Raw genomic sequence first — 53,083 nt, forward strand, 5'->3', positions numbered from 1 at the left:
TCCTTGCGCTGATGGTACTGCCCTGTTGTGGGGTGGGAGAGTAGGTCGCTGCCACGGTTTTTCTTGATAGGGGAGGGGAAGGGCTTGTCCTTTGGGGCGGGTTCTTTCCCTTCTTTTTTGTTGGGGTGGTTTGTGCGTTTGTGAACGCCTTTCTCAGGGTCGTTTCCCCATGGGGTGCTGGCGGGCCGGACCTCCTGCGATGGGAGGATTTCCGTATGACGAAGACAATCCCCGCGGACCTGCTGGCGGCCGCTGAGGCGGCGAACGGATTCATGCCCACTGACGAGGGGATGGCTCTCTTCGAGACGGCCCTGGAGTACGCGGACCGCGGACCCGTCGTGGAGATCGGCACCTACTGCGGCAAGTCCACCGTGTTCCTCGGTGCCGCCGCACGCGTGGGCGGGGCCAGGGTCATCACCGTCGACCACCACCGGGGGTCCGAGGAGCACCAGGAGGGCTGGGAGTACCACGACAGCTCCCTGATCGACCCGGTCACCGGGAAGTTCGACACCCTGCCGCACTTTCGGCGCACGATCACCCAGGCGGGTCTGGACGACGAGGTCATCGCGATCACGGGGGCCTCAGTCGACGTCGCGGCGGTCTGGGGCACTGAGCTGGGCATGCTGTTCATCGACGGCGGACACAGCGAGAGGGCGGCCCAGAACGACTACGAGGGCTGGTCGCCGCACGTCGCCCAGGGCGGGGCGCTGGTCATCCACGACGTCTTCCCGAACCCGGAGGACGGCGGCCGGCCGCCGTACAACGTCTACTGCCGCGCGCTGGACTCCGGGAAGTTCAGGGAGGTGCGCGTGGTGGGATCCATGCGGATCCTGGAGCGCGTTTCCTGAAGCGATTCGGGGGCGGGCGCGGCATTCGTGACGGGGGCTCTGGTGAATCGAATGCGCACGCTCAGTGATTGTCCCTGAGTGTGGCAATATTGGTCCAGTATTGTGAGTGAGCCAACACCCGGACATGGACACGCCTTCGGAGGGTAAGCCTTCGGTAAGAAGTGACCGTGCGGTTACGGATTCGGCCTTGACACGGTTACGTGCGGGTATCGTGGCTTTGAGGGTGGAGCGATGGTGGTGATTTTCCCCGAAATACCGCTTCAGCCCTGAATCGACTGAACCGATCAGGGGCACTCGCGCGTCAAACACCAGGACGGCACGGTGCCGGACGTGATTTGCCTTGGGGGCGGGGAGCTGAGCAAGAGCACACACGGCGATGGCGGGACGGACGGACAGCGTCCCGAATCGAACACGCCGGAGACGAAAGAGACCTCTGCTGAGGAGCTGTCCACTCAAACGACCCCCCAGGGTGAGGATCAATCCGTGGGGGAGGCATCGGAGTCGGCTGGCGAGGCCAACGGCCAACCCGAGCCGGAGTTCGTCCCGGGGGCCATCGCTTTCAAGACGAGCGGCACGTTCCTGCGTGACCGCGTTGCCATGACACTGGCCGAGCAGGGCTTCGAGTCCGAGGGGTCTGATTCGACCGGGACGGGTGACGACTCGGAGAGGGCGAAGCCGGAGGCCTCCGAAGTGGACTCCGACGACGGACCCGCCGACGACGCATCCGCCGCCGGTGCGGAGGACGAGGCCGACCGGGTTGTCACCGCAGACCGGACCGCCGGGGAGTCCGCGAGCGCGGCCACCGGGCAAGCCGATCTGGAGGAAGCCCGAACCGAACAGATCCCGGTCCTTGGAGCCGAGGAGACCGAGGACGCGGCCGAACCCGCGGCGGCCCCCGCCGTCACCGGCTCCGGACCCTCCTCGGAGCCGGAGAAGGTGACCGAGCCCGAGCCCGACCCCGGGACCGACGCCGCGAAGGATTCCGACGACGGCGCTCGGACCGAGGCCATGCCCGCACCCGCGGCTGGCGCGGTGGCCTTCGCTGGCGCTGCGCCGGAGCCGGACGACGCGGAACACGGAGCCGGGAGCGGATCGGCCGAGGGCACCGACACCGGTGCCACGGCGCAGACCGCGGCCATGTGGCCGACGCCCCGACGGTTGTCGGACTACGTGTCGGACAGGCCAACGCCGGAGGGGCCCAACGGCCCCGCCGAGGGCGGAGTGACCGGGGCGGCGGCCTCGGGCGGAGCCGGTACCCCCGGGGGGCCGGGAGGGCCCGGTGGGCCCACCGACAGCGCAGGGGGGCCGGGTGAGGGTTCCGGGAAGAACAGGAAGAAGGCGAAGAAGCCGCTCTGGCTGCGCCTCCTGCTGGCCTTCCTCGCCGTCACCGGCCTGGGCGTCGTCCTGGCCTGCGGTGTCTTCACGTTCTTCTACGTGACCGTCGAGGTTCCGGACGCGGCCAAGGCCGACGCGGTGGAGCAGGGCTCCACCTTCTACTTCGCGGACGGCGAGACCGAGTTCGCCTACCGGGGCACCGACCGCGAGGTCATCAGCTACGACGAGATGACGGCCGGCGGTGACCACGTGGTCGAGGCGGTCATCTCCGCCGAGGACCGTGGTTTTTGGACCGAGCCCGGTGTCTCGCTCAGCGGCACCATGCGCGCGGTGTGGTCCACCATCACCGGCGAGCAGGTGCAGGGCGGTTCGACCGTCACCCAGCAGATGGTGCGCAACTACTACGAGGGCGTCTCCTTCGAGCAGACCGTGTCCCGCAAGATCCAGGAGATCATCATCTCCATCAAGGTGGATCAGAGCGAGGACAAGGAGTGGGTGATGGAGCAGTACCTCAACACCATCTACTTCGGTCGCATGTCCTACGGCGTCCAGGCGGCTTCGCAGGCGTACTACCACAAGGACGTCGACGAGCTCACCGCTGAGGAGGCCGCCTTCCTGTCCGCCGCCATCCAGCAGCCGACCCGGTTCGGCCAGGCGGACGTGGAGACCACGCCCGACATGGAGAACCGCTGGCAGTACGTGGTCAACGGGATGGTCACCACCGGGGCGATCACCCAGGCCGAGGCGGACGCCATGGAGTTCCCGGCACCCGAGCCGGAAAAGAGCACGGAGGACCTCAGCGGCTACCGGGGGTACATGCTCCAGGAGGCCATGAGCGAGCTGACGGACCTCGGCTACACCGAGGACCACATCAACCGCCAGGGCTTCAGGATCGTCACGACCTTCGACAAGGACATGATGGACGCCGCCTACGAGTCGGTGGAGGAGATGGTCGACCCGGACAGCCTTCCCGAGGGCGTCAACATCGCGCTGACCACCATCGACCCGGAGACCGGCGAGGTCCTGGCCTTCTACGGCGGCCACGACTACCACCTGAACCAGTACGACAGCTCGTTCCTGGGGGCCGCCCAGGCGGGGTCGGCGTTCAAGCCGTACGTGCTGGCGACGGCGTTGGAGCAGGGCTACGGCCTGAACTCCACGGTGGACGGCCGCGGGCCGAGGGAGATCCAGGGTTCCCGTGTGCAGAACGCGGGAGACGCGCCCGGTGGCGTCATGACGCTCACCCAGGCCACCACGGTGTCCAACAACCTGGGCTTCGTGGAGCTGGCCCAGGAGGTCGGCTTCGACAACATCAGGCAGACCGCCTACGACGTGGGCCTGCCCGACGGGAGCATCGACGACAACCAGCTCGTCCCGGTCATGCCGCTGGGCGCCACGAGCGTTCGCTCGGTGGACCAGGCCAGCGGTTACGCGACCTTCGCCAACGGTGGCGTGCACATGGAGGCGCACGTCGTCAAGGAGATCGTCAACCAGGACGGTGACAACGAGCGGCCCGAGATTGAGGGCAGGAGAGCCCTTGAGGCGTCGACCGCGGCCGACGTCACCTACGCCCTGGAGCAGGCGGTCAGCTCCGGCACGGGTACCGCCGCGCAGCTGTGGGACCACCCGGTCGCGGGAAAGACCGGCACCACCAACGGCAGCGTGGCGGCCTGGTTCGTCGGGTACACGCCGCAGCTGTCCACGGCGGTCGGGGTCTACAGCGGCAACAACGAGAGCTTCCAGGTCCCGGGGTACAACATCTCCGGCGGCGGTCTGCCCGCCCAGATGTGGGAGTCGTACATGAACCGCGCCATGGAGGGCTACGAGCCCGCCTCGTTCCCGGGCCCCGAGTTCGGTGGAACCACGGAGAACTGGGCCCCGGACCCGGCGACCCAGGAGCCGCAGCAGCCCGAGGCGCCGCAGAACGACCAGCCGGAGACGCCGGAGGGGGAGCCGCCGCCCCCCGAGGAGCCGGTCGACCCGGGGCCGGACATCCCGGAGGAGCCGACCATCCCGGAGAACCCCGAGTGGCCGGGTGACCCGGAGGATCCGGGTATCCCGGAAACGCCGCCCGGCCGGGGCGAGGAAGGCTGACGAACGAGCGAAGGAGGGCCCCTCGGGGCCCTCCTCGTGTGTTCGGGGTCGGAGTTCAGGCCCCGGTGTGCAGGAACACCCGGGAGCCGGGGGTGGCGCGGGTGAGCGCGTCCACCGCCAGGATGATCGCCGCCGAGGTCCACGTGCTGCGCTCCACCGGCCAGCGCACCTGTTCGGCGAACTGGTATCCGGTCCAGTAGACGCCGTCGTCCGCGTCGCGCAGGTGCTGCACGTCCCGCAGGACGCGTACCGCGGTCTCCGTCTCTCCCATGGCGGCCAGCGCCATGACCAGCTCCGAGGACTCCGCCGCGGTCACCCAGGGCTGGTCGCTCACACAGCGCACTCCCAGTCCGGGCATGACGAAGGTGTCCCAGCGCTCGGCGATCCGCTCCTTGGCGGCCTCGTCGCGCAGCACACCGCCGAGGATCGGGTAGAACCAGTCCATCGAGAAGCGGGAGCGGTCCGAGAACAGCCCCTCGTCCTCGGTGATGAGTTCGGCCAGACGGTCGGCCGCCTTGGACCAGTCGGGTCGTTCGCGGCCCAGCCGCGCGCCCAGCTCGGTCCCGCAGCGCAGGGCGTGGTGCACGCTCGCGCACACGGTGAGCAGCGCGTGGTCGCCCGGGGATCCGTCCTCGGAGCGGGCCCACAGGATCTCGCCCTGCTCGCCGCGCAGGGCCAGCACGAACTGCAGGCCGCTCTCCACCACGGGCCACATCCGCTCGGCGAAGTCGACGTCGCCGGTGGTCAGGAGGTGGTGGAGGAGCCCCACGGCCGGGTAGGCGGCGTGGTTGGCCTCGCGCAGCGCCGTCACGGGCCGCCCCTGGCGGTACTTGGCGTACCAGCCGCCGTCGGGGTGGCGGCTCCCGTCCAGCCACAGGTAGGCGCGGCGGGCCGCCTCGGCGTGCTCGGGGACGAGCACGCCGGTGACGGTCAGCGCCATGGCGCACTCCACGTGGTCCCACACGTCGGCGTGGCCGCCCGGGAACCACGGGATCACCCCGTCGCGCTCCTGGGAGCGCACGAGGTAGTCCGCGGACCGGTACAGCTGTTCGGCGCTGAGGACCCCGGGCAGGTGGAGGGCGCCGGGGTCGGACGGTGCGGGTGCCATCAGGCGGCCGCGTCGGTGTGCGGCTTGCGCACGTACACGATGACGCTCTTGCCGATGACGGGGTTGAGGAGCCGCTCGGCCACCCGGGTGACCTTGGGGGCCTGGAGCATGTCCCAGACCAGGAGGTCGTGGTAGGCCTTGGCGGCCGGGTGGTCGTTGTTGTCGGTGCCCACGGCGCACTTGATCCACCAGTACGGGGCGTGCAGGGCGTGCGCGTGGTGGTGCGGGCCGATCACGAACCCGGTGGCCTTGAGCTTGGCCTCCAGCTCGGCGCGGGTGTAGATGCGGATGTGGCCGCCCTCGTTGGTGTGGTACTCCTCCGAGAGGGCCCAGCAGATGCGTTCGGGCAGGAAACTGGGCACGGTGACGGCGGCGATGCCGCCGGGCCTGAGGACCCGGTACAGCTCCTTCATGGCGGCGGTGTCGTGCGGTAGGTGCTCGAAGATCTCGGCGGCCACGACGCGGTCGAAGCTGTCGTCGTCGAAGGGCATGTCGAGGGCGTCACCCTTGACCGTCTCGGCCTTGGCGGAGGCCGGGGCCTCCCCCTCGTGGGCCATGGCCGCGAACATGGTCTCGACGTCGGCGAGGTCGCTCACGTTCTGGTCGAAGGCGACCACGTCGGCACCGCGTCGGTAGATCTCGAAGGCGTGGCGGCCGCCGCCGCAGCCGAGGTCGAGGACGCGCTGGCCGGGGCCGACGGGGAACAGGTTGAAGTCGACGGTGATCAGTGGAGGCTCCCTAGGGACGGTGCTGCGGGTCGTGGGATCAGGCGCCGTTCGCGCGGGCCCGCACGGGTGCGGGCCGGGTGTCGTCGTCTCCGGTACCGGCGCTGGTCCCCTTGACGGCGTCGATGGTGGTGGCGTAGCGCTGGGCGGTGAGTTCGGCCACGGCCTTCCAGGTGAAGCGCTCCTGGACCCGGCGCCAGGCGGCGGCGCCCATGCGCTCGCGCTCGGCGTCGTCGTCGAACAGGGAGGCGAGTTCGGCGGCCAGCAGTTCGGGGTCGCCCGGGGGGATGAGGCGTCCGGCGTCGCCGTCGGTGCCGACCACCTCGGGCAGGGCGCCCGCGTGGCTGGCGACGAGGGGTGTGCCGCAGGCCATGGCCTCCACGGCGGGCAGGGAGAAGCCCTCGTAGAAGGAGGGGACGACCGCGATCTGGGCGCTGGAGACGAGTTCGCCCAGCTGCTCGTCGTCGATGCCGCTGACGAACTCCACGCGGTCGCGCAGGCCGAGTTCGTCGACGAGCTGGTCGGTGGGGCCGCCGGGTTTGGGCTTGCTGACGATCCTCAGGGTGATGTCGCGTTCGGTGGCGAGCTTGGCGGCGGCGCGCAGCAGCACGCTGACCCCCTTGAGGGGGCTGTCGGCGCTGGCGGTGCACACGATGCGGCCGGGGACGCGTTCCACCTCGGGGCGGGGGTGGAAGTAGCGGGTGTCCACGCCGAGCGGGGTGACCTCCATGGTGGCGGGGTCGACGCCGAACTCGCGGGCGATGTCGTCGGCGGAGGACTGAGAGGGGACCAGAATCGGGTCGAGGCGGCGGGCCACCCGCGCCTGCATCCTGACGAATCCGTACCAGCGGCGCTTGGAGAGCTTCTGGAGGCCGCGGGCCTCCTCGATCTCGATCCGGCGGTCCACGCTGATGGGGTGGTGGATCGTGGTGACCAGGGGGAGTCCCGCTGACCTGATGCCGAGCAGACCCCACCCGAGGGTCTGGTTGTCGTGCACGACGTCGAACTCGTCGAGGCGGCGGCGGAGTTCGCGGTTGGCGCGCAGGGAGTAGGTGAGGGGCTCCGGGAACCCGGCGGTCCACATGGTGGCGACCTCCAGGACGTCGATCCAGTCGCGCCACTCGCGCACGGGCGGGGCGACGAAGGGGTTGGCGTCGTTGTAGAGGTCGAGGGAGGGGATCTTCTCCAGGGTGACGCCCTCGTCGAGGACGGGGTAGGGCTGTCCGGAGAAGACGGTGACCTCGTGACCGAGCGCGGCCAGTTCGCGTGACAGGTGGCGGACGTAGACTCCCTGCCCGCCCACGTGCTGTTTGCTGCGGTACGACAGGAGGGCGACGCGCAGGGGGCGTTCGCCGGAGGGCCGTGGGGTCGGTCCCGTGCTGGTGCCCGACTGGGTCAAGAGTCCACCTCTTCGTTGGATCGCGTGCCCGGTCGCCGCCGTTGGTGCCCCGGTACTGGCCGGAGCCGCTGGTGGGCGGCTGCTGGGATGCTGCGCGCCCCCATATGTTACTCGCGAGTTCACTCGGGGTCGGCGCCGGGCATCAGGTACAGGGGATCATATTCGGGGCGTCGTCCCCGGGGTGACGTTGGCCCAGCGGGGTCGGTGTGGCGTGCCCTCGCGAACGACGCGGCCGCGCTCCTCCAACAGGCGAAGGTGTGCGGCGGTCTCGGAGGCGGCCATGTGCCGGGCCAGTGGTCTCATGTCCGCCCAGGGGCGCCGCCACTCCAGGCGTGAGGTGAGTTCCCACAGGGTGGTGGGTCCCTGCTGCACCAGGCGAACCATGAGGTCCAGGCGCTCCTCGTGGTGGTCGACGATCTCCTTCGCGCGCTCGCGCAGTCCGGAGAAGCGCCTCTCGTGTGAGGGAAGACATAGGAGACGCTCGGCCCCGGGCAGGCCGCCGATCCGGGCCTGGGAGGCGAGGAAGTCGCCGAGCGGGTCGCCCTCGGCGGAGTCCAGGGGGAACTGGCCCACGTGCGGGGTGATGCGTGGCAGGACGTGGTCGCCGGTGAAGAGGAGTTCGCGTCCGGCGAGGTGGAGGCACAGGTGCCCTGGCGTGTGGCCGGGGGTCCACACGGCGCGCAGGTCCAGGCCGGGGACGTCGACGCGCTGGCCGTCGTCGAGGGCGGTGTCGGGGAGCGCGGGCGGTCGGAAGACGGTGGGCGAGGCGCGGAAGGCCTCGACGTCCTGGTCGGGGAAGCCCGCTCGGGCCATCTGTTCGATGACGGAGGCGGCACGCTGGTCGTCGGTGCGCTCCTCCTGGCGGCGCAGGACCTCGGCGTCGGCGGGGTGCATGGCGATCCAGGCGTCCGAGGCCGCGCGCAGGCGTCCGGTGAGTCCGGAGTGGTCGGCGTGGAAGTGGGTGACGACGGCGCCACGGACCTCGTCCACCCGGTGCCCTGCCTGGTGGAGGCCCTTGACCAGGGCGTCCCAGGAGTCGTCGTGGTCCCAGCCGGTGTCGACGAGGACGGGGCCGACGGGGGTGTCGAGGGCGTAGACGTAGGTGAACCCGATGGGGTTGTGGGGGACCGGAACGGGGATGCTCCACAACCCCTCGCCCAGGTCCTCTACTGGGGGAACCTCACGCATCCCTGGCCGACCTCTCCACTGGAAACCGAATCGGGTTCGATTCTAGGGAAGGGTCCTTCGAGCCGTGCGGGGGTGGGTACCTCCGGGGCTCGGACGCGGCCCGCCGCATTTCGGACCGACAAAATAGAACATATTCTACAAAGGTCGGAGTGTCGTCCCGAAAGTTCCGGCCAAGTTCTCGTATTGCCTCTGTCACGTCGGGCGATGAGGCGAGGATCATGGGTTCCAGGCGCTGTGATCAAGGGAATTCGTTGGATAACGTGTTCTCGTGAGCCGGGTCGCCGGGCGCGGGTCCACCGGGCTCGGCCGACCCTCGGGCCGTCGCACCTCGGCGACGCGCGGACCGATGACGAATGGGAGAGACCCTGTGGCGGTGCAGGCACCGATCGGAACGATGACACGGAGTCAGACCCAGCGTCGTCGGCGCATCGTCCAGACCGCGGCCGCCCTGGCGGTGCGCGGTGGCGTGGAGGCCATGCAGATGCGTTCGGTCGCCGAACGCGCGGGTGTCGCCCTGGGCACGCTCTACCGTTACTTCCCCTCCAAGATGGACCTGGTCGTGGCCGTGGTCACCGAGGAGCTCGACCTCCTGGAGGGCGGCATCGTCCGCCGTCCGCCCACCGCCGACAGCCCCTCCGGCCGGGCGGTCGACGTCCTGCTGCGCGCCACGCGCGGTCTCATGCGCGAGCCGGAACTGGCCGACGCCCTGGTGCGGTCCCTGATCATGGCCGAGGTCAAGATCGAGCTGGACGTGCGCATCAGCGACCTCGTGTGGAGGGTGGCCACCGGCAACCTCGAGGGCGCCGACACCACCGACGAGGCCGGCGAGGACGAGGCGGAGGCCGGTACCGACGTGGACCGCGACAGCACCGGGTACGTCCTGGTCGGCGCGCTCACCAGCGTGTGGATCTTCGAGCTGGTGGAGATCCTCAAGGGACGCCGCGACGTCGACGAGGTCGAGAGGCGTCTCCAGGCCGCCGCCGAACGCCTGCTCTCCTCCTTCTGACGGCTCCGGCTCCCCACGGCTCCCGCCAAGGGGCGTCCGCCTCGTAGCGCTGTCCCGGCCGGCTACTCGGCCGGTTCTTCCGCCTCGCTCTGCCCGCTCCCGAACAACAGTCCCAGCAGGCCTCCGAGCAGGCCGGGGGAGCCGTTCCCGGGAGACCCGCCGCCGCCTCCGGGCGGCTCCTCCTCGTCCTCACCCTGGCCGGGGTCGGGCTGCTCCGCCGGGGGCTCGGGTGCGCCCGGACCCTCACCTGGGGCCTCCGGGCCGTTCCCGCCGTGCTCCTCCCGGGGCTGTCCCCCGCCGTCGCCCTCGTCGCGCGGCCCGTTCGGGCTGCCGCTGGGGCCGTCGCTCCTCGGTGTGTCCGTCCCGGGGGCCTCGGTACTCGTCTCCCCGGCGGCGGTGGCCGAGGTCGGCTCGGTCCCCGGCTTGCCGTCGGAGGCGGTGGAGACCGACTCCACCTCGGACAGGCCCGGACGCTGCCCCGGCAGGGCCGGGCCGGAGTCGATCATGGTGGTGGGGCCGCCGACCGAACTGGCCCACCACCACAGCCCCAACGCGACCACGACCGTGGCCAGCCCGGAGACCGCGGGCAGCGGCCAGCGCCTGCGGCCGGTGTCGGTGATCTCGCCGTGCGGGTCGTGGTCGGGGGAGGGCAGCGGTGAACGCGCGTCGTCGCGCACGGGGTGGTCCGCGGTCATCACTCGGTCGCCGGGCAGGGCCCGGGGGAGCGGGACCTCGACGGGGCCGGCGTCCTCGCCCGCTTCGACCACCGGGTCGCCGGGCGGGCGCGAGCGGTGGACCGGGTAGCCGTCCGCGGTGAGCGGTTGCATGGCGGCGGCGATCCGGGCGCGTTCCTCGGCCGCGTCGGGTGAGGTACAGGTACGCACGACCCGGTCGCGCAGACCGGGCGGCGCCCCGGGCGGGCGCAGCAGGGCCAGCGCGGAGGAGACCTGGTGCACCTGGGTGCGCCAGTTGCCGCTGGGGGTGTCCTCGTCGGGTTCGGGCGCGGGAAGGTCCTCCAGTCCCTCCGCCGCTCGGCGGATCGCGGAGCGGGAGAGCTCGCCGCAGATCCTCGGTTCCAGTCCCAGCACCCGGGAGACGGCCGAGGTGGACAGCGCGTGGCGCAGGTTCAGCTCGACGAGTTCCCGGTGGCTGGCGGGCAGGCGGGAGAACATCCGCGCGACCGGTGCCTCGGCGGGCACGGTGGCCAGGCGCGTGTAGGGGCAGGTGTGCGCGAATCCGCGCCGCTGACAGGCGGCGCGGACGAGCGCGAAGAGCCAGGGGCCCCGGTCGGCGGGGTCCGCGAGTCTGGACCCCAGTTCGACCCCGGCTACGAGGGCCTCGTGTACGGCGTCGGTGACGGGGTCCTCGTCGGGCCGGTCAACGCGCTCGCTGTACTGGTCGGGGTCGCCCAGCAGGGACCACGCGTACCGGAAGAGCGGCTGCGCGAACGCGTCGTGCAGCCCCTCGACGGTGTCGGTCGTCGGTACGCCTGTTTCGTTACCTCTGGTCACGATTCTCCCCCCACTCCTGAGGTGACGCTAGCGAGGGGAGGCGTCTGGTGTGGGCGAATGGATCAGCTGTGGCTGGAAGGTGAGACTTCTGTTACCGTCCATGCGCCTGCGGCGTCACTCGCCACGCGCCGCCGACCTCGCCCACGTGCCCCCTACTCGCCGCCCCGGGAGGGTTGGCCGATGGAGACCATGCGCTCCACCGAGCGACGGGCCCGCTCGGCGGTCCCGGGGTCCACGTGGATCTCGGTGGTGCCGTGGCGGAGCGAGTTCAGCAGCTTGTCCGCGTCGATCATCTTCATGTAGTGGCACTCGGCGCGGGAGTTGACCGCCTCGAACTCCGTGGTGGAGTTGGCGTTGCGCAGCTGGTGCAGCATGCCGGTCTCGGTGGCGATGAGCACCTTCTTGGCGGTGGTGTTCTCGGCGGCGCTCAGCATCCCGCCGGTGGAGAGGACCTTGACGCGCTCCTCCGGGACCGCGCCGCTGCCCACGAGGTAGAGCGCGGAGGTCGCGCAGCCGCACTCGGGGTGGACGTACACCTCGGCGTCGGGCTCGGACGCGACCCGTTCGCGCAGGGTGTGGCCGTCGATTCCGGCGTGCACGTGGCACTCGCCCATCCAGATGTGGATGTTCTCGCGGCCGGTGACCCGCTTGACGTGGGCGCCCAGGAACTGGTCCGGGAGGAAGAGGATCTCCTTGTCCTCCGGGATGGACCGGATGACGTCGGCCGCGTTGGAGGAGGTGCAGCAGATGTCGGTCTCGGCCTTGACCGCCGCCGTGGTGTTGACGTAGGCGACCACGACCGCGCCGGGGTGCTGGGCCTTCCAGGCGCGCACGTCCTCCGCGGTGATGGTGTCGGCCAGCGAGCACCCCGCGTTGGGATCGGGCAGCAGGATGGTCTTCTCCGGTGCGAGGATCTTGGCCGTCTCGGCCATGAAGTGCACACCGCAGAAGACGATGGTGCTGGCGTCCACGCTCGCGGCCAGCCGGGAGAGAGCCAGGGAGTCGCCGGTGTGATGGGCGACGTCCTGGATTTCCGGGCGCTGGTAGTTGTGCGCGAGGATGACAGCGTCGCGCTCCTCTGCCAGGCGGCGGACCTCGGAGGCCCACTCCTGCCTGGTCATGGTGTCCGCCGTCGCGGTGACCGATGCCATGTCCTACTACTTCCTTGAGGCTGTGGGCACGCCGTGCGGGCGCCGTGCCAGGGGAGATGAGTGCGCCGACCAAGTTTTTGTCTGCCAGGCACAAACCTGGTGAAGCTTAACATGGCGTGGAACGGAAGGGACAGGGTGGATATCCCGGAAGCAAACGGACAGGCCATGGTGGCCGCAGCGGGCCCGACCGCGACGGCCGACCCCGAACGGGGGGGAGGGGCCGCGGTGCTGTCCGCGCACGAGGCGATCGCGGTCGTCCTCCAGATCCGCGCGGGCGAGCTGTGCGTCCTGTTGTGGCGGCGGGCCCTGCCGCCCTGCGAGGGCGAGTGGGCGCTGCCCGGCGGGCGACTCGGTGCCGACGAGAGCCTTGGCGCCTCGATCCGCCGTCAGCTCGCGCAGAAGGTCGACGTCCGCGACCTCAGCCACATGGAACAGCTGGAGACCCGCAGCGACCCCGACCGCGACCCCCAGCGCCGCACCCTGGCCACCGCGTACCTGGGGCTGGTCCCGGCGCACATCGACCCGGTGGTTCCGGCGGACACCGACTGGCACCCCGCCGCCGACCTGCCCCCGATGGCCTTCGACCACGCCTCCATCGTCCTCTCGGGCCGCCGCCGACTGCGCTCCAAGCTCAGCTACACCAACCTGGGGTTCGCCCTGGCACCGCCGGAGTTCACGATGTCGGAGCTGTCGGCCCACTACCGGGCCGCCCTCGGGCACGACGTGGCCGCCACCAACCTGCGCCGGGTCCTGCTGCGGCGCGGACAGATCGAGGAGACGGGTCGTTCGGTGCCCTCCGGCCGCTCTGGCGGCCGACCCGCCGCGCTCTTCCGCTTCCGGGCGCGCGAACTGGAGGTCACCGACGCCTTCGCCGTGCTGCGCCCTCCCGGCACCTGAGCCCCGTGCGTCGCGGGCCCGGGCCGCTCCGGTCCGGGTCCGCGCCGGTACAGGCCTTGTACACTCCCTAACCGTGGCAATTCGTACTGTGGTGTTCGACGTCGGCGAGACACTCATCGACGAGACGCGGATCTTCGCGCGCTGGGCGGACCGGTTCGCGATCCCGCACATGGCGTTCTTCGGCACCATCGGCGCGGTGATCGCCTCCGGCGGCACGCTCACCGACGGCTTCCGGCTGCTCGTGCCCGGGTTCGACCTGGAGGCCGAGAGCGCCCGCTGGCGCGCCGAGGACCCCGAGGGCGCCCGCGAGCACTTCGACGAGCGCGACCTCTACCCCGACGTGCGCCCCGCCTTCAAGGCCATGAACGAGGCCGGGCTGTCCCTGGTGATCGCGGGAAACCAGCCGCCCGAGGCCGGACCGGCCCTGGACGCCATGGGCCTGGGAGTCGACGGCATCGGCATCTCCGACGTGTGGGGCACGCAGAAGCCCGAGCCCGAGTTCTTCGACCGCGTCCTGGAGCTGGCCGACCGCGTCCGCCCGGGTGTCACGGCGGGGGAGATCCTCTATGTCGGCGATCGCGTCGACAACGACGTCCTCCCCGCCCGCCGCGCGGGAATGCGCACCGCCCTGCTGCGCCGGGGCATCTACGGGTACCGTCACGCGGCCACCCCCGACGCCGAACGGGCCGACGTGGTGGTCGACGACCTCCACCAGCTTTCCGACTGGATCTCCGACCAGGGCTGAGCCCGACCGGAATGTGACGTCCGCCGGGTCATACTCATGTTCGAACGCGGGTGGCGTGTCGTCTGTCCCACCACCTCCTGGCCTCGGGTACCCTTCCCGGCACGCCCAGGGACCGACCGGGGTCGCGGTCCGGTCACGGTGCCCGATTCAACCCGTTTGATCCCCAGGCCCAGGGGAAGGCTGCGTACCTGCGCGGCTCCCCGCGGTAACACCAACCGGCCCCCGAACGGAGACGACCCCGCGATGATCACATTCGAGGGCGCCGCCAAGACCTATCCAGACGGCACCGTCGCCGTCGCCAGCCTGGACCTGACCGTGGAGTCCGGCGGGACCACGGTCTTCGTCGGGCCCTCCGGCAGCGGCAAGACGACCTCCCTGCGGATGATCAACCGCATGGTCGAGCCCACCGCCGGAACCATCCGCGTCGACGGCGCGGACATCCGCGAACAGGACCCGGCCCAGCTGCGCCGCTCCATCGGCTACGTCATCCAGCAGGCGGGACTCTTCCCGCACCGCACGGTCCTGGACAACATCGCCACGGTGCCGCTGCTCCTGGGATGGCGGCGCAGCAAGGCGCGCGCACGAGCCGCCGAGCTCATGGAACTGGTCGGCCTCGAACCCGCCCAGGCCAAGCGCTACCCGCACCAGCTCTCCGGCGGCCAGCAGCAGAGGGTCGGCGTCGCCCGCGCCCTCGCCGCCGACCCGCCGATCCTGCTCATGGACGAGCCGTTCAGCGCCGTCGACCCGGTCGTGCGCACCAGCCTCCAGGACGAGCTGATCCGCCTCCAGCAGGAACTGAACAAGACGATCGTGTTCGTCACCCACGACATCGACGAGGCCGTGCGCCTCGGCGACCGCATCGCGGTCTTTCGCCCCGGCGGCGAACTCGCGCAGTACGACTCCCCGAAGCGCCTGCTGGCCGATCCCGTGGACGCGTTCGTCGAGTCGTTCATCGGCTACGACCGGGGCGTGCGACGCCTCTCGTTCTTCCCCGCCAGCGGACTCTCCCTGCGTGAGGACGTCGTCTTCGACGACGAGGACCGGGTCGAGCGGGCCAAGGACGTCGTCGCCGGGGACGCCGAACCCTGGGCCCTCGTGGTGGACCCCGACCGGATGCCCCGAGGGTGGGTCAGCGCGGCGCAGCTCGACCGGGCCCCCACCGGGGTGCCGCTCGGCTCACTGGACCTGGCGCCCTACGGCCACACCTTCGACGTGGCGGTCGACTCCCTGCGCGCCGCCCTGGACGCCGCCGTGCTCTCACCCGCGGGCCGCGCCGTCGGCGTGGACGACGAGGGCCGGGTCGTCGGCGTGGTCTCCCAGGACGACCTCGGCTCCGCGATCTGGTCGGTGTCCGAGTGATCGCCGCCGACGGCGGGAACTGGGCCGTGGGGGCCTGGGAGTGGGCGGTGCGGGTCACCGACTGGGGCGTGGCCAACTGGAGCTACCCGGGCGAGCCCAACCGGGGGATCTGGCCCCGGCTCCTGGAGCACATGCGCCTGGCCTACCTGTCCATCCTCATCGGGCTGGCCGTCGCCGTGCCGCTGGGGCTGGCGTGCGCGCGCTGGCGCGGTGTCTACCCGCCCGTGCTCACCGGCGTGAACGTGCTCTACGCGGTGCCGTCCATCGCCCTGTTCTTCCTCATGCTCCCCTACACCGGGTTCAGTGACTGGACCGCGATCATCCCGCTGTCCCTGTACACCCTGGTGATCCTGCTGCCCAACGTCGTGGACGGGCTGCGCCAGGTCCCCGACCACGTACGCCAGGCGGCCGTGGCGATCGGCTACAGCCCGCTCCGGCGCCTCGTGACCGTGGAGATGCCGGTGGCGGTGCCGGTGATCATCGCCGGGCTGCGCGTGGCCTCGGTGGCCACCATCAGCATGGTCAGCGTCGCCTCCCTGGTGGGCCTCGGCGGGTTGGGCCAGCTCATCCTCAGCGACGGGTTCCGCCGCCAGTTCGACGCGCCCATCGTGGTCGGCATCGTGCTGGTGGTCCTGCTGGCCTTCGTCACCGACGCCCTGCTGGTGATCGCCCAGTACCTGCTCACCCCCTGGACGCGCGGCAACGCGGGGCCGGGCGGCGGACGACGCGCACGAGCGCGCCGCGGGGCCACCGCGCCCAGCGGCGCACCCGCCGCCCCGAACGCCGCGCCCGCGAACCCGAGCCCAGCCACGGCGGGGGAGTAACCATGGACATCCTGAACGAACTCGTGGCGTGGTTCAGCGACCCCGCGCAGTGGAGCGGCTCGGCGGGCATCCCGGCCCGGCTGGGCGAACACGTCTACTACTCGCTGCTGGGCCTGCTGATCTCCGCCGTCATCGCGGTGCCGATCGGCCTGTTCACCGGACACACCGGTGTGGGCGGCTTCCTCACCGCGAGCCTGGCCAACTTCGCCCGCGCCCTGCCCACCATCGGCGTGCTCTTCCTGATCGTGCTGGCCGCCGGGATCGGACTGGTGCCCGTCATCGCCGCGCTGGTGGCGCTGGCCGTCCCGCCCATCCTCGTCAACACCCACGAGGGGGTCCGGGGCGTGGAACCCCGGCTCCGGGACGCCGCCCTGGGAATGGGCATGCGCGGCCGCGAGGTCCTGTTCAAACTCGAACTCCCGGTGGCCACGCCGCTCATCCTCATCGGGATGCGCACCGCCGCCGTCCAGGTGGTGGCCACGGCCACCATCGCCGCCTACGTGGGAGTGGGCGGCCTGGGACGCTACATCGTCGACGGCCAGGCCCGACAGGACCTGACGATGATGCTGGGCGGCTCCCTGCTCGTGGTGGCGCTGGCCGTGGCCACCACGCTCCTGTTCGCCGGGCTGCGACGGGTCCTCGTCGCTCCCGGACTGCGTGCCGAATCCGCGGTGGCGCGCTGACCGGGCGGTCTTCGGGCACCGCCTGTCAAGTAGGACTCCCCAGAGAGAAGGTTCGGACATGCACAAGAAGCTCGCCCTCATCGGGCTTCCCCTGGTGTTGCTCCTCAGCGCGTGCGGTGGCAGCGACCCCTTCGAGGAGGAAGGCGGCGGAGGCGCCGAGTCGGGCTCGGTCGTCATCGGCTCCGCCGACTTCCCCGAGAGCACCCTGCTCGCCGAACTGTACGGCCGGGCCATGGCGGCCGAGGGCGTCGACGTCGAGTACCAGCTCAACATCGGCAGCCGCGAGGTGTACTACTCGCAGATCGAGTCGGGCAACCTCTCGGTCTTCCCCGAGTACAACGGGGCGACCCTGGCCTACCTCGACGACGACGCGCCCAGCGCCGACGCCGAGGAGACCAACGCCCTGGTCGAGGAGGCCCTGCCGGAGGGGTTGGAGATCCTGGACTCCTCCAGCGCGGAGAACAAGGACTCGATCACCGTCACCAGAGAGGTGGCCGAGGAGCACGACCTTGCCAGCCTCACCGACCTGGCGGACGTGGCCGACGAGCTGGTGCTGGGCGGGCCGCCCGAGTTCGAGACGCGCCACCAGGGCGTGGTGGGGCTGGAGTCGGTCTACGGGATCGAGTTCGCCGAGTTCCGCTCGCTGGAGGTCGCGCTGCTGACCAAGGCGCTCCAGGACGGTGACATCCAGGCGGCCAACCTCTTCACGACCGATCCGCAGATCGAGGTGGAGGACCTGGTGGTCTTGGAGGACCCGGAGAACCTCTTCGGCTCGCAGAACATCACGCCGCTCATCAACGCCGAGCAGGTCGACGACACCGCGAGGGACGCCCTCAACTCGGTCTCCGCGGCGCTGACCACGGAGGAGCTCACCCAGCTCAACGAGCGCGTCGTGGTCGGTAACGAGAACGCTGCCGACGTCGCCCAGGAGTGGCTGGAGGAGCAGGGCCTGGTCTGACCCCGCCCGCTGACACAAGGGGGCCCCGGAACCGTCGCCCGGTTCCGGGGCCCCTCGTGCGTCCGTCGATCCGCTCAGCCCAGGGCGTGGTAGCGACCGTCCCAGCGGACCATCGCCGGACCGCGCCGACGCTCGCCCACCTCGGGCAGGCCCACCACGTCGGCGAAGAACACCACGTGGTCGCCGACCTCCACGCGTTGACGCACCGAACACTCCATCGCGGCCAGCGCGTCATCCAACACGATCGCCCCGGTGTGCGCGCCCCGGTGGTGTGCCAGCCCCGACACCAGGTGCCGGGCACTCGGGCGGCCCTCGGCGGCGAACCGCCCCGCCACCGCGCGCTGGTCGGCGGCGAGCACGCTCACCGCGAACGCGCCCACCTCCCCCACCACCTCGGCCACGTAGCCCTCCCCGGCCACGCTCAACATCACCACCGGGGGGTCCGTGGAGATCGACACCAGGGCGCTCACCGTCGCCCCGATGTCGTCGCGGCCGTCCGCGATGGTCACCACGGTCACACCGGTCGGCAGCAGCGCCATCGCCTCCAGGTAGGCGCCGCTCGGAACGCTCAACGGATCTCCCACGAGCCGGGCATGCTCAGCGGGCCGGAGGCGGGCAGCCCCAGCCGGGCCGCCAGGTGCTCCAGCGGGCCCCAGGCGCTCAGCACCGTCTGCGGTTCCGCGGAGGCCACGTCCTCGCTGGACTCGTGCTGGCGGAGCCGGTCCAGCGGGTGCGACCGCGGGAAGACGCGCACCGGAAGCGCCCCGGCCCCGACCTTGGCGCGGGCCAGACGCACCGCCGTCTCCACGCCGCCCAACTCGTCGACCAGGCCGTTCTCCAGAGCGTCCGCCCCGGTCCAGATCCGGCCCTTGGCGACCGCGTGGATCTCGTCCCAGGTACGGCCCCGAGCGGCGGCGGCCTTGGCCACGAAGTCCTCGTAGATGGAGTCCAGGAGCGTGTTGATCCGCTCCCACTCGGAGTCGCTGAACCCCGTCAGGGTGTCGAACATGCCCGCGTGCGGGCCCTCGCTCACGGAGTCGGAGGTGATGCCGAAGCGCTCCCGGAGCGCGCCCATGACCGGCTTGCCGATCAGCACGCCGATGGACCCGGTGATGGTGGCGGGCTGGGCCACGATCGCGTCCGACCCCATGGCGACGTAGTAGCCGCCCGACCCGGCGACGTCGCCCATGGTCGTGACGACCGGCTTGCCCGCCTCCCGGGTCAGCTGGCTCTCGCGGCGGATCAGGTCCGAGGCGATGGCCGAACCGCCGGGGCTGTCCACCCGGAACACCACGGCCCGGACCCGGGGGTCCTGGCGGGCGGCGCGGAAGGCGGCGCAGACGGTGTCCGAACCCATCACGGTGCCGCCCAGCGGTGAACGGCGGCTCTTACCCAGGTTGATGCCGCCGTTGGCGGAGATCAGGGCGATGTGGTCCCCGTTGTCGGCGAACCGGGGCCGGGGCGGCGGGACGTGCCTGCGGTGGTACCGGGTGACGAACTGGAGGGTGGGTTCGGGGGAGCCCTCGGCCCTGGCCCGCACCTCGGCGTTGAGCTCGGAGTACACCTCGTCGCGGTAGGCGAGCTGGTCGACGAGCCCGGCGTCCAGCGCCTCCTGGCCCAGGATCGGCGCGGTGGCCACGAGCTCCCGGACACGATCCTCGGAGAGCCCGCGGCTCTCGGCGACCGCCGCGACGATCTGGTCGTTCATCGACTCCACGAGCCGCCCCGCAGCCTCACGGTGGGCGTCGGTGTACCCCGTCTGCGTGTACGGGTTGATCGCGTTCTTGTACTCGTGGCGCGCCCCGGCCTCGAACGTGACGTCGAGCTTGTCCAGGGCGCCCTTGAGGAACGTGGTGCGCGACATCAGGCCGCTCAGCCCCACCAGGCCGGTGGGGGAGAGGACCACCCGGGAGAAGGCGGTGGCCAGGTAGTAGGGCAGGTTGCCGTCCCCGGCCTCGCCGAAGGTGTCCGCCCAGGCCACGGCGGGCTTGCCGGTGGCGCGGAAGTCGGCCACGGTGTCGCGCAGCTCCTGGATCTTGGCGATCCCCAGCGAGCGGGCGTCCACCCGCACGACCAGACCGCCCACCTCCGGGTCCCGGGCACCTCTGCGGATGCCCTCCAGCACCTCCAGGTAGTGCTGCTTGCGCCTGTTCATGATCTGGCTGAGGGGATCGCCCGGCGCCTCGTCGGCGACACCCTCCGTGAGGTCCAGTTCCAGGACCAACGGTCCCCGGGGTCGGGCCCCGAACCGGTTGAGGGACAAGGGCTCAGTGATCTTCGCGAGGTCCACCATGGACCCAGAGTAGTAGGGGAGGTGGTCCGGCGCGGAGGGTGTGTCGGGGGCGCTATGGTCGACTGTGCTCCGATCTGTCGGACACGAGTTCGGGGACCGTATGAGAAGGGCGGAACGCACAATGGCGGGCACGACGGACCTGGTTCGGGACCGGCTGAGGGGCGGTCGTGTCGCCGCGGTCGCGGCGACTGCCCTGCTGGCGCTCACCGCCTGCGGTTCCGAGGACGCCCCCGGCGAGCTCGAACTGCAGCGCGGCGAGAGCGGCATGATGCCCGCGATCGAGCCGCCCGGCCCGGAGGGGTTCGAGAACGCCGACGTGATGGGCGTACGGATCGACACCCCCGACGAGTGGGACGTCCAGAACGACGGCTCCGAGCTGTGCATGACCCCTCCCGGCCAGAGCTCCTGTGCCTACGGTTCGATCCAGCTCGTTCCCAAGCAGGCCGACAAGCACCCGCAGAGCTGGCCGAAGAAGGACGAGTCCTTCAACGACGACGACGGCTGGGCGGACGACACCGGCAGCTGCCGCAGCCTCAACACGGCCGCCTCGGGCAACATCGGTGTGGCCGACGCCAGCCTGGAGACCGGGGCCGGAAGCGTCTTCGAGCACGCCGACGGCCGCAAGTCCCACTACTCCATCTGGTCCGTCACCTGCGACAACGACGACACCTTCGAGGTTCGTATGTGGTTCCTTCCGGAGAGCGACGTCCTCCTCTACGTGTGGTCCGTGGACGCCCAGTACAGCGCCGTCTACGACGAGATCGCCGAGTCGATGGACACCACGGAGTACCGGAACGGGTAGCCGCTTCCGCTCCGTGGCCGTGGCCGCGGCTACCGGTCGGGTCCACGGCCGGGGGCCGGGCGGCGGCCGGGTTTCGCACCTGTGGATTACTCCAACCGAGTGTTCCCGAAGGGCCCTGAGGACATAGGGTCGTGTTCGGTGAAGCAGTCAACGGAACTTGATGGGGTGCATGCGCTGGTGACCACCATGGGAACGGCGGGACGGGTCGAGCAGTACACGCTGGACAACGGACTGCGTCTGGTGACGGCTCCGGCCTCCACCGGGCAGGTCGCCTCGGTCAACCTCTGGTACGGGGTCGGGTCGAGGCACGAGGTGACCGGCCGCACCGGGTTCGCGCACCTGTTCGAGCACCTGATGTTCCAGGGCAGCGGGAACGTCACCAAGGGCGAGCACTTCGACGTGGTCGAGCGGCTGGGCGGCGACATCAACGCCTCCACCTCCACCGACCGCACCAACTACTACGAGACGGTCCCCACCCACGCCCTGGACACCGTCCTGTGGCTGGAGGCCGACCGCCTGGCGACCCTGCGCGAGGGCATGACCCAGGAGGTCCTGGACAACCAGCGCGACGTCGTCAAGAACGAGCGCCGCCAGCGCTACGACAACCAGCCCTACGGCACGGCCCTGGAGCGCATCCTGCGCCTGGCCTACCCCGAGGGCCACCCGTACCACCACTCCACGATCGGCTCCATGGCGGACCTGGACGACGCCGACCTGGACTACGTCAAGTCCTTCCACAAGGCGCACTACGGCCCCGACAACTGCGTGCTGACCATCGTCAGCGACCTGGAGTCCGAGGACGTCCTGGCCAGGGTCGAGAAGTTCTTCGGCGGTATCCCCGCCCGCGAGGACCTCCCCGAGACCCCCGACCCGGCACTGCGCGCGCCCCTGGGCGGCCCCGTGCGGGACGCCGTGACCGAGACCGTCCCGGCCGCCGGGGTGTTCATCGGCTTCCGCGTCCCCTCCTACGGCGAGCGCGGACACGACGCCGCCCAGCTGGCAGCGGCCGTCCTCGGACAGGGCCAGGGCAGCCGCCTGTACCGGTCGCTGGTCGTGGACCGGCCCATCGCCGCCGACGACGGCGGGGGCTCCGCCGACATCCTGCCCTTCCGTTACACCGACAGCCTCCTGCTGGTGAACATGCTGGCCCGCGAGGGCGTGCAGGGCGACGTCCTGGAGCAGGCCATCCGCGAGGAGGTCGCCAAGCTCGCCAACGGCGTCACCGACGAGGAGCTCGACCGGGCCCGCGCCGTCCTGGAACGCGAGCACCTGCACTCCATCGCCAGCCCCTCCGGCCTGGCCGACAGCATCGGCAGCTGCACCCAGCTGTTCGGCGACCCCGAACTCGCCTTCACCTGGCCCGAGCGCTGGGCGGACATCACCGCCGAGGAGGTCCGCGCCGCCGCCGCGAACCTGCTCGTCGACGACAACATGCTGGTCGTCCGGTTCGACCCCGAGCCCGAGACCGCCGCCGAGACGCTCCAGGCGGAAGCCGAGGCCGACGCCGCGGCCCAAGCCCAGCAGGCGTAACCGCCCCGTTCCCGCCCAGCCGCAGAAAGAGCCGCAGAGCATGCAGAACCGCCCGGACCTCGGCGCCCCCGCGTCCTTCACCTTTCCCAAGCCCCAGCGGATCACCGTCGGCGGCGGCACCGTCGTCGCCCTCGACGTCCCCGGCCAGCAGCTGGCCTCCCTCCGCCTCGTGCACCCCTTCGGCGGTGCCGTCGAACCGCTCGACGCCATGGGCGTCAGCGCTCTGACCAGCGAGGCGCTGGAGGACGGCCCCGGCGGCAACAGTTCCCTGGCCCCGGCCCTGGAGCGCCACGGCGCCGAGTGGATCGCCCGCGTCAACTGGGACGGTTTCATCACCGGCCTGGACGCGCCCACCAACCGCCTGGGCGACGCCGTCAACCTGTTCGCGGACGCCGTGCGCCGTCCGGCCCTGAACCCCGACGACGTCGTTCGCCGCCGTGAGCAGCTCCTGGAGCGCTTCTGGCTTGACGCCTCCTCCGCTTCCACCCTGGCCATGCGCAGCCTCGGCGGCCAGCTGTTCACCGGCCGCTACGCCACGCCGCTGGCGGGCGGCCCGGTCAAGCTGGCCGACATCAGCCCCGAGACCGTCGCGCGCTTCCACGCCGACTCGATCGCCTCGGTGGCCGGGACCCTCGTGGTCGTCGGCGACCTGGCCAACGTCGACCTGGAGGAGCTGGGCCGGATCGTGTTCGGCGACGCCGCGCCCGCGCCGGAGCGCAAGGCCACCGAGCCCGAGCCGCCGCCCGGCGACCTGCCGCGCGTGCTCATCGTCGACCGTCCCGGCTCCGTGCAGTCGGCCCTGGTCATCGCGCACCGCGCACCCTCGCGTTCGCAGGTGGACCTGCCGCGCGCCGAGGGCGTCGGCGAGATCCTCGGCGGCATGTTCACCTCCCGCCTCAACATGGAGCTGCGCGAGCGCCTGGGCTACACCTACGGCGCCGGGAGCCGCTTCGACCTGCGCCGCGACAGCGGTGTGTTCTTCATGAGCACGCAGGTCGAGGCCGGGACCACCGCGCACTCGGTCACCTCCTCCCTGGAGCAGGTGAACAAGCTGCGCGACCAGGGCGTGACCGAGGACGAGCTGTCCACGGTCCGCGAGTCCAACACCGTGGGCCTGCCGGTCACCTACTCCACGGCCCGGGCCATGGCGGGCGCGCTGGTCGACATGGTCGTGCACGACCTGCCCGACGACAACGTGGACCGCATCCGCGCCGGATACGAGAAGCTCACCGCCGAGGACCTGAACTCCGCCGCCGTCGAGTACCTTCGTCCTGAGGAGGCCGTCGTGGTGGTGGTCGGCGACGCCGACAGCCTGCGCGAACCGCTGACCAACACCGGTGTCGGGCCGGTCGAGGTACGCAGCCCCGAGTCCCTCTGGAGCTGATCCCCGGGGGCGGCGCACGCGAGCACGCACGTGTACGTGGGCCCGCCCGGGTCAAGGATTGGTAAGGGAGGGCCTCGTCACGGCATGCGTGGCCCTCCCCCGGACATAACGAAACCGAACCTATGTGTCAGCCATCAGACAACCAGCGGCGTGACCCCGGCGTCATCCTGGTATAACGAGTGATCCGTGCACCTAAGTGGTGACAGCGACCGCAATGCTCCGCAGGAGGCCACCATGGCCGGTGAATGGACCCGTGGATAACCGTGTCCTCCCTAGAAAATCCGCACACGCAGCGGCCCCAGACGTCGCTCGATCCCGCGCCTCCCGAGGCGGCCGTGGCTGAGCCGGAGGGCGGTGGTCGGCTGCTCAAGGCCCGCTACCAGCTGACCTCCGAGATCGCGCGCGGCGGCGTCGGCACCGTCTGGCGTGCCACCGACCTGGTCATCAAGCGTGAGGTGGCGGTCAAGGAGCTCCGCCTGCCCTCGGACCTGAGCCGGAACGAACGCGAGTCCCTGGTCCAGCGCACCACGCGGGAGGCCCGGGTCGCCGGACGCCTCGTCCACCCCAGCCTCGTCACCGTCCTGGACGTCGTGGACGAGGACGAGCGGCCGTGGATCGTCATGGAGCTGCTGGAGGCCTCCACCCTGGAGGAGATCATCCAGGTGGGCGGCCCGCTGCCGTACCAGCGCGTGGCCGAGATCGGGCTCCAGCTGATCGACGCGCTCAAGGTCGCGCACAACGAGGGCATCGTCCACCGGGACGTCAAGCCGGAGAACGTGATGATCAACGAGGCCGGTCGGGTGGTTCTGACCGACTTCGGCCTGGCCGCCTGGAACGGCGAGTCCGCGCTGAGCGCCTCGGGACGCATCATCGGTTCACCCGCCTACATCCCGCCGGAGCGCGCCAAGGCCGGTCCCGTCGGGCCGGAGTCCGACATCTGGTCCCTGGGCGCCACCCTGTACGCGGCGGTCGAGGGCTACCCGCCCTACGACCGCAAGGGCTACATCAAGATCCTGCGCCAGGAACCGTTGGACGAGCCCAAGGAGGCCACCAACGCCGGGCCGCTCGCCCCGGTGCTGGCCGGGATGCTGCGGGTGGAGCCGGGGGAGCGGCTGAGCGCGGAGAACGCCGCCAAGATGCTGCGGATCGCGGCGCTGGCCCCCTGGGCACCCGAACGTACCGACGTGGAGCGCGCGCCCGCGGCCGAGGGCGCCTCCGAGGAGGAGGCGGGAGCCGACACCGAGGGGTCGGAGGAGCGCGAGTCGGCGCGGGAGCACTTCCGCGCGGGAGCGCACGTGCTGGCCGAGTCCATCAGCGAACGGCTGCGCAACAGCCCGGAGGCGGTGAACTCGATCATGCTGTCGATCCGCGAGTCCACCGAGACGCTGGGGCTCACCAAGTCGGGCAAGCACTCCGAGCGCAGCCACCTGACGGTGGCGGCCGCCGTCGGCCTGGGTGTGGTCGCCCTGCTGGCCCTGGTCGTGTGGGCGCTCTTCGGTCTTTGACCACCGGACACACGAAGAGGCGCGCGAACCGGTGTTCGCGCGCCTCTCGTCGTTCACGGGGGTCCGCCGGGACGCTCCGAAGAGCCGCCGGGGATGGAGTGGGGCCGGCGGGATTCGAACCCGCACTGTACAGCACCTAAAGCTGCCGTCTCCTGCCGTTGGACTACGGCCCCGACGGGGCCACTCTACCGGGATCGGGGACTCGACCGGCCGTCCGGGCCCGTGGTCTCCGGGCGGCCGGTCGGCGGGCTCAGACGCCCAGTTCCTTCTTGATCCGGTCCACGTGGCCGGTGGCCTTCACGTTGTGGAACGCCTTGGTCACCTTGCCGTCGGTGCCCACGATGACCGTGGAGCGGATGACGCCCTGGACGACGCGGCCGTAGTTCTTCTTCTCGCCGAAGGCGCCGTACGCGCGCAGGGTGTCCTTGTCCGGGTCACCGAGCAGGGTGAAGGTCAGGCTCTCCTGCTCTCGGAACTGGGCGAGCTTCTCGGGCTTGTCCGGGGAGACACCCAGGACGGTGAAGCCGGCGGCGGCGAACTCGGCGATGTTGTCGCGGAAGTCGCAGGCCTGCGTGGTGCACCCGGGCGTCATGGCGGCCGGGTAGAAGTACAGGACGACGCTCTTGCCGGTGTCGGCCAGGACCTTGCTCAGGGTGACGGGCTGGCCGTCGGCGTCGCTGAGGGTGAAGTCGGGAGCCTGGTCGCCGGGCTCCAGGCGGATGGGGTCGCTCACGTTGTGTCTTCCTGTCTGCTGCTGGCGGACCGCGTGCGACGGTCCGCGTCGTTTCACGCCTCACAGTACGAGATCCTCCTGAGCGGCGGGAGGGCCGGTTCGTCGGCGCTGGTCGGAGACGCGGATGATCTTCGGTTGCGATTCCGGTTCGGTTCATCCGCTTTGGGATCGACCAACGGTTCGATCACCTATTGTTGACCCTGTGCTATAGGTTGGTCGTCCTCTGGGACATGGCGCAGCGTGCGCGGGTCGCCCGTGACCCGATGGTGTGTCCGACGACCACGGACCGGGACACACATCCGCTTCGCTTTGGGAGTAGTTCGTCACGATGCCTCGATACACACTCGACGAGGTCAGGGCTCGCACCCTCAAGGAGCGCGACTCCTGGTTGACGGTGTACCTGGTCGACCCGATCGCGGTCCGGCTCGTGCGTCTGATCGCGAACCGGACGTCCGTCACCCCCAACCAGCTGACCGTCGTCGCCCTCTTCCTGGGCCTGGGCGCGGCCGTGTGCTTCGCGTTCGGCTACTGGCAGCTGTTGCTGCTCGGATCCCTGCTCTACTACGCCTGCTTCCTCGTGGACTGCACGGACGGCAAGCTCGCCCGCCTCACCGGTTCGGAGTCGCTCTTCGGGGCGTGGATGGACTACGTCTCGGACCGGTTCAGAGTGCTGGTGTGCGTGGTCGCCCTCATGGGCGGCCAGTTCCGGGAGACCGGGCACGTGGCGTTCGTGTGGCTGGCGCTGGCCGTGGTCTTCCTGGACATGCTGCGCTACCTGAACGCGCTCCAGGTGTACAAGGTCCGCCGTGAGATGCGCTCGCACCTGGCGGCCGCCCTGGAGCGTGCCCGCGCCACCCTCTCCATGCTGGAGCCCGAGCGCGACGCCACCGGCGACGCGACCGGTGGCGGCGGCCGCACCATGAGCGACGGCGGGGAGCAGGCGGTGCTGCGTCACGGCATCGGCGTCCTGGAGCAGATCCTGCGCAGCCAGAACGAGCGCGAGGCTCGCAACCAGCGGACGGCGGGCAAGCAGCCGGACCTGACACTGCCCAAGGTGGACCTGCACCAGGAGTTCCGGAGCCGCTTCCCCTGGTACCAGCGGTTCTGGGCTGCGCTCAACGCGCGCCGGGTCCGCACCCACCTGGTGGGCGGGATCGAGTTCCAGATGGCGGTCTTCGTGGTGGCTCCGATCGCGGCGGTCGTCTTCGGGCCGCCGGTCATCGGCTGGATCACCGCGGTCGTCGGCGTTTTGCTGCTCGCCTTCGAGATCGCCATCATCTATAAACTGTGGTTGTCCACACGGGACTTCTTCCGTGTGGTCGACGGAATCGATGGCGCGCTGAGATTCTCCGGTCCGTTCGACGGCGCGGAGGAACAGGGTCGGGACACCGGCTCGGACTCGGACTCTCAGACAACCGTGCGCTAGTGAAGAGAGGCACCCTATGACGGGACACGAGACCGAACCGCGCCAGACCCCCGCCGAACTCCAGGCCGAGATCAACCGAGAGCAGCGTCGGCTGGCCGAGACACTGGAGGAGCTGGGCGTGCAGGCGCGCCCGGCCAACATCGCCCGGCGCCAGATCGACAGGGCCAGGGACCGAGGGACCCGGATCTTCGACGAGGCGCGGGCCCTCGTGTTCGGCGGTGGCGCCGTACGCGTGGAGAGCCGTCTGGTGCAGCCCGAGGAGGGCAGCATTGTGGTCAAGGGCGACGACAAGGTGGTGACCACCTACCAGTCGCGCGGCCAGCTGCCGCCCGAGGCGCTCCTCCTGATGGCCGGGGTGGGTACGGTCGTCGCGGTGGGCGTCGTGGCCTGGGCGGTCCGCCGCAAACGGAAGTAGCCGCACAGAGACGACGACGGGGCCCGCGCGAACACTCGCGCGGGCCCCGTCGCCATGTCGGCTCGGTGCCGTATCCCCCGGGGGATCAGAGGAAGGTCCGGCCCTCGCCGCGGTAGGTGGGTACGGAGCCCTCGTAGGTGCCTGTGTCGGAGTCGACCAGGTGCAGGGTGTCGAACCGCTCGCAGAGCTCCCCGGCCTTGGCGTGGCGCATCCACACGCGGTCGCCCACATGGAGCTCGCGGGCGGCCTCCCCGATCAGGGGGGTCTGGACCTCGCCCGCGCCCTCGGTGGGGCTGTAGGCCAGGCCCTCGGGCAGGTGGGGGACCGGTGGGCGGTGCGCGTCGGCGGGGCCGGAGGCCGGGTAGCCGCCGCCGAGGACCGTGGCCACGTTCGGGGCGGGGCGGCGGACGACCGGAAGGGCGAACAGTGCGGCGGGACGGCCCCGGAACGACCGGTACTGGTCGAACAGGTGCGGTTGGTAGAGGCCGGAACCGGCGGCCAGTTCGGTCACGGCGCGTTCGCGCCCGGTGGTGTGCAGGCTGCCGGTGCCGCCGCCATTGACGAAGCGCAGGTCGGCGACGCCTCGGACGGCTCTGGTGATCGCGGCTCTGCGTCTGGCGAGCTCGACGGCCGAACGGCGCTGGACGGCCCGCAGGACCCTGCCGTAGAGGGGACGGCCGGGGGGCGCGTCGCCCACCCCGGCGATCTGTCCCTCGTAGGCCATGATCCCGTCCAGTTCCAGCTCGGGGAGGCGCACGACGGCGCGGGCCAGCGCCGCTGCCTGTGCCGGGGTGCGGACGGGGGAGCGGTAGGCGCCCACGCGCATGCCGGAGCCGAGCGGCTGCCAACTGGTGTCGATGTCCAGGCAGACCCGGATCGGGGGTGCGTCGGGGGCGCGGTCGGCCCGGGCGACGGCGGCGCTCACCAGTTCGAGGTGGGCGGGGTCGTCGACCATCAGGGTGATGACGCGGGCGGCTGTGGGGGAGGCGGCGAGTTCGGCGAGGGCGTCGGTGTCCGATGTGGGGTAGGCGACGAGGATGTCGTCGCTGAGCGGTTCGGGGTCGCCCGTGGCCAGCCAGAGTGCCTCGGGGAGGGTGAAGGCCATGACGCCCGCGTATCCGGGCAGGTCGAGCACGGTGCGAAGGAGGTCCCTGGAGCGCACGGACTTGCTGGCCACCCGGATGGGGCGTCCGTGGGCGCGGCGGGTCAGGTCGGCGGCGTTGGCGCGGAAGGCGGCCAGGTCGACCATGGCGAAGGGGGCCTGGATGTCGCGCGTCGCGGCCTCGTACTTCTCACGCAGTCTCGTCATGTTCCTGAGGATGCCAGAACATGAATGTGCTTCATATTGCTCGGGGGTCCGATTTCGTGCTTTTCGGGTCGGTCGCGGGTGACGCGGGATACGCGGGGGCAGGCCCCGCCGGTCGCGCCCGCTGGATATCCTGGGGCGTCACGGCTGATCAGCCGGTCGACCCCGGGAGTTGTTTCCTTTCATGAACGAGCGTGAGTACGTCCTGACCCTCTCCTGCCCCGACAGCCGGGGCATTGTGGCCGCCGTCGCCAACCTGTTGGCCGACCACGGTTGCAACATCACCGAGAGTCAGCAGTACGGTGACCACTTCTCCGGTCGCTTCTTCCTCCGGACGCAGTTCGTCGCGGAGGCGGGACACGCGGGCGTGGTCGGCGAGGACGTCCTGCGTGGAGCCTTCGCCGCTCTGGCCGGGGGGTTCGGCGGTGGCTCCGAGGGCTCGTTCGTTGAATGGGACCTCCAGGCGCGGGACGTGCGCCCGCGCATGATCGTGATGGTGTCCCGGTTCGGGCACTGCCTCAACGACCTCCTCTACCGCCAGCGCAGCGGCCTGCTGGACATCGACATCGCTGCGGTGATCTCCAACCACCCCGACCTGGAGTTCCTGGCCGACTCCTACGGCGTGGACTTCCACCACCTGCCCGTCAGCCCCGAGAGCAAGGGCGAGCAGGAGGAGCGCGTCCTCGAGCTGGTCGACTCCTACGACGTGGACCTGGTGGTGCTCGCCCGGTACATGCAGGTGCTCTCCGAGCAGCTGTGCACCAAGATGTCCGGACGCATCATCAACATCCACCACTCCTTCCTCCCCAGCTTCAAGGGCGCCCGCCCCTACCACCAGGCGCACGCGCGCGGTGTGAAGCTGATCGGCGCCACCGCCCACTACGTCACGGCGGACCTGGACGAGGGCCCGATCATCGAGCAGGAGGTCTCCCGGGTCGACCACACCCACAGCCCGGAGCAGCTCACCGCGATCGGCCGGGACCTGGAGTCCGTGGCCCTGGCGCGCGCCGTGAACTGGCACGCCCAGCGCCGGGTCCTGCTCAACGGGGACAGGACGGTCATCTTCGGCTAGGGCGAACCGCCTGGCCCGCCCGACGCGGGCGGGCACAACACGATTTCGGACGCGCAGGGGTGCCCACGGGCACCCCTGACGTTTTTCCTGCCCAGTCGGGGTTCCGGATGTGTTTTTGGGGCACGGATGGTATGACCGTGACCCTTCTGACCTGCAAATCATGACCAGAAGTGCCTTGTTGGCTACATAGAGTGCGTATAAGGTGTGATGAGGTCCAAACCGCTCCGGTCGTCCTGACTCGGGGCGACACGGGTTTCGGACCACCAACCCTGAGCCGCACGGGCTCTGATCAGGGGGCACAAATGGGCAAGCACTTCGACGACGCCGCCGGCAAGGGCAAGGAAGCCTTCGGCAAGGCCACCGGCGACAAGCGCACCGAGGCCGAGGGCAAACTCGACCAGACCAAGGCCGGGGCCAAGGACAAGGCCGACAAGGCCAAGGACAAGGCCGAGGACCTCAAGGACAAGGCGGAGGACAAGATCAAGGGCGTCTTCAAGAAGAAGTAGCGGCGTCCAGGACGGATTGCGCACTGTGTAGGGGGACCAGTGTCGGACTTGAAGACCGAATCCGCGGTACCGAGCGCCCGTGAGTCCAGGGGCGGGCGTGACTCCGCGAGCACGAACGAGCAGGGACACACCCAGATCGCCGACGGCGTCGTGGCCAAGATCGCGGGCAAGGCCGCCCGCGAGATCGGTGGCGTCCACGCCATGGGCGGCGGTGCCGCCCGTGTGGTCGGCGCGGTACGCGACGCCGTGAGCGGCGGCAGTTCCTCCGGATCGGTGGCGCAGGGCGTCTCCGTCGAGGTGGGGGAACGCCAGGCGGCGGTCGACATCGACCTGGTCGTCGACTACGGGGCCGCCATCCAGGACCTGGCTTCCGCCGTACGGCGCAACGTCACCCAGGCGGTCGAGCGGATGACGGGCCTGGAGGTCACCGAGATCAACATCCGGGTGGACGACATCCACCTGCCCGAGGACGACGAGTCCGCCGACGACGGCGACTCCGAACCCAGGGTCCAGTAGCCATGGCCGGCGGCGATCCTGGAGCGACCGCACGAGCCGTCGCGGAGGCCGCGTCGCGTTTCTCCGACGTGGTGGAACTGTCCTCCGGCTCCTTCGGAACCCTGAGCACCGCCGTGCCCGGGGGACGTGTCCGGGGGGTCGCGGTGCGCGAGGACCACGTCGAGGTCGGCGTGGTGGTCCGCTACGGGCGTCCGCTGCCGGAGATCGCCGCCGAGATCCGCCGGGGCCTGGCCCCGTTGTCCGGCGGCCGCGCCGTCCACGTGTCCGTGGAGGACGTGGTCGCCGGACTCGGCGACGGCGCGCGCACCGTCAGCTAGACCTACAAGCAGGGCGTTCTGATTAGAGGGGGTAGCCATGTGGCCCATCGTTGGACTGTCCTACGGGACGGTGCTCGGGCTCTCGGCGGCGTTCGGCGGGTTCCCCGCCTTCGCGCTGGTACTGGTCCTCGGCCTCGTCGGGTTCGTCGCGGGCCGGGCAATGGAGGGTGAGATCGACCTCGCCGAGATGTTCACACGGCGGTCGGCGTAGACAGGGGTGAGGTCGTGGTCGGGGTTCGCACGGACACCGTCCCTCGTCAGAGGGGTCCCGCTCCGGAGGGGGAGGCCGTAGGGCACACCCGCGGACGGGACCCCGGGGGCCGCACGGACATCCCCGGGGCCGTCATCGAGAAGGTGGCGGCCAGGGCCGTCGGAGAGGTCTCCGGGGCACGGGCGGTGCGGTCGAGGACCGCCCGCGCCCGGGTGAGCGGGGAGATCGTCCTCCTGCGCCTGCGGGTCGGGGTGCGCTACCCGAGGCCCGCACGCCAGGTCGCCGAGGAGGTGCGCGGCCACGTCAGGGACCGGGTCGAGCGCATCACCGGCAAACAGGTCCACCACATCGACATCGAGATCGCGGAGCTGGTGCGCTGACATGACCACCGTGGAAGAGGCGCTCGCCCGTCCGAGCCAGGGGATCGACCGCCGCGCCAAGCGCGTCGCCGTCCACACGTTCCGCCCACGCAGGTCGTGGCCCGCGGTACTCATCGGACTGCTGATCCTGGTGGTGGCCGTGGTCGCGGCCGCCGAGGTCATCGCCGCCCTCGCGGGCAACCCGCTGAGGCTGATCCCGGTCGGTCCGGCCACGGACTACGCCGCCGCCACGACCTGGTCGGAGCCCTCGGTGCAGATCGCCTCGGCGGTCCTGGCGCTGATCGGACTGGCCCTGATCGTGGTCGCGCTGGCTCCGGGTCGGAGCCGGTGGACGGCGCTGCGCACCGACGACCCGGCGCTGGTCGTCGGACTGACCCGCCCGGCTCTGCGGCGGGCCGTGGCGGCCGCCGCCCAGGACGTGAGCGGCGTCGACCACGTGCACGTGGCCGTGCGCGGCAACCGGCTCCGGGTCCACGTACGCACCGGGATGCGAGAGTCGCACGGGCTGCCCGCCGAGGTCACCTCGGCCGTGGAGACCCGGCTGGAGGAGCTGGCCCCGCTGCGCAGCATGCGGATCGCCACGCACGTTCGATACGCGGAGGGTTGACCATGGCGCGCGACAGGTCTCGAAGGTCGGCCCGGGGCAACCGCCTGGGCCTGGTGGTCGTGGGAATCATGCTGCTCGTGGCGGGCCTGGCGGCCCTGGCCGCCGGGCAGGGACTCCTCGGCGGCGACCTCGCCACCACTCCGTTGCTCGGGGACCGGGCCAACGAGGTGCTCGCCCAGCAGTGGGTGCCGTACGTGGCGGTGGCCGTCGCTTTCGTGGCCGGTTTCCTGGCCCTGCGGTGGCTGATGGTGCAGGGCATGAACGACACCGTGGGTCGTATGCACCTGGCTCGCGACGACGCGGGCAACGTGGAGATCTCGGAGAGTGCCGCCAGGGGCGCCTTGGAGCAGGAGGTCACCGACTATCCCGGTGTGCGCCGTGCCCGAGCCCGCCTCACGGAGTCCGGTGACCACCCGCACCTGCGGCTGGCGCTGACCCTGGAGGAGGACGCCGACGTGGCCGGGATCTGGCGGCGCGTGCGTTCGGAGGCCATCACCAACCTGCGGGGCGCCCTCGAACTCGACCAGGTGCCCGCCGTCATCCGGATGTCCATGACCGCCCCCGCCAGGAACCCCCGGCGCAGCCTGGCCTGAGGGACCCCGTGGAACGAGGGAGGGGCGGCGCGAGAGGCGCCGCCCCCTCCGTGTCGGCCGGGATCATGTCGGTCGGTGGAGCGTGGGGCTACTGCCAGGCGGCGATGATCGTGTCAGGGTCCTCGAGTTCGAACGCCTCCTCGGGCTCGGCGGAGCCGTCGGTGGGGGCCCGGTACCAACTCGACCCGCCGCTCTCCGGTGTGGAGCGGAAGAGGACTTCGGTGCGGTCGGGGGAGAGAAGGAAGTTCTCGTTGTACCGAGGGCCTTCAGGGATGAGCGTGCGGTCGACGGGAAGGTACTCGTCGTTGAAGGTGAAGAGGTCCCTCTCCTCCTCCGGCTCGGTGTGCTCCGCCAACAGGTCCTCGGTGAACTCCCAGATCGACAGCTCGTTGTCCCCCAGGAGCAGGGTGTTCTCGTCGATGAACTGGGGCGGGGCGGCCACTTCCAGGTTCACCTCGTAGTGGCGCAGGTCAGCGATACCGCCCGTGATGAGGTCGGGGTTGTCGGCGAGGGCCGTCTCGATGTCGATGAAGGTCAGCACGGTCGAGGACCCGGTGTGGTCCGCGTAGAGCAGGGTCTCGCCGTCCGGGGACTCCAGAAGGCTCGCGTCCATCGCGCTGCCTGAGGCCGGGGGCGTCAAGGGGCCCTGGACGGCGATGCCGCTCTCGGGCAGGACGGACAGCGACCCGCAGTGATCGGATCCCTCACAGGTGCCGAGGTCGTTGACCTCTCCGGAGTGCAGGTCCATGGCCTGGACGTCACCCTCGTCGGCGCTGGGGTCATATGCCACGAAGAGGATGCGCTCGTTCACCGCGTCGTACACCGGGTGTCGGTAGTCGATGGGGACGCCGAAGTCGGAGACCTCCTGTTCGGGAGCCAGGGTGGTGAGGGCGCCCTCCTCGGACATCACTCCGAAGGTCGACACGGTGTTGCCGTTGACCTCTTCGCTGTAGCCGCGCAGGAGCAGGTGTTCGTGGGGGGACACACTGATCAGCGCTCCGCTGCAGGCGTCGAACTCCCGGTCGTGGTTCAGTTCCTCGACGTCCGGGGCCCGGCCGTGGCCGAGGGCTTCGGAGGTCTCCGCGGCGACCAGTTCGCTGGTGAAGGTCAGCGTGGAGATCCTGGTGCCGTCATCAGCGGAGTAGAGGGTGAAGACACCGTCGTAGCCGTCACAGTCTCTGGTGATGAGGCCGGATTCGGTGATGGAGGGCTGCTCCGGGGTCTCCTCGGCCCCTTCTTCGGTGGAGGCGCCCGCCTGGTTCTCGTCGGAGGATCCACCCTCTCCGTCGGAGCCGCCGCAGGCGGAGAGCAACAGGGTCAACGCGGCCGCGGGGGCGAGCGCGCGGATAACGGGGGAAATGGTTCTGGAGGTCACGGGCGAAATCTATCCCACTCGCGGAGGGTGGGAATTCGGGGAGTTCTGGGAATGACAGTGAGAATGGCCATGCGTTTCCCGCGAGAATCGGCTCGAAACAGGAGTATTCGGAGGCGGCACAGGCCGGAACGACCCACCTGGGGGCCGGTGGCCGGTTGTGGCCAGGTGGGTGCCCTCAGGAGTTATCGCCAGCCGATGACCGTCGAGACGTTCCCGGGCATCCCGGGCAGCTCCTCCGGTGCGCCGGATCCGTCCGTGGGCACCCTGTACCAGCTGGCCGGACCGCTCTGGGGCTGGTTGCGGAAGAGGATCTCGGCGCCGTCCGGGGAAAGCACGACGTGGGAGTTCTCCCCGTCGCCGTCGGGGGCCAGGGTCCGGTTGACCGGCAGGGGCTCCCACAGGTTCCGCGGCGTGGTGGCGTTCTCCTCCTCGTAGCCGGCGAGGGTGCTGTCGGAGAATTCCAGGACGCTCAGCACCTCGTCGTCGAAGAGCAGGGTGTTGGAGTCGAGGGCCTGAACGGTGCCGCTGGCGTCCACGTCCACCTCGGTCGTGCGGTCCCGGTTGAGGAAGTTGAGGGTCAGGTCGACCACGTCGGAGTCGGCCTGGTCCCCGATGTCGAAGAAGGACAGACCCAGGTCGTTGCTCTGGACCACCGTCGAGCCGTCGAGGACCACTGCCATCGGAGTGCTCTGGCCGTCGTCGATGGCGACTCGGTCGAGCCCCGGCATGATCGTGAGGTTCTCGCAGACCTGCTGACTGTCACAGGTGCCGAGGTCGGTGAACTCCCCGCTCTCCAGGTCGAGGGCCTGGACGGTGTCCTCGCCCTCGCCGGTCTCCGTCACGAAGACGATCCTGTCCCCTTCCGGATCGGCCACGGGGTGGACGTGGTCGGCCGGGGCGTCGGCCCCGGACTCCTCGTGGTCGGGGCTGAGCGCCGTGAACGTGCCGTCCTCGGCCATGACCCCGAACCCCGTGACGGCGACGCCGTCGACCCTCTCCTCGAAGGTGCCCAGGACGAGGCCGCGTTCGGGGAACAGCGACGGAGCGCCCGTGTCGCACGAGGTCTCCAGGGAGACGCTCCGCGCGTCCACCGCACGGCCGTGGGTGAGGTCGTCCGACTCGGCGTGGACGGCCTCGGCGGTGTCGAACCGGACGCTGGTGATCTCCTGGGCGTCCTCGGCGGAGTGGAGGGTGAACTCCAGCCAGCCGGACTCGGGCTGGCACGCCGCGGTGAGGATGCCGGGGTCGGCCAGGGAGTTCGACCCCGTGGACCTCTCCCTGGAGGGGCCGCCCTCCTCGGTGTCCGGTGCCTCCGTTTCCTCGGAGGCACCCTCCTCGGTCTCCGTGGAGGCGGGTTCCTCCGCCCTGAGAAGGCCGCAGCCGGAGAGCAACAGGGCCAGCGCGGCCGCGGGGGCGAGCGCTCGGACGGCAGGGGGAATGGTTCTGGAGGTCACGGCCGAAATCTATACCACCCTCGCGCCGGGGGAATTGCCGGAGTGCGGAAAATGGCGGTGGGGCCGTCACGTGTTTCTCGCGGGAGCGACCTGGAAGAGGTGGAACGGGTGGTTATCCGGGCTCGAATCGCCGGGTCGTGCTGCGGTGGCCGGAAGTGGCCAGAAAGGGGGCGAGTCTGGTGGCGAGCAGAGCTCAAGCCACCAGACCCGGGGTGACGACCGACGAGGGCGAGCGGGTGGGAGCTCGAGCCCGGTCGTCGGCCGTGCACAGAGTAGAACCAGGGAACGAACCAGGACATTCCCGGCATTGGGGTCAGCATTCGATGACGTTGACGGCGAGGCCGCCGCGGCTGGTCTCCTTGTACTTGTCGTGCATGTCGCGCCCGGTGTCACGCATGGTCCTGATGACCTTGTCGAGGCTCACGAAGTGGCTGCCGTCGCCGCGCAACGCCATCCTGGTGGCGCTGATCGCCTTGACCGAGGCGAGCGCGTTGCGTTCGATACAGGGGATCTGCACCAGGCCGCCGATGGGGTCGCAGGTCAGACCCAGGTTGTGTTCCATGGCGATCTCGGCCGCGTTCTCCACCTGCGCCGGGGAACCGCCCAGGACCTCGGCCAGGCCCGCAGCCGCCATGGAGGAGGCCGAACCCACCTCGCCCTGACACCCCACCTCGGCGCCGGAGATCGACGCGTTCTGCTTGAACAGTATGCCGATCGCCGCTGCCGTCAGCAGGAAGCGCACCACACCGTCGTCGCCCGCGCCCGGGCTGAAGTGCAGGTAGTAGTGCAGGACCGCCGGGACGATACCGGCCGCGCCGTTGGTCGGCGCGGTCACCACGCGGCCCCCCGCGGCGTTCTCCTCGTTGACCGCGAGGGCGTACAGCGTGATCCAGTCACTGCCGCGCATCGGGTCCGGGTCCACGTGGGTGGGTGCGAGCAGGCCGTGCTCGTCGCAGTTGCCGCCGAGCTGGCGGTAGAGCCGGTGGGCCCGTCGCGGCACCTTCAGGCCCCCGGGCAGACTGCCCTCGGTGGACACACCGCGACGTACGCACTGGCGCATCGCCGCCCAGACCTCCAGCAGCTCCTCCCGGATCTGCTCCGGGGTGCGCCCGAAGGCCTGCTCGTTGGCCAGCATCAGCGCACTGATGGACATGCCGGTCTGCTCACACAGCTCCAGCAGTTCCTCGGCGGAGGAGAAGGGGTGGGGCAGGACGGTGTCGTCGGCCTTGATCCGGTCGGCGCCCGCGGCTCTCTCGTCCACGACGAAGCCGCCGCCCACCGAGTAGTACACCTTCGCGGCCACCTCGGCACCCGTGTGGTCGAACGCCAGGAAGCGCATCCCGTTGGGGTGGTCGGGCAGACTCTCCTTACGGCGGAAGTCGACGTCGACGGCCGGGTCGAAGTCCACCGCCGGGCCGTCCGGGCCGCCAAGGAGGAGTCTTCGGTCCGAACGGACCCCCTCCACCAGGCGGGGGACGGCGTCCACGTCCACACCCTCCGGCGTGTGCCCCATCAGCCCCAGGACCACGGCGGTGTCACTGCCGTGCCCCTTGCCGGTGAGCGCCAGTGAGCCGTACAACTCCACCCGCACGTGGGTCACGCGCGAGAGGAGTTCCTCGGAGCGCAGGCCGGACACGAACGTCCGGGCCGCCTTCATCGGGCCGACGGTGTGGGAACTCGACGGTCCGATACCGATCTTGAACAGGTCGAAGACGCTGATGGCCATGGCTGTCCTCCTCGTTGAGCACAGGGATGGGGCCGTGGTGACCGGCGCCGTGTGGGCCCGCGCGGCCCACACGGCGGAGACTGCTACAGGTTCGGGTAGAGCGGACGCTTCGCGGCCAGAGCGCTGACCCGGTCGCGCAGGGCGGCCTCGTCGAACTCGGGCTTGAGCGCCTCGGCGATGACGTCGGCGACCTCGGTGAAGTCACCCTCGTCGAACCCGCGCGTGGCCAGGGCCGGGGTACCGATCCGCAGACCCGACGTCACCATCGGCGGCCTGGGGTCGTTCGGGACCGCGTTGCGGTTGACCGTGATCCCGACGGAGTGCAGTCGGTCCTCGGCCTCCTGGCCGTTGAGCTGGGAGTCGACCAGGTCCACCAGGACCAGGTGGACGTCCGTGCCGCCGGTCAGGACCTTGACCCCGACCTTCGCCGAGTCCGGCTGGGTGAGCCGCTCGGCGAGGATGCGGGCACCCGCCACCGTGCGGCGCTGGCGGTCGGCGAAGCCCTCGCTCGCGGCGACCTTGAACGAGACCGCCTTGGCCGCGATCACGTGCTCCAGCGGGCCGCCCTGCATGCCGGGGAAGACCGCGGAGTTGATCTTCTTGGCCAGCTCGGCCTTGGACAGGATCATGCCGCCACGCGGGCCGCCGAGGGTCTTGTGGGTCGTGGTGGTGACCACGTCGGCGAACGGCACCGGGTTCGGGTGCAGTCCGGCCGCGACCAGACCGGCGAAGTGCGCCATGTCCACCATGAGCAGGGCGCCGACCTCGTCGGCGATCTCGCGGAACCTCGCGAAGTCGAGGTGGCGCGGGTAGGCGGACCAGCCCGCGACGATCATCTTCGGCTGGTGCTCCTTGGCCAGGGCGGCGACCTCGTCGTAGTCGACGGTGCCGTCCTCGTCGCGCACGTGGTAGGCCACGGCGTTCAGGATCTTGCCGGAGTAGTTGATCCGCATGCCGTGGGTCAGGTGCCCGCCGTGGGCGAGGTCCAGGCCCAGGATGGTGTCACCCGGCTTGAGCAGCGCGAAGTACACGGCCGTGTTGGCCTGCGCGCCCGAGTGCGGCTGCACGTTCGCGTGCTCGGCGCCGAACAGCTCCTTGGCGCGGTCGATCGCCAGCTGCTCGACGACGTCGACGTGCTCGCAGCCGCCGTAGTAGCGGCGGCCGGGGTAGCCCTCGGCGTACTTGTTGGTCAGGACGGTGCCCTGGGCCTCCAGAACCGCCTGGGGGGCGAAGTTCTCGGAGGCGATCATCTCCAGGGTGTCGCGCTGGCGCGCCAGTTCGGCGTCGACCGCGGCCGACACCTCGGGGTCCAGCTCGCCCAGAGTCTGGTTGAGAAGGTTGTCGCTGGTCATGCTAGTTCTCGCCTTCGGTCAGCTTGGTGTACTCCTCGGCGGAGAGCAGGTCCGCGGGCTCCTCGGATACGCGCACCCTGAACAGCCAGCCACCCTCGAAGGGGTCGGAGTTGATGGTCTCCGGGGCGTCCTCGAGCGCCTCGTTGACCTCCACGACCTCTCCGGTGACGGGGGAGTAGATGTCGCTGACGGACTTGGTGGACTCCACCTCGCCCGCGGTCTCACCGGCGGTGACGTCGTCGCCGACCGAGGGGGTCTCGACGAAGACGATGTCACCCAGCGACTCGGCCGCGTACGCCGTGATCCCGACGGTGGCGATCCCGTCCCTGACCGCGATCCACTCGTGTTTGGCGGTGTAACCCAGCTCCGTGGGAACGCTCACTTCAACTCTCCTTGGAGGTGTTCCATTTGTCTGCCGTGCGCCCGTACGGCGACCCGGCCCGGCCTACGCCTGGCCACGCCCCGTCCGTGCCGGTCCCTCGTGGGGATCCGGCCGTGCGGGGCGTGCAGGTTCTCGGGTCCGCCCGGAGGCGGCCCCGCTTCCTACGACTGCCGCTTGTAGAACGGCAGCTCGACCACGTCGACTTCCTCGCCCCGCCCGCGCACGTCCACGGTGAACGTGCCGGTCGCGGTGTCGAGGTCGCCGTCCACGTAGGCCATGGCGATGGGGCGGCCCAGGGTGGGGGAGGGGGCGCCACTGCTGGTGACTCCGATGACCGTGCCGTCGCGCAGCACGTCCTGGCCCTTGCGGAGAGGGCGGCGGCCACGGGACACGAGGCCGATCAGGCGCCGCTCGCGAGCGGTGCGCGAGGCCTCCTCGAGCGCGGCGCGGCCCACGAAGTCACCGGGTTTGTCGAGCTTGACCACGCGGCCCAGCCCGGCGTCGAAGGGGGTCAGCCCGGCGTTGAGCTCCTGGCCGTAGAGCGGCATGCCGGCCTCCATACGGAGGGTGTCACGGGAGGAGAGCCCGGCCGGGACCAGCCCGTGCGGTGCGCCCTCGGCCATGAGGGCGGCCCAGACCTCGGGCGCGCGGTCGGCGGGCCGGACGAAGATCTCGAACCCGTCCTCGCCGGTGTAGCCGGTGCGGGCGAGCAGGACGGGGACCCCGGCGACGGTGTGCTCGTAGCCCGCGTAGTAGCGGATGTCGTCCAGGTCGGCGTCGGTGAGAGGGGCGAGGATCTCCACCGCGCGCGGGCCCTGGATCGCGATGAGCGAGTAGTCGGCGGACTCGTCGGCGACCTCGACGTCGAAGCCGGAGGCCCGCTCGGCCAGGGTGGAGGCGACCACGGGCACGTTGGCCGCGTTGGCCACGACCAGGTACTCCTGCTCGCCGAGCCGGTAGACGATGAGGTCGTCCAGGACGCCGCCGTCCTCGGCGGTGATCATGGTGTAGCGGGCGCGGCCCACCTTGACCTTGGACAGGAAGCCGACCAGCGCGTGGTCGAGGGCCTCTGCGGCCTGGGGGCCGGTCAGCCGGATCTCGCCCATGTGGGAGAGGTCGAAGAGCCCGGCGGCCTCACGGACGGCGGTGTGCTCCGCGGTCTCGCTGCTGTAGCGGAGGGGCATCAGCCATCCGGCGAAGTCGACGAGCGTCGCCCCGGCCTCTTCGTGGGTCTTGTGCAGCGCGGTGAGGCGCGGCGCGGTCGCGGACTCTGACATGGGCACTCCCGAGAGGATGGGTGTCGTGCGTAAGGCGTTGCCATCCTCCCCCTCTGTCATGGGTGCCTGAGAGCTTCACCGCGCGCTCGGCGTGGTTTGCACCTTCGGCGAGGGAACGTGTCCCTGCTTTCCAGAGTGGTCTCGCCCGTACGGTCCGCTGTGCCTGAGAGGTTGTCTTCGGGGAGGGATTGCTCCTTCGGCGGCCCACGCTGGATACGCGGACACTCTCCCGTACGGGGTCAGCAACACGCTCAGCCTAGCAGCGGCGAACTGGGGCGCCCAAGACTGCCCGGGTGCTCGTGGACGACCGGGACGCCCATGCCCGGACGCTTGGGGACGACCTTCGCGACACGGTCGCCGGAGGCGGCCAAGCGGGGTGTGTGACCACCGGGCATGCCCTAGCTTTGTGGGTGGACGTTCCCGCGGACAGCCTGTGGAGGAGACGAGTGCGTACCGACACCGAACACGCTCCCGGGAGGTCCGGGCGTGCCACCGGCCGCTTCGCCCTCGGAGCCGCCGGTTGTGCCATCATCCTGTTCACCGGGGCGGCCTGCGCGACGACGGACGAGCCGGAGCCCGCGCAGGGCACGGTCGGCAACCCCGTCCAGCTGGGCGACGTGCAGACCGTGGAGCGTCACGACCTCGAGGCGGTCTTCGCCGAGGCCGGGGTGGACGGCACCTTCGTGCTCTTCGACGCCGGTGACCGGTCCGCCGTCGTGGTGAACCTGGACGAGGCGGGCGAGCGCGCCGTGCCCGCGTCCACCTTCAAGCTGCCGAACACGCTGATCGCCCTCCAGACCGGTGAGGTGTCAGACGTGGACGACGTGATCTCGCCCGAGGCCGGCGACGACCTGAGTCTGCGCGAGGCCCTGCCCACCTCCGACGTCCCGGTGCACCAGGAGGTCGTCGACCGGATCGGGTTCGACCGGATGTCCACCTGGGTGGACCGGTTCGACTACGGCAACCGGAACGTCGGCGAGGAGGGGGCGATGGACCGGTTCTGGCTGGAGGGTCCCCTGGAGATCTCCGCGATGGAGCAGGCCACCTTCGTCGCCGAACTCGCCCGCGAAGAACTGCCCGTGGACGTCGAGCACCAGCGAGCCCTGCGTGAGCTGCTGTTGGTCGAGGAGGGTCCCGAGCACCAGCTGTTCGGCCGGACCGGCCTGGGCGTGGACGTGGACCCGGTGCCCGGCTGGTGGGTGGGCTGGGTCGAGCGTGGCTCCGAACTGCACACGTTCGCGCTGCGTCTGGAGGTCGAGGACCAGGAGGACGCGGAGCTGCGCGAGTCGCTGGGCCGTGAACTGCTGGTCGCCCTGGACATCCTTCCGGCGGCCTGACGCGTCCGTTCCGCGACCCGCGACCCGCGACCCGCGACCCGCGATCCGAGACCCCCACGTTCCCCACGTCCCCCGCGACCCCGCGGGCCCGACTAGGGGTCCTCGGGCGAGCGGAGCTGGATCGGGACCGAACGCACGAAGCGCTGTTCGGAGTCGGTCACCCCGCCCATGAACTTGAACGTGCGCAGCGTCATCCGGCGGTCGGCGATGCGCAGTCCCGGCAGCTCCTCCAACAGTCTGCGCTCCACACGGGTGAGGTCGGGGGCGTCGCGCAGCCACAGGATGAACAGGGTGTTCTCCGGGCCCGCGATGGTCGTGCACAGCCGGACCTCGGGGATGCGTTCCCCCAGGTCGGGCACGCCGTCCAGAACTTCGGGTTCCACCGTTCCCCACAGGGTGGCGGCGCTCGGCCAGCCCATGTGCGCGCGGGAGATGTCGCAGCGCAGCCCGAGGAGGCCGTCGCGCAGCAACCGGTTGATCCGGCGCGCGGCCGTGGTGGGCGCGATGTCCAGCCGTTCGGCGATGGCCTGGTAGCCCAGTCGCGCGTCCGCGCACAGCAGGTCCACGATGCTCTGGTCCAGCTCGGTGACGCGTTCGCTGCCCCCCGGGTCGCGCACCGTGGGGGAGAGGGCGCGCAGTCGGCGCCGCTGCCCCGGTGAAAGGGCGCGGACCTGCCACAGGTAGGCCTCCCGGGGGACCTCGGTGACCACGTGCACCCGGTAGGAGACCACGTCGGGGATGCCACCCACCCAGTTGAGCAGGTAGTCCGCCAGCCCTCCTCCCGGCACCACGGTGAGCATGAGCTGGTGGGACCCGGCCACGAACTGGATGCTCAGGGTGTCGCGGTCCTCGGCCAGCGCCGCCGCGACCCGCTCCACCGATCCGTTGCGGCAGCTCAGCTCCACGTAACTGAGGTACCGACGGGCCATCACGCGGCGGCGGGGGAACGCGGCTATGCGCGCCAGCCCCTCGTCCTCCAACCGCTTCCACCGGCGGGCCAGCGTGGTGGGGTCCGCGTCCAGGACCGGCCCGAGCTCGGCCCAGGCGGCCCTGGGGGCCAGCTGGAGCGCGTTGATCAGGGACAGGTCGAACTCGTTGGGCATGCTCGATCCCTGCAAAATTCACCTCCTCCGTAGCTGTTCCCGGCGATTTCCGCAGGTTACCGGAGGATCCACGTAGGTTTCCGCAAGATCAGAAGCGCGGCCCAGAGCCGCGAGTCCGTTGGATTGCGCACCGTCGCGTCCGGGTGTCCGCCTCGCGGCATCAGGGACCGGGTGCGGTGAGAAAGGTGGCGTCGATGACCTCGGCTGGCAGGACCCTCGTGGTCCGCGACGGAACCGTGATCGACGGGACCGGGGAGGGGCCCCAGCGCCACCGGTCCCTCATCCTGCGCGACGGCCGGATCGACTGGATCGGCCCCACCGACCAGACACCGAACGTCGGCGAGCCGCACCGGGTGGTCGACGCGGCCGGGGGCACGATCCTGCCGGGATTCGTCGACACCCACGTGCACATGAGCATGTCCGGCGACGGCATGAACCCCGCCGACCTGATCAACCAGCCTCCCCACTACGGCTACTTCACCGCCATCCCGCGCCTGAGGGCCACCCTCGACGCCGGGGTCACCAGCGTCCGCGACCTGGCCGGACTCGACCAGGCCGTGGTCCGCGCCGTCGACGAGGGCATCATCCCCGGTCCCCGCGTCACCACCGCCTACCGGGCCCTCGGCCCGACCGGTGGCCACGGCGACTTCCGCACCTGCTGCGGCTTCGACTACGGGGCGATCCTGGGACCGGACGGCGCCGTCTCGATCAACACCGACGGCCCCGCCGAGGCCCTGCGCGCCACCCGTGAGGTCATGCGCAAGGGCGCCGGGGTCATCAAGGTGATGGCCAGCGGAGGCGTGTGGAGTCCCCAGGACACCCCCTGGCACGACGGGCTCAACGTCGAGGAGATGTCCGTGATCGTGCGCGAGGCCGCCAGCCACGACATCCCCGTGGCCGCCCACGCCCAGAGCGCTCGCAGCATCCGCAACGCCCTCACCGCCGGGGTCACCAGCGTGGAGCACGGCTACGAGATCGACGAGCGGGGCATCCAGCTCATGCTGGACGGCGGTGCCTTCCTGGTGCCCACCCTCTCCACCGCCACCACCCCGCCCGACCCCGCGAAGTCGGCCGACTACGCGGTGGCCAAGAAGCTCAGGCTCCAGGAACACCTCAGCGAGAACATCACCGCCGCCGTCCGGGCCGGGGTCCGCGTGGCCCTCGGCACCGACTCGGGTATCTGCCCGCACGGCCGCAACCTGCGCGAACTCGCCCTGCTGGTGGAGCACGGCATGAGCCCCATGGGTGCCCTGCTCGCAGGGACCCGCGACGCCGCCGCGCTCCTCGGGCGGAGCGAGGAGATCGGCACCCTCGAACCCGGCAAGCGCGCCGACGTCGTCGTCTGTTCGGGAGACCCCCTCGCCGACATCACCCTGCTCGGTGATCCCGACAACGTCACCGTGGTCATCAAGGACGGTGCGGTCCACAAGGACACCACCGGAACCCGACCGGGCACCGCGAACTGACCAGGCCCCACCCGCCACCCCTTCGTCCCGGAGGTGACCCATGAGCACCCCACGCCCCAAGCTGGGCGGCGCAGTCGAGACGCGCCCCGGCTTCCTCACCCGCTCCCTCGACAACATCGAGCGCCTCGGTAACAGGATCCCCGACCCGTTCGTCCTCTTCCTGCTGCTCTTCGCGCTCGTCGCCGTCGCCTCCTCGGCCCTGTCGGCTCTGGGCGCCACCTACGTGGTGCCCGGCAGCGAGGACGGAGCCCAGGAGATCAGGGGCTTCTTCACCGCCGAGGGCCTCACCTGGCTCACCACCAACCTGGTCCCCAACTTCATCGGCTTCCCGCCCCTGGGCGTGGTGCTGACCATCCTGCTGGGCGTCGGCATCGCACAGCGGACCGGCCTGCTCAACACACTGGTCCGCCGGGCCTTCAGCGGCGCGCCCCAGTGGCTGCTCCCGTACGTGGCCGCCCTGGTCGCGGTCTCCGGCAGCATCATGAGCGACGCCGCGATGGTGGTCATCCCGCCGCTGGCCGCGATGGTCTTCAAGGCGGCCGGGCGCCACCCCGTCGCCGGTCTCCTCGGCTCCTTCGCCGCCGCCATGGCCGCGTTCAGCTGCAGCCCCTTCATCACGAGCACCGACGCGCTGCTCTCCGGTATCACCAACACCGCCGCCGCGTCGGTGGAGGGACTGGGCACCACCCACGTCAGCCCGATCTCGAACCACTTCCTCACCTTCACGATCGCGATCGTGCTGAGCGTCGTGGCCGGTTTCCTCATCGACCGCGTCCTCGAACCCGCCCTGGTGCGGCGCGGGGTCAGCCGCGAGCAGACCGGTGCCGAGGACGGCGCGGCCGCTGGGACCGCCGAGGAGCGCCCCGACCTGAAGATGGACGCCGAGCTCACCCCGAGTGAGCGCGGCGGGATGCGCTGGGCCGGGATCGCCCTGGTCCTGACGGTCGTCGCGGTCCTGCTGGTCACCCTCCCGCCGGGCGCGCCCATGCGCAACGAGGACGGCGCGTTCCTGCCGGAGTCCCCGCTGCTCAGCTCCGTGGTCTTCCTGGTCTTCCTCACCCTGGCCGTGCCGGGAGTGGCCTACGGCCTGGCTACCCGGGCGATCCGGGGCGGGGCCGACGTCGCGCGGATGATGGGCCACACCGTGAAGGAGATGTCCGGCTTCGTCGTCCTGGCCTTCGTGATGGCGCAGTTCCTGGAGCTGTTCAACTGGACCGGCCTGTCCACGTGGATCGCGATCAAGGGCGCGGAGACGCTGGAGGCCACCGGGTTCACCGGGTTCGGGGCCATCCTCTGCTTCATCCTGCTGGCCTGGCTGATCAACTTCTTCATTATCTCCGGCTCCGCCCAGTGGGCCCTGTTCGCCGTGGTGTTCGTCCCGATGTTCGCCCTGCTCGGCTACGAGCCCGGCTTCGTCCAGGCGGCCTATCGGATCGGCGACTCCACCTCCAGCGTGCTCTCGCCGCTCAACCCGTACGTGATCATCGTCCTCGGCTTCCTGAAGTCCTACGAGCCCAAGGCGGGCATCGGCACCGTGATCGCGCGCTGCCTGCCCTTCTCGATGGTCTTCCTGGTCATGTGGGTCGCCGTCTTCGCGGTGTTCTACTTCGGTGGCCTGCCCATCGGCCCCGGCATGTACCCGCAGCTGTAGACCACGGGCCCGGGGGACCGGGCCCGCCACCCCGCCCGCACACCGACCGTAAGGAGACCACCCATGACCGGCGCCAGGACCCTGTACCGGGACCTCACCCTCATCGACGGCACCGGAGCCGCCCCGGTCACCGACGCCGCCGTCCTGGTCGAGGACGGCCTGATCGCCTACGCCGGGCCCTCCGCGAACGCGCCCGAGCCCCGACCCGAGGACACGGTGGAGAGCCTGGGTGGCCGCACCCTGCTGCCCGGGTTCATCGACACCCACGTGCACTTCGGGTTCTCCGACGGCCGAGCCCTGGCCACCAACAACGCGGACCTCTCCCGCAGCCTGCACGCCTTCGAGTCCGCCGAGCGGATGCGGGTCACCCTGGAAGCGGGCGTCACCGGCGCCCGTGACCTGGGCGGGGCCGACGCCGGGTTCCGTGTCGCGCGGGAACGCGGTCTGATCCGGGGGCCGCGCCTGAGCATGGCGCTGCGCCTCATGAGCCACACCGGAGGCCACGCCGACTTCACGCTGCCCTCCGGAGCCAACCCGCACGACTGCGAGCACACCGCCGCCGACATCGTCGACTCCCCGCAGGAGGCCCGGGTGGCCACCCGCAGGCTGGTCCGCGACGGCGCCGACGTCATCAAGGTGTGCGCCACCGGCGGGCTCTCCAGCCCCTCGGACGGCCCCACCGACGAGGGGATCACGGAGGAGGAGATCGCCGTGATCGTGGCCGAGACGGCCAGACACGGCGGTCGGCCGGTGGCGGCGCACGCCCAGGGTGCGGCGGGGATCAGGAACGCCGTGCGCGGCGGGGTGGCCAGCATCGAGCACGGCTACCTCATCGACGACGAGGGCATCGACCTCATGCTGGAGCGGGGCACCTTCCTCGTGCCGACCCTGACCACGTTCGACTTCGAGGACCGGGTCCACCTGATGACTCGGAAGGCGGTCGACACCAAGCGGGCCCTGGCCGAGGAGACCCACCGCCGGATCTCCCACGCGGTCAGCCGCGGCGTGCGGGTCGCGATGGGTACGGACGCCGGTATCTCCGAGCACGGCCGCAACCTGCGCGAACTCGCCCAGCTGGTGTCCGTGGGGCTGTCGCCCATGGAGGCGATCAAGGCGGGCACGAGCAACGCCGCGGAGCTGGTGGGCGCCGCCGACACCACGGGCACGGTCGAGGCCGGTAAGTTCGCCGACCTCGTGGTGTGTGAGGGCGACCCCCTCGCCGACGTCTCACTGCTGGGTGACCGCGCCAACGTGGTGCTGGTCCTCCAGGGCGGCGAGGTCGTCAAGGACACCCGGGCCTGACCCGGCGACCGACCGGCCCGGTCCTCCCACTCTGGGGGACAGGGCTGGGCCCGGCACACCGTTCTCGTGCCGGGCCCAGCGTGTGTCGGGATCAGGCGGCGTTCTTGCGGCGCTGGCGGACCGCCTCGGCCAGGTTCTCCAGGACGCCCTCGGTGGTCTCCCAGCTCATGCACTTGTCGGTGATGGACTGGCCGTAGGTGAGCTGGTCCGGGTCGCCCAGCTTCTGGGCGCCCTCCACGATGAAGCTCTCCAGCATCACGCCGACGATCCCCTTCTGACCCTCGGCGACCTGGGCGGCGATCTCCCGGGCCACGCCCGCCTGGCGGACGTGGTCCTTGCCGCTGTTGGCGTGGCTGGCGTCGATCATCAGGCGGCGCGGCAGCTTGGAGCCCTCGATCACGTCCAGGGCGGAGGCCACCGACGCAGGGTCGTGGTTGGGGCCGCTGCGCCCGCCGCGCAGGATCACGTGGCAGTCCGGGTTGCCCTCGGTGACCACGACCGAACCGGCGCCGGCCGGGTCCACGCCGAAGAACGTGTGGGAGGCGGCGGCCGCGCCGACGGCGTCCACGGCCACCTGCACGTCGCCGTCGGTGCCGTTCTTGAAGCCGACCGGGGTGCTCAGACCGCTGCTGAGCTGGCGGTGCACCTGGCTCTCCGTGGTGCGGGCGCCGATGGCGCCCCAGGAGACCACGTCGGCGATGTACTGCGGGGTGATCGGGTCGAGGAACTCGGTCCCGGCGGGCAGCCCGAGGGCGTTGATGTCGATCAGCAGCTCACGGGCGGTGCGCAGGCCACGGTGCACGTCGTAGGTGTCGTCCAGGCCCGGGTCGTTGATCAGGCCCTTCCAGCCCACCGTGGTGCGCGGCTTCTCGAAGTACACGCGCATGACCACGCACAGCTCGTCGCTGACCGAAGGGACGAGGTCGCGCAGGCGACGGGCGTAGTCCAGGGCCGACTCGGTGTCGTGTACCGAGCAGGGACCGACGACGACCAGGAGGCGGTCGTCGGCGCCGTCCAGCACCCGCTTGACCTCGGCGCGCGAGCTCTCCACGAGGGCGGTGCTCTCCTCGCTCATGGGGAGCTCGGCGAGCAGGTCCCGGGGGGCGATGAGCGGTTTGTAGCTCGCCACCCGTGTGTCGTTGGTGCTCGTCATCGTCTCCCCTGGTCCCGTCACGTCGATCGCCTGGCGACAGATGCTCGTGCCGCACCTTGACCGTAGCGCGGTCCGGCGGGGCGGACACGGTCGCGGTGGAATTCGACGTGCAAACCCGGGATGGGAAAGGCCACACCAGCGCATTTCGCGGGAAGTCGTCCCAACCAGCGAGACACAATGGCCCCGGCTGCCATTCCCGCCGGGTGCCCCGAGCGCCCGGGGGATCAGTCCTTCAGCCCGGGGAGGTCCTCCTCCCAGTACTCGCGCGGGTTGCGCACCCCGTCGGCGACCGTGCCGCGCTCGGTCTCGGCGCGGCGCAGCCGGACCCGCCTGATCTTGCCGGAGGCGGTCTTGGGCAGGTCGGCGAACTCCAGGCGGCGGACCCTCTTGTGCGGGGAGAGGCGGCTCCTTGCGTACTCCATGATGGCGCGGGCGGTCAGGGCGTCCGGTGCCACGCCCTCGGCCAGGGTCACGTACGCCTTGGCCACCGAGAGCCGCAGCGGGTCCGGTGACGGCACGACCGCGGCCTCGGCCACGTATTCGTGCTCGACCAGAACGCTTTCCAGCTCGAATGGTGAGATGCGGTAATCCGAGGCCTTGAACACGTCGTCGGATCGGCCGATATAGGTAATGGAGCCGCGCGAATCCCGCGTGGCGATGTCGCCCGTGCGGTACAGCCCGAGCCGCGTCACGTCCCGGGTGGTGTCCGGGGCGTCCGCGTAGCCGCGCATCACGCCCACGGGGTCGTCGCTCATGTCCACGCAGATCTCGCCGGTTTCGGAGGGCCTCGCCGTCTCCGGGTCGACCAGGACCACGTCGTAGCCGGGCATGGGACGTCCCATGGACCCACGGGCCACCTCCTGGCCGGGGCCGTTGCCGACGAGCAGGGTGGTCTCGGTCTGCCCGAACCCGTCCCGCACGGTGAGCCCCCAGGCCTCACGGACGTAGTCCACGATCTGCGGATTGAGCGGTTCCCCCGCCGCCACCACCTCGCGCAGCGGCACCTTCCACGCGGCCAGGTCCGCCTGGACCAGCATCCGCCAGACCGTGGGCGGCGCGCACATCGTGTGCGCCCCGCACCGCACCGCCGCGTCCAGCAGGGTCGCCGGATCGAACCGTTCCTGGTTGACCACCAGCACCGTGGCCTCCGCGTTCCACGGCGCGAACACGCTGCTGTAGGCGTGCTTGGCCCAGCCGGGCGCGGACACGTTCAGGTGCACGTCCCCGGGCCGGACCCCCAGCCAGTACATGGTGGACAGGTGCCCCACCGGGTAGGAGCTCTGGGTGTGGGTGACCAGCTTGGGGCGCGCCGTGGTGCCGGAGGTGAAGTACAGCAGGAGCGGGTCGTCGGGGCCGGTGGGTCTGGGCTGGGTGAACTCCAGGCCGGAGTGCTCCGAGTCCGGGTAGCTGAGCCATCCGTCCATGTAGCCCACGCAGATCCGGGTCCAGTGGCCGCGCAGGTGCTCGAACCGCTCGGTCTGCTCCGGCGAACACACCACGTGCGCGACCTCGCCCCGGTCCAGCCGGTCCACCAGGTCGGCCTCGGACAGGTTCGTGGCGGTCGGGGTGATCACCGCGCCCAGCTTCACGGCGGCGAGCATGATCTCCCACAGCTCGACCTGGTTGCCGAGCATGAGCATGATGCGATCGCCCGGGTGCACCCCCTGGCCGATCAGCCAGTTCGCCACCTGGTTGGAGCGTTCGGACAGCTGGCGGTAGGTGTGATGGGCCTCGGTCCCGTCATCCTCCACCAGCCACAGCGCCGTGCGGTCCGGTCGGGTGGCGGCCACGTGGTCGAAGTGGTCCAGCGCCCAGTTGAACCGTTCCGGCCTGGGCCAGGTGAACTCCCGGTGGGCCGTCTCCTGGTCCTCCCGGTGCTCTAGGAGCAGGTCCCGCGCGGCGCGGAACTCCCGTGCCCCCTCGGTCATCTCGTGCGACATCGAAGGCCTCCGGTTCGGGGGCGGCGCGCCGGGCGCACCGCCACGGGCTCCCGACCACCGCAGGGGTGGCGGGACGAGGTGTGCCCCTGCGGTTCTACCCGGAACGGGACATCCCGACCCATCACCACCGCCGCTTCGGTCCGGATCGGGCGGCACGGGGGCCCGGGGACGGGGGGTGTCCGTTCGCGACCGGCGCCCTAGGATGGTCTCCCATGGAGGAACTGCACGGACACCACGCCATCTGGCGCTTCGACGAGGAGACGGTGCGCATCGGTTTCGGCACCGGTCGCAGGGTGCCGGCCCTGTTCAGGGCACTGGGACACTGCTCCGTCCCGTTGAGCGCCGTGCACGACGTGGAGTTCGATCCGGGGGATCGCAAGCAGGGGTGGCGGGTCCGGCTGCGCCTGTTGGAGGGGGCCGACCCCTACGCGCCTCTGGAGACCGTCGGCGCCGGTGGAGCCTCCACGCCGCTGGTTCTGACCGGCCCGCACGAACGGGAGCTGGTCGCCGAGTACTGCGCCGACCGGATCACCGAGTCGGCCCGCTACGCCCGCGAGACCCTCACGGGCCCGCTCGACCCCGCCCAGGTCGCCAGGGCCCTGGTGGTCGGCCTGCCCTACCAGGCGCGCACCGGGGAGGGCTCGGTCTCCTTCGACGGCGATCGGGTACGCCTGGTGTGGGACGGCTGGATGGCCAGCACCGCCAAGGGACAGGAGAAGTCGCGCGATTTCCCCCTCTCCGAGATCGAGTCCCTTCAGTGGTTCCCCCAGCGCGACTTCGACGAGGGCTTCCTCCGGGTCGTGCTGCGCGGGGTGACCATGCCCGAGGCCTCCGGTCTGGAGAACGACTTCTTCACGCTTGCCTCGCACGGCCTCAAGGGCAGCGAGGAGAGCCTGTTGATGGCCGCCACCGTCAACACCCACATCGCCCTGGCCAGGGGGGAGACCGCCGACGAACCGGCGGCCCGAGCCCCCGAGTTGGAGGCGGCGCCCCCCGCAGAGGGCAGCGACGAGATCTTCGCCAAGATCCGCGAGCTCGGCAGCCTCCACGCCGAGGGGCTGCTGACCGACAGCGAGTTCAGCAACAAGAAGGCCGAACTCCTCGACCGGCTCTGACCGGGAACCACCCAGCCACGAACACCACGAAAGGGCCACGCCTTGCGCACCTTGTACCCGCCCATCGAGCCCTACGACTCGGGCACGCTCGACGTCGGCGACGGACACCGCGTCTACTGGGAGCTGTGCGGGAACCCGACGGGCAAGCCTGTGGTGTTCCTGCACGGCGGCCCGGGCGGCGGCTGCACCCCCGACCACCGTCGGCTCTTCGATCCGGAGCGGTACCGCATCCTCCTGTTCGACCAGCGCAACTGCGGCCGGTCCACCCCGCACGCCAGCCGGATGGACGCCGACCTGTCCACCAACACCACGTGGTCGCTGGTCGAGGACATCGAGCGGCTGCGCGAGATGATCGGCGTGGACGCCTGGCAGGTCTTCGGCGGTTCGTGGGGCAGCTGCCTGGCCCTGGCCTACGCCCAGAAGCACCCCGAGCGCGTCACCGAGCTGATCGTGCGCGGCATCTTCACCCTGCGCGACCAGGAGCTGCGCTGGTTCTACCAGGAGGGCGCCTCGAACCTCTTCCCGGACCTGTGGGACTCCTACCTGGAGCCCATCCCGGAGGAGGAGCGGGACGACCTGATCAGTGCCTACGCCCGCCGCCTGGAGTCCCCGGACCATGAGGTGCGCCTGGAAGCGGCCCGGGCGTGGAGCGTGTGGGAGGGCTCGACGATCACGCTGCGGCCCAACCCGGCGCTGCGGGAGCACCACGCCGACGAGGACTACGCGCTGGCCTTCGCGCGGATCGAGAACCACTACTTCCACAACAGGGGATTCCTCAGCCCCGAGCAGCTCATCAAGGGTGCCGAGATCATCCGGCACATCCCCGGCGTGATCATCCAGGGGCGCTACGACGTGTGCACACCGGTGCGTACCGCCTACGACCTGCACCGTGCCTGGCCGGAGGCGGACTTCCACATCGTCGACGACGCGGGCCACGCCTTCAGTGAGCCCGGCATCCTCGACCTCCTCATCGAGGCCACGGACCGCTTCGCCAAGTAGCGGGTGGGGTGGCGCCCCGCCCGG

At 70.7% G+C, this 53,083-nt stretch carries 48 protein-coding genes, 1 tRNA gene and 1 riboswitch; of the genes, 29 read left to right on the forward strand and 20 right to left on the reverse strand.

What is annotated here, in order from left to right; translation table 11 throughout:
- Positions 1-215 precede the first annotated feature (215 nt).
- Together KBX21_RS23590 and KBX21_RS23595 are read left to right on the forward strand one after the other, a co-directional pair.
- Positions 216-848 (forward strand): class I SAM-dependent methyltransferase, encoded by a 633-nt coding sequence (locus tag KBX21_RS23590; RefSeq protein WP_210843783.1) that lies wholly within the window; start codon positions 216-218, stop codon positions 846-848.
- 321 nt (positions 849-1,169) lie between these two features.
- The gene (locus KBX21_RS23595; protein ID WP_307869262.1) at positions 1,170-4,277 is read left to right on the forward strand and encodes a transglycosylase domain-containing protein; all 3,108 of its coding nucleotides are present in this window, start codon (positions 1,170-1,172) and stop codon (positions 4,275-4,277) included.
- A gap of 55 nt (positions 4,278-4,332) precedes the next feature.
- On the opposite strand, the gene KBX21_RS23600 is transcribed toward KBX21_RS23595, so the two are convergent.
- The 4 genes from KBX21_RS23600 to KBX21_RS23615 all read right to left on the reverse strand — a co-directional run bounded on the left by KBX21_RS23600 (position 4,333) and on the right by KBX21_RS23615 (position 8,697).
- Positions 4,333-5,385, reverse strand: a complete 1,053-nt coding sequence (locus tag KBX21_RS23600; RefSeq protein WP_049570236.1) for a prenyltransferase — start codon at positions 5,383-5,385, stop codon at positions 4,333-4,335.
- The gene (locus KBX21_RS23605; protein WP_049570240.1) at positions 5,385-6,113 is read right to left on the reverse strand and encodes a class I SAM-dependent methyltransferase; all 729 of its coding nucleotides are present in this window, start codon (positions 6,111-6,113) and stop codon (positions 5,385-5,387) included. Before KBX21_RS23605 ends, KBX21_RS23600 begins: the two co-directional genes overlap by 1 nt.
- Before the next feature lie 37 nt (positions 6,114-6,150).
- Positions 6,151-7,509, reverse strand: coding sequence for a glycosyltransferase family 4 protein (locus KBX21_RS23610; RefSeq protein WP_049570244.1), 1,359 nt, complete (start codon positions 7,507-7,509; stop codon positions 6,151-6,153).
- A gap of 156 nt (positions 7,510-7,665) precedes the next feature.
- Complete coding sequence (locus KBX21_RS23615; RefSeq protein ID WP_210843785.1) at positions 7,666-8,697, reverse strand: MBL fold metallo-hydrolase; 1,032 nt, start codon at positions 8,695-8,697, stop codon at positions 7,666-7,668.
- 367 nt (positions 8,698-9,064) lie between these two features.
- Between KBX21_RS23615 and KBX21_RS23620 the strand changes: the two genes are divergently transcribed.
- Positions 9,065-9,703 carry a TetR family transcriptional regulator gene (locus tag KBX21_RS23620; RefSeq protein WP_210843787.1) on the forward strand — a complete coding sequence of 213 codons (639 nt, stop codon included), beginning with the start codon at positions 9,065-9,067 and terminating at the stop codon, positions 9,701-9,703.
- 62 nt (positions 9,704-9,765) lie between these two features.
- On the opposite strand, the gene KBX21_RS23625 is transcribed toward KBX21_RS23620, so the two are convergent.
- Together KBX21_RS23625 and nadA are read right to left on the reverse strand one after the other, a co-directional pair.
- Positions 9,766-11,214, reverse strand: coding sequence for a sigma-70 family RNA polymerase sigma factor (locus KBX21_RS23625; protein ID WP_210843792.1), 1,449 nt, complete (start codon positions 11,212-11,214; stop codon positions 9,766-9,768).
- A 152-nt stretch (positions 11,215-11,366) separates the two neighbouring features.
- Positions 11,367-12,365: a quinolinate synthase NadA gene (gene nadA, locus KBX21_RS23630; RefSeq protein WP_049570254.1), complete on the reverse strand. Its 999-nt coding sequence runs from the start codon at positions 12,363-12,365 to the stop codon at positions 11,367-11,369.
- A 165-nt stretch (positions 12,366-12,530) separates the two neighbouring features.
- On the opposite strand from nadA, the gene KBX21_RS23635 reads away from it, so the two are divergent.
- The 6 genes from KBX21_RS23635 to KBX21_RS23660 all read left to right on the forward strand — a co-directional run bounded on the left by KBX21_RS23635 (position 12,531) and on the right by KBX21_RS23660 (position 17,831).
- Positions 12,531-13,262: an NUDIX domain-containing protein gene (locus KBX21_RS23635; protein ID WP_234003883.1), complete on the forward strand. Its 732-nt coding sequence runs from the start codon at positions 12,531-12,533 to the stop codon at positions 13,260-13,262.
- A 73-nt stretch (positions 13,263-13,335) separates the two neighbouring features.
- Entirely contained in the window at positions 13,336-14,007 is a 672-nt protein-coding gene (locus KBX21_RS23640) for an HAD family hydrolase (protein WP_234003884.1), read from the forward strand.
- Positions 14,008-14,250: 243 nt separating this feature from the next.
- Entirely contained in the window at positions 14,251-15,366 is a 1,116-nt protein-coding gene (locus tag KBX21_RS23645) for an ATP-binding cassette domain-containing protein (RefSeq protein WP_049570263.1), read from the forward strand.
- Positions 15,363-16,190, forward strand: a complete 828-nt coding sequence (locus tag KBX21_RS23650; RefSeq protein ID WP_049570265.1) for an ABC transporter permease — start codon at positions 15,363-15,365, stop codon at positions 16,188-16,190. Before KBX21_RS23645 ends, KBX21_RS23650 begins: the two co-directional genes overlap by 4 nt.
- Before the next feature lie 2 nt (positions 16,191-16,192).
- A complete protein-coding gene (locus tag KBX21_RS23655) occupies positions 16,193-16,873 on the forward strand; it encodes an ABC transporter permease (RefSeq protein WP_049570268.1) in 681 nt (226 codons plus the stop codon).
- A gap of 58 nt (positions 16,874-16,931) precedes the next feature.
- Complete coding sequence (locus KBX21_RS23660) at positions 16,932-17,831, forward strand: ABC transporter substrate-binding protein (RefSeq protein ID WP_210843793.1); 900 nt, start codon at positions 16,932-16,934, stop codon at positions 17,829-17,831.
- Between the two features lie 74 nt (positions 17,832-17,905).
- On the opposite strand, the gene KBX21_RS23665 is transcribed toward KBX21_RS23660, so the two are convergent.
- Both KBX21_RS23665 and KBX21_RS23670 read right to left on the reverse strand, forming a co-directional pair.
- Positions 17,906-18,403 carry a flavin reductase family protein gene (locus tag KBX21_RS23665; RefSeq protein WP_234003885.1) on the reverse strand — a complete coding sequence of 166 codons (498 nt, stop codon included), beginning with the start codon at positions 18,401-18,403 and terminating at the stop codon, positions 17,906-17,908.
- Positions 18,400-20,124, reverse strand: a complete 1,725-nt coding sequence (locus KBX21_RS23670; RefSeq protein WP_210843794.1) for a S49 family peptidase — start codon at positions 20,122-20,124, stop codon at positions 18,400-18,402. Before KBX21_RS23670 ends, KBX21_RS23665 begins: the two co-directional genes overlap by 4 nt.
- Positions 20,125-20,245: 121 nt before the next feature.
- Here KBX21_RS23670 and KBX21_RS23675 point away from each other — a divergent pair, with 121 nt between their 5' ends.
- The 4 genes from KBX21_RS23675 to KBX21_RS23690 all read left to right on the forward strand — a co-directional run bounded on the left by KBX21_RS23675 (position 20,246) and on the right by KBX21_RS23690 (position 25,345).
- Complete coding sequence (locus KBX21_RS23675; protein WP_210843795.1) at positions 20,246-20,926, forward strand: hypothetical protein; 681 nt, start codon at positions 20,246-20,248, stop codon at positions 20,924-20,926.
- A 186-nt stretch (positions 20,927-21,112) separates the two neighbouring features.
- Positions 21,113-22,456 carry a pitrilysin family protein gene (locus KBX21_RS23680; RefSeq protein WP_049570413.1) on the forward strand — a complete coding sequence of 448 codons (1,344 nt, stop codon included), beginning with the start codon at positions 21,113-21,115 and terminating at the stop codon, positions 22,454-22,456.
- Positions 22,457-22,496: 40 nt separating this feature from the next.
- A complete protein-coding gene (locus KBX21_RS23685; RefSeq protein ID WP_210843797.1) occupies positions 22,497-23,840 on the forward strand; it encodes a pitrilysin family protein in 1,344 nt (447 codons plus the stop codon).
- Between the two features lie 335 nt (positions 23,841-24,175).
- Complete coding sequence (locus KBX21_RS23690) at positions 24,176-25,345, forward strand: serine/threonine-protein kinase (protein ID WP_307869263.1); 1,170 nt, start codon at positions 24,176-24,178, stop codon at positions 25,343-25,345.
- A 99-nt stretch (positions 25,346-25,444) separates the two neighbouring features.
- On the opposite strand, the gene KBX21_RS23695 is transcribed toward KBX21_RS23690, so the two are convergent.
- Together KBX21_RS23695 and bcp are read right to left on the reverse strand one after the other, a co-directional pair.
- A tRNA-Leu gene (locus tag KBX21_RS23695) sits at positions 25,445-25,518 on the reverse strand.
- A gap of 77 nt (positions 25,519-25,595) precedes the next feature.
- Positions 25,596-26,078 carry a thioredoxin-dependent thiol peroxidase gene (gene bcp / locus KBX21_RS23700; RefSeq protein WP_210843801.1) on the reverse strand — a complete coding sequence of 161 codons (483 nt, stop codon included), beginning with the start codon at positions 26,076-26,078 and terminating at the stop codon, positions 25,596-25,598.
- Positions 26,079-26,406: 328 nt separating this feature from the next.
- Between bcp and KBX21_RS23705 the strand changes: the two genes are divergently transcribed.
- Together KBX21_RS23705 and KBX21_RS23710 are read left to right on the forward strand one after the other, a co-directional pair.
- The gene (locus KBX21_RS23705; protein ID WP_049570290.1) at positions 26,407-27,504 is read left to right on the forward strand and encodes a CDP-alcohol phosphatidyltransferase family protein; all 1,098 of its coding nucleotides are present in this window, start codon (positions 26,407-26,409) and stop codon (positions 27,502-27,504) included.
- 16 nt (positions 27,505-27,520) lie between these two features.
- Positions 27,521-27,919, forward strand: coding sequence for a DUF3618 domain-containing protein (locus KBX21_RS23710; protein ID WP_049570292.1), 399 nt, complete (start codon positions 27,521-27,523; stop codon positions 27,917-27,919).
- Between the two features lie 85 nt (positions 27,920-28,004).
- On the opposite strand, the gene KBX21_RS23715 is transcribed toward KBX21_RS23710, so the two are convergent.
- Entirely contained in the window at positions 28,005-29,228 is a 1,224-nt protein-coding gene (locus KBX21_RS23715) for an alanine racemase (protein ID WP_210843804.1), read from the reverse strand.
- A gap of 181 nt (positions 29,229-29,409) precedes the next feature.
- Here KBX21_RS23715 and purU point away from each other — a divergent pair, with 181 nt between their 5' ends.
- From purU to amaP, 8 genes are all read left to right on the forward strand, one after another.
- The gene (gene purU / locus KBX21_RS23720; protein WP_049570299.1) at positions 29,410-30,297 is read left to right on the forward strand and encodes a formyltetrahydrofolate deformylase; all 888 of its coding nucleotides are present in this window, start codon (positions 29,410-29,412) and stop codon (positions 30,295-30,297) included.
- A 302-nt stretch (positions 30,298-30,599) separates the two neighbouring features.
- The gene (locus KBX21_RS23725; RefSeq protein WP_017546414.1) at positions 30,600-30,803 is read left to right on the forward strand and encodes a CsbD family protein; all 204 of its coding nucleotides are present in this window, start codon (positions 30,600-30,602) and stop codon (positions 30,801-30,803) included.
- Between the two features lie 39 nt (positions 30,804-30,842).
- A complete protein-coding gene (locus KBX21_RS23730) occupies positions 30,843-31,319 on the forward strand; it encodes an Asp23/Gls24 family envelope stress response protein (RefSeq protein WP_049570303.1) in 477 nt (158 codons plus the stop codon).
- A gap of 2 nt (positions 31,320-31,321) precedes the next feature.
- Complete coding sequence (locus tag KBX21_RS23735; RefSeq protein WP_049570306.1) at positions 31,322-31,636, forward strand: hypothetical protein; 315 nt, start codon at positions 31,322-31,324, stop codon at positions 31,634-31,636.
- Between the two features lie 37 nt (positions 31,637-31,673).
- A complete protein-coding gene (locus KBX21_RS23740) occupies positions 31,674-31,847 on the forward strand; it encodes a hypothetical protein (RefSeq protein WP_199776523.1) in 174 nt (57 codons plus the stop codon).
- A gap of 14 nt (positions 31,848-31,861) precedes the next feature.
- Positions 31,862-32,227, forward strand: a complete 366-nt coding sequence (locus tag KBX21_RS23745) for a hypothetical protein (RefSeq protein WP_049570308.1) — start codon at positions 31,862-31,864, stop codon at positions 32,225-32,227.
- 1 nt (position 32,228) lies between these two features.
- On the forward strand, positions 32,229-32,834 hold the full coding sequence (locus KBX21_RS23750) for a DUF6286 domain-containing protein (protein ID WP_049570309.1): 606 nt from the start codon (positions 32,229-32,231) through the stop codon (positions 32,832-32,834).
- 2 nt (positions 32,835-32,836) lie between these two features.
- The gene (gene amaP / locus KBX21_RS23755; protein ID WP_049570311.1) at positions 32,837-33,427 is read left to right on the forward strand and encodes an alkaline shock response membrane anchor protein AmaP; all 591 of its coding nucleotides are present in this window, start codon (positions 32,837-32,839) and stop codon (positions 33,425-33,427) included.
- A gap of 88 nt (positions 33,428-33,515) precedes the next feature.
- On the opposite strand, the gene KBX21_RS23760 is transcribed toward amaP, so the two are convergent.
- The 6 genes from KBX21_RS23760 to gcvT form a co-directional block, all read right to left on the reverse strand.
- Positions 33,516-34,802 carry a hypothetical protein gene (locus KBX21_RS23760; protein WP_307869265.1) on the reverse strand — a complete coding sequence of 429 codons (1,287 nt, stop codon included), beginning with the start codon at positions 34,800-34,802 and terminating at the stop codon, positions 33,516-33,518.
- A 182-nt stretch (positions 34,803-34,984) separates the two neighbouring features.
- Positions 34,985-36,256, reverse strand: coding sequence for a hypothetical protein (locus KBX21_RS23765; RefSeq protein WP_049570312.1), 1,272 nt, complete (start codon positions 36,254-36,256; stop codon positions 34,985-34,987).
- A 313-nt stretch (positions 36,257-36,569) separates the two neighbouring features.
- Entirely contained in the window at positions 36,570-37,982 is a 1,413-nt protein-coding gene (locus KBX21_RS23770; RefSeq protein ID WP_049570314.1) for an L-serine ammonia-lyase, read from the reverse strand.
- A gap of 83 nt (positions 37,983-38,065) precedes the next feature.
- On the reverse strand, positions 38,066-39,334 hold the full coding sequence (gene glyA / locus KBX21_RS23775; protein ID WP_049570317.1) for a serine hydroxymethyltransferase: 1,269 nt from the start codon (positions 39,332-39,334) through the stop codon (positions 38,066-38,068).
- Between the two features lies 1 nt (position 39,335).
- Positions 39,336-39,716: a glycine cleavage system protein GcvH gene (gcvH, locus tag KBX21_RS23780; protein ID WP_017546423.1), complete on the reverse strand. Its 381-nt coding sequence runs from the start codon at positions 39,714-39,716 to the stop codon at positions 39,336-39,338.
- A 161-nt stretch (positions 39,717-39,877) separates the two neighbouring features.
- Positions 39,878-40,993 (reverse strand): glycine cleavage system aminomethyltransferase GcvT, encoded by a 1,116-nt coding sequence (gene gcvT / locus KBX21_RS23785; protein ID WP_049570322.1) that lies wholly within the window; start codon positions 40,991-40,993, stop codon positions 39,878-39,880.
- Between the two features lie 140 nt (positions 40,994-41,133).
- Positions 41,134-41,235, reverse strand: a riboswitch (glycine riboswitch).
- 204 nt (positions 41,236-41,439) lie between these two features.
- On the opposite strand from gcvT, the gene KBX21_RS23790 reads away from it, so the two are divergent.
- Complete coding sequence (locus KBX21_RS23790) at positions 41,440-42,330, forward strand: class D beta-lactamase (RefSeq protein WP_210843806.1); 891 nt, start codon at positions 41,440-41,442, stop codon at positions 42,328-42,330.
- Positions 42,331-42,422: 92 nt separating this feature from the next.
- On the opposite strand, the gene KBX21_RS23795 is transcribed toward KBX21_RS23790, so the two are convergent.
- A complete protein-coding gene (locus KBX21_RS23795) occupies positions 42,423-43,433 on the reverse strand; it encodes an Lrp/AsnC family transcriptional regulator (RefSeq protein WP_247666237.1) in 1,011 nt (336 codons plus the stop codon).
- A gap of 194 nt (positions 43,434-43,627) precedes the next feature.
- Here KBX21_RS23795 and KBX21_RS23800 point away from each other — a divergent pair, with 194 nt between their 5' ends.
- The 3 genes from KBX21_RS23800 to KBX21_RS23810 all read left to right on the forward strand — a co-directional run bounded on the left by KBX21_RS23800 (position 43,628) and on the right by KBX21_RS23810 (position 47,852).
- Complete coding sequence (locus KBX21_RS23800) at positions 43,628-44,899, forward strand: amidohydrolase family protein (protein WP_210843810.1); 1,272 nt, start codon at positions 43,628-43,630, stop codon at positions 44,897-44,899.
- A 40-nt stretch (positions 44,900-44,939) separates the two neighbouring features.
- Complete coding sequence (locus KBX21_RS23805; protein ID WP_049570333.1) at positions 44,940-46,550, forward strand: AbgT family transporter; 1,611 nt, start codon at positions 44,940-44,942, stop codon at positions 46,548-46,550.
- Positions 46,551-46,613: 63 nt separating this feature from the next.
- Positions 46,614-47,852: an amidohydrolase family protein gene (locus KBX21_RS23810; protein WP_210843812.1), complete on the forward strand. Its 1,239-nt coding sequence runs from the start codon at positions 46,614-46,616 to the stop codon at positions 47,850-47,852.
- A gap of 91 nt (positions 47,853-47,943) precedes the next feature.
- Here KBX21_RS23810 and KBX21_RS23815 read toward each other — a convergent pair whose 3' ends face one another.
- Complete coding sequence (locus KBX21_RS23815) at positions 47,944-49,005, reverse strand: 3-deoxy-7-phosphoheptulonate synthase (RefSeq protein WP_210843814.1); 1,062 nt, start codon at positions 49,003-49,005, stop codon at positions 47,944-47,946.
- A gap of 224 nt (positions 49,006-49,229) precedes the next feature.
- A complete protein-coding gene (locus KBX21_RS23820) occupies positions 49,230-50,945 on the reverse strand; it encodes an AMP-binding protein (RefSeq protein WP_210843816.1) in 1,716 nt (571 codons plus the stop codon).
- A 212-nt stretch (positions 50,946-51,157) separates the two neighbouring features.
- Here KBX21_RS23820 and KBX21_RS23825 point away from each other — a divergent pair, with 212 nt between their 5' ends.
- Together KBX21_RS23825 and pip are read left to right on the forward strand one after the other, a co-directional pair.
- A complete protein-coding gene (locus KBX21_RS23825; RefSeq protein WP_049570347.1) occupies positions 51,158-52,060 on the forward strand; it encodes a DUF4429 domain-containing protein in 903 nt (300 codons plus the stop codon).
- Positions 52,061-52,102: 42 nt separating this feature from the next.
- On the forward strand, positions 52,103-53,059 hold the full coding sequence (gene pip, locus KBX21_RS23830) for a prolyl aminopeptidase (RefSeq protein WP_210843818.1): 957 nt from the start codon (positions 52,103-52,105) through the stop codon (positions 53,057-53,059).
- The last annotated feature ends 24 nt before the right edge of the window (positions 53,060-53,083 follow it).

The organism is Nocardiopsis sp. B62 (assembly GCF_018070675.1).
GTDB lineage: Bacteria > Actinomycetota > Actinomycetes > Streptosporangiales > Streptosporangiaceae > Nocardiopsis > Nocardiopsis prasina.

Bases quoted from the DNA above. Each gene is read 5' to 3' on its own strand.
- KBX21_RS23590 (WP_210843783.1), top strand. From the start codon at position 216: ATGACGAAGACAATCCCCGCGGACCTGCTGGCGGCCGCTGAGGCGGCG.
- KBX21_RS23800 (WP_210843810.1), top strand. From the start codon at position 43,628: ATGACCTCGGCTGGCAGGACCCTCGTGGTCCGCGACGGAACCGTGATC.
- KBX21_RS23815 (WP_210843814.1), bottom strand. From the start codon at position 49,005: ATGACGAGCACCAACGACACACGGGTGGCGAGCTACAAACCGCTCATC.
- KBX21_RS23675 (WP_210843795.1), top strand. From the start codon at position 20,246: ATGGCGGGCACGACGGACCTGGTTCGGGACCGGCTGAGGGGCGGTCGT.
- KBX21_RS23715 (WP_210843804.1), bottom strand. From the start codon at position 29,228: ATGACGAGACTGCGTGAGAAGTACGAGGCCGCGACGCGCGACATCCAG.
- KBX21_RS23670 (WP_210843794.1), bottom strand. From the start codon at position 20,124: ATGGTGGACCTCGCGAAGATCACTGAGCCCTTGTCCCTCAACCGGTTC.
- KBX21_RS23635 (WP_234003883.1), top strand. From the start codon at position 12,531: ATGGTGGCCGCAGCGGGCCCGACCGCGACGGCCGACCCCGAACGGGGG.
- KBX21_RS23810 (WP_210843812.1), top strand. From the start codon at position 46,614: ATGACCGGCGCCAGGACCCTGTACCGGGACCTCACCCTCATCGACGGC.
- KBX21_RS23680 (WP_049570413.1), top strand. From the start codon at position 21,113: ATGGGAACGGCGGGACGGGTCGAGCAGTACACGCTGGACAACGGACTG.
- KBX21_RS23615 (WP_210843785.1), bottom strand. From the start codon at position 8,697: ATGCGTGAGGTTCCCCCAGTAGAGGACCTGGGCGAGGGGTTGTGGAGC.
- KBX21_RS23710 (WP_049570292.1), top strand. From the start codon at position 27,521: ATGACGGGACACGAGACCGAACCGCGCCAGACCCCCGCCGAACTCCAG.
- glyA (WP_049570317.1), bottom strand. From the start codon at position 39,334: ATGACCAGCGACAACCTTCTCAACCAGACTCTGGGCGAGCTGGACCCC.
- KBX21_RS23705 (WP_049570290.1), top strand. From the start codon at position 26,407: ATGCCTCGATACACACTCGACGAGGTCAGGGCTCGCACCCTCAAGGAG.
- KBX21_RS23735 (WP_049570306.1), top strand. From the start codon at position 31,322: ATGGCCGGCGGCGATCCTGGAGCGACCGCACGAGCCGTCGCGGAGGCC.
- nadA (WP_049570254.1), bottom strand. From the start codon at position 12,365: ATGGCATCGGTCACCGCGACGGCGGACACCATGACCAGGCAGGAGTGG.
- KBX21_RS23600 (WP_049570236.1), bottom strand. From the start codon at position 5,385: ATGGCACCCGCACCGTCCGACCCCGGCGCCCTCCACCTGCCCGGGGTC.
- gcvT (WP_049570322.1), bottom strand. From the start codon at position 40,993: ATGTCAGAGTCCGCGACCGCGCCGCGCCTCACCGCGCTGCACAAGACC.
- KBX21_RS23655 (WP_049570268.1), top strand. From the start codon at position 16,193: ATGGACATCCTGAACGAACTCGTGGCGTGGTTCAGCGACCCCGCGCAG.
- KBX21_RS23770 (WP_049570314.1), bottom strand. From the start codon at position 37,982: ATGGCCATCAGCGTCTTCGACCTGTTCAAGATCGGTATCGGACCGTCG.
- KBX21_RS23660 (WP_210843793.1), top strand. From the start codon at position 16,932: ATGCACAAGAAGCTCGCCCTCATCGGGCTTCCCCTGGTGTTGCTCCTC.
- amaP (WP_049570311.1), top strand. From the start codon at position 32,837: ATGGCGCGCGACAGGTCTCGAAGGTCGGCCCGGGGCAACCGCCTGGGC.
- KBX21_RS23685 (WP_210843797.1), top strand. From the start codon at position 22,497: ATGCAGAACCGCCCGGACCTCGGCGCCCCCGCGTCCTTCACCTTTCCC.
- KBX21_RS23825 (WP_049570347.1), top strand. From the start codon at position 51,158: ATGGAGGAACTGCACGGACACCACGCCATCTGGCGCTTCGACGAGGAG.
- purU (WP_049570299.1), top strand. From the start codon at position 29,410: ATGAACGAGCGTGAGTACGTCCTGACCCTCTCCTGCCCCGACAGCCGG.
- KBX21_RS23805 (WP_049570333.1), top strand. From the start codon at position 44,940: ATGAGCACCCCACGCCCCAAGCTGGGCGGCGCAGTCGAGACGCGCCCC.
- KBX21_RS23740 (WP_199776523.1), top strand. From the start codon at position 31,674: ATGTGGCCCATCGTTGGACTGTCCTACGGGACGGTGCTCGGGCTCTCG.
- KBX21_RS23645 (WP_049570263.1), top strand. From the start codon at position 14,251: ATGATCACATTCGAGGGCGCCGCCAAGACCTATCCAGACGGCACCGTC.
- KBX21_RS23820 (WP_210843816.1), bottom strand. From the start codon at position 50,945: ATGTCGCACGAGATGACCGAGGGGGCACGGGAGTTCCGCGCCGCGCGG.
- KBX21_RS23725 (WP_017546414.1), top strand. From the start codon at position 30,600: ATGGGCAAGCACTTCGACGACGCCGCCGGCAAGGGCAAGGAAGCCTTC.
- KBX21_RS23750 (WP_049570309.1), top strand. From the start codon at position 32,229: ATGACCACCGTGGAAGAGGCGCTCGCCCGTCCGAGCCAGGGGATCGAC.
- KBX21_RS23795 (WP_247666237.1), bottom strand. From the start codon at position 43,433: ATGCCCAACGAGTTCGACCTGTCCCTGATCAACGCGCTCCAGCTGGCC.